51 protein-coding genes (1 of these 51 cut by a window edge) are annotated in these 45,668 nt (G+C 70.0%); 32 read left to right on the top strand and 19 right to left on the bottom strand.

The window, feature by feature from the left end:
• The first annotated feature begins 126 nt into the window (after positions 1-126).
• From ABIC28_RS08490 to ABIC28_RS08480, 3 genes are all read left to right on the top strand, one after another.
• On the top strand, positions 127-1,524 hold the full coding sequence (locus ABIC28_RS08490; RefSeq protein WP_354578398.1) for an NAD(P)/FAD-dependent oxidoreductase: 1,398 nt from the start codon (positions 127-129) through the stop codon (positions 1,522-1,524).
• 42 nt (positions 1,525-1,566) lie between these two features.
• Entirely contained in the window at positions 1,567-1,926 is a 360-nt protein-coding gene (locus ABIC28_RS08485) for a cupin domain-containing protein (protein ID WP_269590465.1), read from the top strand.
• A gap of 77 nt (positions 1,927-2,003) precedes the next feature.
• On the top strand, positions 2,004-3,479 hold the full coding sequence (locus tag ABIC28_RS08480) for a gamma-aminobutyraldehyde dehydrogenase (RefSeq protein ID WP_269590464.1): 1,476 nt from the start codon (positions 2,004-2,006) through the stop codon (positions 3,477-3,479).
• 77 nt (positions 3,480-3,556) lie between these two features.
• Here the strand turns inward: ABIC28_RS08480 and serS are convergent, their stop codons facing one another.
• Positions 3,557-4,813: a serine--tRNA ligase gene (gene serS, locus ABIC28_RS08475; protein WP_269590463.1), complete on the bottom strand. Its 1,257-nt coding sequence runs from the start codon at positions 4,811-4,813 to the stop codon at positions 3,557-3,559.
• A gap of 221 nt (positions 4,814-5,034) precedes the next feature.
• Here serS and ABIC28_RS08470 point away from each other — a divergent pair, with 221 nt between their 5' ends.
• From ABIC28_RS08470 to ABIC28_RS08445, 6 genes are all read left to right on the top strand, one after another.
• A complete protein-coding gene (locus ABIC28_RS08470) occupies positions 5,035-6,027 on the top strand; it encodes a septum formation family protein (protein WP_245221969.1) in 993 nt (330 codons plus the stop codon).
• Between the two features lies 1 nt (position 6,028).
• Positions 6,029-6,379: a metallopeptidase family protein gene (locus ABIC28_RS08465; RefSeq protein WP_077043246.1), complete on the top strand. Its 351-nt coding sequence runs from the start codon at positions 6,029-6,031 to the stop codon at positions 6,377-6,379.
• Between the two features lie 131 nt (positions 6,380-6,510).
• Complete coding sequence (locus ABIC28_RS08460) at positions 6,511-6,819, top strand: PE family protein (RefSeq protein ID WP_097214415.1); 309 nt, start codon at positions 6,511-6,513, stop codon at positions 6,817-6,819.
• Positions 6,820-6,851: 32 nt separating this feature from the next.
• A complete protein-coding gene (locus ABIC28_RS08455; protein WP_209927931.1) occupies positions 6,852-8,087 on the top strand; it encodes a PPE domain-containing protein in 1,236 nt (411 codons plus the stop codon).
• Complete coding sequence (locus ABIC28_RS08450) at positions 8,084-8,911, top strand: ESX secretion-associated protein EspG (protein WP_209927932.1); 828 nt, start codon at positions 8,084-8,086, stop codon at positions 8,909-8,911. Before ABIC28_RS08455 ends, ABIC28_RS08450 begins: the two co-directional genes overlap by 4 nt.
• A gap of 239 nt (positions 8,912-9,150) precedes the next feature.
• Positions 9,151-10,542 carry an HNH endonuclease signature motif containing protein gene (locus ABIC28_RS08445; RefSeq protein ID WP_354578393.1) on the top strand — a complete coding sequence of 464 codons (1,392 nt, stop codon included), beginning with the start codon at positions 9,151-9,153 and terminating at the stop codon, positions 10,540-10,542.
• Positions 10,543-10,691: 149 nt separating this feature from the next.
• On the opposite strand, the gene ABIC28_RS08440 is transcribed toward ABIC28_RS08445, so the two are convergent.
• The 5 genes from ABIC28_RS08440 to ABIC28_RS08420 form a co-directional block, all read right to left on the bottom strand.
• Positions 10,692-11,864, bottom strand: a complete 1,173-nt coding sequence (locus ABIC28_RS08440) for a lipase family protein (RefSeq protein WP_209927935.1) — start codon at positions 11,862-11,864, stop codon at positions 10,692-10,694.
• 78 nt (positions 11,865-11,942) lie between these two features.
• Positions 11,943-12,551, bottom strand: a complete 609-nt coding sequence (locus ABIC28_RS08435) for a TetR/AcrR family transcriptional regulator (RefSeq protein ID WP_097214398.1) — start codon at positions 12,549-12,551, stop codon at positions 11,943-11,945.
• A gap of 4 nt (positions 12,552-12,555) precedes the next feature.
• Positions 12,556-13,236, bottom strand: a complete 681-nt coding sequence (locus ABIC28_RS08430) for a histidine phosphatase family protein (RefSeq protein ID WP_209927936.1) — start codon at positions 13,234-13,236, stop codon at positions 12,556-12,558.
• 4 nt (positions 13,237-13,240) lie between these two features.
• Positions 13,241-14,158: a prephenate dehydratase gene (gene pheA / locus ABIC28_RS08425; protein ID WP_097214362.1), complete on the bottom strand. Its 918-nt coding sequence runs from the start codon at positions 14,156-14,158 to the stop codon at positions 13,241-13,243.
• A 39-nt stretch (positions 14,159-14,197) separates the two neighbouring features.
• On the bottom strand, positions 14,198-14,938 hold the full coding sequence (locus ABIC28_RS08420; protein ID WP_269590459.1) for a hypothetical protein: 741 nt from the start codon (positions 14,936-14,938) through the stop codon (positions 14,198-14,200).
• 124 nt (positions 14,939-15,062) lie between these two features.
• Between ABIC28_RS08420 and ABIC28_RS08415 the strand changes: the two genes are divergently transcribed.
• The 5 genes from ABIC28_RS08415 (at position 15,063) to ABIC28_RS08395 (ending at position 19,450) form a co-directional block, all read left to right on the top strand.
• Entirely contained in the window at positions 15,063-15,833 is a 771-nt protein-coding gene (locus tag ABIC28_RS08415; RefSeq protein ID WP_209927938.1) for a DUF2470 domain-containing protein, read from the top strand.
• Between the two features lie 22 nt (positions 15,834-15,855).
• The gene (locus ABIC28_RS08410) at positions 15,856-16,665 is read left to right on the top strand and encodes a CPBP family intramembrane glutamic endopeptidase (protein ID WP_209927939.1); all 810 of its coding nucleotides are present in this window, start codon (positions 15,856-15,858) and stop codon (positions 16,663-16,665) included.
• A 286-nt stretch (positions 16,666-16,951) separates the two neighbouring features.
• Positions 16,952-18,181 (top strand): LCP family protein, encoded by a 1,230-nt coding sequence (locus ABIC28_RS08405; protein ID WP_307861351.1) that lies wholly within the window; start codon positions 16,952-16,954, stop codon positions 18,179-18,181.
• Between the two features lie 64 nt (positions 18,182-18,245).
• Positions 18,246-18,803 carry a ferritin gene (locus tag ABIC28_RS08400; protein WP_306455759.1) on the top strand — a complete coding sequence of 186 codons (558 nt, stop codon included), beginning with the start codon at positions 18,246-18,248 and terminating at the stop codon, positions 18,801-18,803.
• A gap of 98 nt (positions 18,804-18,901) precedes the next feature.
• Positions 18,902-19,450 carry a ferritin gene (locus ABIC28_RS08395; RefSeq protein WP_097214366.1) on the top strand — a complete coding sequence of 183 codons (549 nt, stop codon included), beginning with the start codon at positions 18,902-18,904 and terminating at the stop codon, positions 19,448-19,450.
• 70 nt (positions 19,451-19,520) lie between these two features.
• Here the strand turns inward: ABIC28_RS08395 and pdxR are convergent, their stop codons facing one another.
• The gene (gene pdxR, locus ABIC28_RS08390; protein ID WP_354578388.1) at positions 19,521-20,921 is read right to left on the bottom strand and encodes a MocR-like pyridoxine biosynthesis transcription factor PdxR; all 1,401 of its coding nucleotides are present in this window, start codon (positions 20,919-20,921) and stop codon (positions 19,521-19,523) included.
• A 50-nt stretch (positions 20,922-20,971) separates the two neighbouring features.
• Between pdxR and ABIC28_RS08385 the strand changes: the two genes are divergently transcribed.
• Entirely contained in the window at positions 20,972-21,430 is a 459-nt protein-coding gene (locus tag ABIC28_RS08385; protein WP_269590454.1) for a carboxymuconolactone decarboxylase family protein, read from the top strand.
• A gap of 27 nt (positions 21,431-21,457) precedes the next feature.
• Positions 21,458-22,396, top strand: a complete 939-nt coding sequence (locus ABIC28_RS08380; RefSeq protein WP_179800725.1) for an NADP-dependent oxidoreductase — start codon at positions 21,458-21,460, stop codon at positions 22,394-22,396.
• Between the two features lie 81 nt (positions 22,397-22,477).
• Here the strand turns inward: ABIC28_RS08380 and ABIC28_RS08375 are convergent, their stop codons facing one another.
• Genes ABIC28_RS08375 through ABIC28_RS08360 form a run of 4 tightly spaced genes read right to left on the bottom strand, consistent with a single transcriptional unit; the run spans position 22,478 to position 25,553 of the window.
• The gene (locus ABIC28_RS08375) at positions 22,478-23,416 is read right to left on the bottom strand and encodes a DUF5926 family protein (RefSeq protein WP_097214369.1); all 939 of its coding nucleotides are present in this window, start codon (positions 23,414-23,416) and stop codon (positions 22,478-22,480) included.
• A 23-nt stretch (positions 23,417-23,439) separates the two neighbouring features.
• Positions 23,440-24,189 carry a glycerophosphodiester phosphodiesterase gene (locus ABIC28_RS08370; RefSeq protein WP_354578385.1) on the bottom strand — a complete coding sequence of 250 codons (750 nt, stop codon included), beginning with the start codon at positions 24,187-24,189 and terminating at the stop codon, positions 23,440-23,442.
• Positions 24,186-25,208 carry a DUF4328 domain-containing protein gene (locus ABIC28_RS08365; RefSeq protein WP_354578383.1) on the bottom strand — a complete coding sequence of 341 codons (1,023 nt, stop codon included), beginning with the start codon at positions 25,206-25,208 and terminating at the stop codon, positions 24,186-24,188. The genes ABIC28_RS08370 and ABIC28_RS08365 overlap by 4 nt, the downstream gene beginning before the upstream one ends.
• Positions 25,209-25,553, bottom strand: coding sequence for a rhodanese-like domain-containing protein (locus ABIC28_RS08360; RefSeq protein WP_179800726.1), 345 nt, complete (start codon positions 25,551-25,553; stop codon positions 25,209-25,211).
• Between the two features lie 123 nt (positions 25,554-25,676).
• Here ABIC28_RS08360 and ABIC28_RS08355 point away from each other — a divergent pair, with 123 nt between their 5' ends.
• Positions 25,677-26,606 carry an LLM class F420-dependent oxidoreductase gene (locus ABIC28_RS08355; RefSeq protein WP_097214404.1) on the top strand — a complete coding sequence of 310 codons (930 nt, stop codon included), beginning with the start codon at positions 25,677-25,679 and terminating at the stop codon, positions 26,604-26,606.
• Positions 26,607-26,616: 10 nt separating this feature from the next.
• Here the strand turns inward: ABIC28_RS08355 and msrA are convergent, their stop codons facing one another.
• A complete protein-coding gene (gene msrA / locus ABIC28_RS08350) occupies positions 26,617-27,327 on the bottom strand; it encodes a peptide-methionine (S)-S-oxide reductase MsrA (protein ID WP_354578381.1) in 711 nt (236 codons plus the stop codon).
• Between the two features lie 125 nt (positions 27,328-27,452).
• Here msrA and ABIC28_RS08345 point away from each other — a divergent pair, with 125 nt between their 5' ends.
• The gene (locus tag ABIC28_RS08345) at positions 27,453-27,923 is read left to right on the top strand and encodes a hypothetical protein (RefSeq protein ID WP_354578379.1); all 471 of its coding nucleotides are present in this window, start codon (positions 27,453-27,455) and stop codon (positions 27,921-27,923) included.
• Here the strand turns inward: ABIC28_RS08345 and ABIC28_RS08340 are convergent.
• Positions 27,845-28,981, bottom strand: a complete 1,137-nt coding sequence (locus ABIC28_RS08340; protein WP_097214405.1) for an acyltransferase family protein — start codon at positions 28,979-28,981, stop codon at positions 27,845-27,847. The genes ABIC28_RS08345 and ABIC28_RS08340 overlap by 79 nt on opposite strands.
• Before the next feature lie 266 nt (positions 28,982-29,247).
• Here ABIC28_RS08340 and ABIC28_RS08335 point away from each other — a divergent pair, with 266 nt between their 5' ends.
• The 4 genes from ABIC28_RS08335 (at position 29,248) to ABIC28_RS08320 (ending at position 32,428) form a co-directional block, all read left to right on the top strand.
• Positions 29,248-29,871, top strand: a complete 624-nt coding sequence (locus ABIC28_RS08335; RefSeq protein WP_209927884.1) for a superoxide dismutase — start codon at positions 29,248-29,250, stop codon at positions 29,869-29,871.
• Positions 29,872-29,957: 86 nt separating this feature from the next.
• Positions 29,958-30,800 (top strand): SMP-30/gluconolactonase/LRE family protein, encoded by an 843-nt coding sequence (locus ABIC28_RS08330; protein WP_097210678.1) that lies wholly within the window; start codon positions 29,958-29,960, stop codon positions 30,798-30,800.
• Positions 30,801-30,916: 116 nt separating this feature from the next.
• Positions 30,917-31,444: a peptidase gene (locus ABIC28_RS08325; protein WP_354578376.1), complete on the top strand. Its 528-nt coding sequence runs from the start codon at positions 30,917-30,919 to the stop codon at positions 31,442-31,444.
• 285 nt (positions 31,445-31,729) lie between these two features.
• On the top strand, positions 31,730-32,428 hold the full coding sequence (locus ABIC28_RS08320) for a TMEM165/GDT1 family protein (RefSeq protein ID WP_097210679.1): 699 nt from the start codon (positions 31,730-31,732) through the stop codon (positions 32,426-32,428).
• Positions 32,429-32,441: 13 nt separating this feature from the next.
• Here the strand turns inward: ABIC28_RS08320 and ABIC28_RS08315 are convergent, their stop codons facing one another.
• The 3 genes from ABIC28_RS08315 to ABIC28_RS08305 form a co-directional block, all read right to left on the bottom strand.
• Entirely contained in the window at positions 32,442-33,167 is a 726-nt protein-coding gene (locus tag ABIC28_RS08315; RefSeq protein ID WP_354578374.1) for a hypothetical protein, read from the bottom strand.
• A gap of 163 nt (positions 33,168-33,330) precedes the next feature.
• Complete coding sequence (locus ABIC28_RS08310) at positions 33,331-33,996, bottom strand: hypothetical protein (protein ID WP_354578372.1); 666 nt, start codon at positions 33,994-33,996, stop codon at positions 33,331-33,333.
• A gap of 161 nt (positions 33,997-34,157) precedes the next feature.
• Positions 34,158-34,796 (bottom strand): hypothetical protein, encoded by a 639-nt coding sequence (locus ABIC28_RS08305; RefSeq protein ID WP_354578370.1) that lies wholly within the window; start codon positions 34,794-34,796, stop codon positions 34,158-34,160.
• A gap of 239 nt (positions 34,797-35,035) precedes the next feature.
• On the opposite strand from ABIC28_RS08305, the gene ABIC28_RS08300 reads away from it, so the two are divergent.
• The 3 genes from ABIC28_RS08300 (at position 35,036) to ABIC28_RS08290 (ending at position 36,542) form a co-directional block, all read left to right on the top strand.
• Positions 35,036-35,428 carry a PPOX class F420-dependent oxidoreductase gene (locus ABIC28_RS08300; protein ID WP_354578368.1) on the top strand — a complete coding sequence of 131 codons (393 nt, stop codon included), beginning with the start codon at positions 35,036-35,038 and terminating at the stop codon, positions 35,426-35,428.
• A 58-nt stretch (positions 35,429-35,486) separates the two neighbouring features.
• Positions 35,487-35,834: a TraR/DksA family transcriptional regulator gene (locus ABIC28_RS08295; RefSeq protein WP_354578366.1), complete on the top strand. Its 348-nt coding sequence runs from the start codon at positions 35,487-35,489 to the stop codon at positions 35,832-35,834.
• A 339-nt stretch (positions 35,835-36,173) separates the two neighbouring features.
• Positions 36,174-36,542: a hypothetical protein gene (locus ABIC28_RS08290; protein WP_354578364.1), complete on the top strand. Its 369-nt coding sequence runs from the start codon at positions 36,174-36,176 to the stop codon at positions 36,540-36,542.
• A gap of 68 nt (positions 36,543-36,610) precedes the next feature.
• On the opposite strand, the gene ABIC28_RS08285 is transcribed toward ABIC28_RS08290, so the two are convergent.
• Complete coding sequence (locus ABIC28_RS08285; protein ID WP_354578362.1) at positions 36,611-37,519, bottom strand: hypothetical protein; 909 nt, start codon at positions 37,517-37,519, stop codon at positions 36,611-36,613.
• Between the two features lie 148 nt (positions 37,520-37,667).
• Between ABIC28_RS08285 and ABIC28_RS08280 the strand changes: the two genes are divergently transcribed.
• Positions 37,668-38,435: an SDR family NAD(P)-dependent oxidoreductase gene (locus ABIC28_RS08280; RefSeq protein ID WP_077043292.1), complete on the top strand. Its 768-nt coding sequence runs from the start codon at positions 37,668-37,670 to the stop codon at positions 38,433-38,435.
• 70 nt (positions 38,436-38,505) lie between these two features.
• On the opposite strand, the gene ABIC28_RS08275 is transcribed toward ABIC28_RS08280, so the two are convergent.
• The gene (locus ABIC28_RS08275; RefSeq protein ID WP_269588905.1) at positions 38,506-40,068 is read right to left on the bottom strand and encodes a TM0106 family RecB-like putative nuclease; all 1,563 of its coding nucleotides are present in this window, start codon (positions 40,066-40,068) and stop codon (positions 38,506-38,508) included.
• Between the two features lie 236 nt (positions 40,069-40,304).
• Here ABIC28_RS08275 and ABIC28_RS08270 point away from each other — a divergent pair, with 236 nt between their 5' ends.
• Genes ABIC28_RS08270 through ABIC28_RS08245 form a run of 6 tightly spaced genes read left to right on the top strand, consistent with a single transcriptional unit; the run spans position 40,305 to position 44,078 of the window.
• Positions 40,305-40,922, top strand: coding sequence for a DUF6474 family protein (locus ABIC28_RS08270; RefSeq protein ID WP_097210685.1), 618 nt, complete (start codon positions 40,305-40,307; stop codon positions 40,920-40,922).
• Positions 40,923-40,944: 22 nt separating this feature from the next.
• Entirely contained in the window at positions 40,945-41,478 is a 534-nt protein-coding gene (locus ABIC28_RS08265; RefSeq protein ID WP_143548390.1) for a hypothetical protein, read from the top strand.
• A 47-nt stretch (positions 41,479-41,525) separates the two neighbouring features.
• Positions 41,526-42,185 carry a YcnI family copper-binding membrane protein gene (locus ABIC28_RS08260; RefSeq protein WP_097210687.1) on the top strand — a complete coding sequence of 220 codons (660 nt, stop codon included), beginning with the start codon at positions 41,526-41,528 and terminating at the stop codon, positions 42,183-42,185.
• Positions 42,182-42,712 (top strand): copper resistance CopC family protein, encoded by a 531-nt coding sequence (locus ABIC28_RS08255; protein WP_354578359.1) that lies wholly within the window; start codon positions 42,182-42,184, stop codon positions 42,710-42,712. The genes ABIC28_RS08260 and ABIC28_RS08255 overlap by 4 nt, the downstream gene beginning before the upstream one ends.
• 5 nt (positions 42,713-42,717) lie before the next feature.
• Complete coding sequence (locus ABIC28_RS08250) at positions 42,718-43,680, top strand: CopD family protein (protein ID WP_373560234.1); 963 nt, start codon at positions 42,718-42,720, stop codon at positions 43,678-43,680.
• 38 nt (positions 43,681-43,718) lie between these two features.
• A complete protein-coding gene (locus ABIC28_RS08245) occupies positions 43,719-44,078 on the top strand; it encodes an MmcQ/YjbR family DNA-binding protein (protein WP_097210689.1) in 360 nt (119 codons plus the stop codon).
• Here the strand turns inward: ABIC28_RS08245 and ABIC28_RS08240 are convergent.
• Positions 44,075-45,668, bottom strand: partial view of a DHA2 family efflux MFS transporter permease subunit gene (locus ABIC28_RS08240; protein ID WP_097210690.1) — the 3' portion only. Its footprint extends 44 nt past the window's final position; only the last 1,594 of its 1,638 coding nucleotides appear in the window; its start codon lies beyond the right edge, outside the window — the gene reads right to left on this strand; it ends in the stop codon at positions 44,075-44,077. The two genes, ABIC28_RS08245 and ABIC28_RS08240, sit on opposite strands and share 4 nt — an antisense overlap.

Raw genomic sequence — 45,668 nt, 5'->3', positions numbered from 1 at the left:
CACCGGCTGGGGCCGCATCGGCGGCAAACACACCCTCCTCGACATGTCCGACCTCCGCACCGGCGTCATCCACCTGGGCCGCTGACCCACAACACGGAACACACACGTAAGAAGAAAGGCCTCCGCATGCCCACCACCAGCCCGTCGACGTTGAGTGGGGTGAGCCAGTCGCCGTACTGGTTCGACGTGACGTCCGCTCCGGCACCCCTCCCGGCGCTCGATGCAACCATCTCGACCGATCTGCTGGTGGTGGGCGGCGGATATACCGGCCTGTGGACAGCAGTCCTGGCCAAGGAGGCAAACCCCGATCAGCGTGTGGTGCTGGTCGAGAGCAGCACGGTCGGCCACGCAGCCAGCGGGCGAAACGGCGGGTTCTGCTCTCCGAGCATCACCCATGGGCTCGGAAACGGCGTGCAGCGCTGGCCTTCCGAGGCGGCGACCCTGCACCAGATGGGCCTGGAGAACCTGGCCGGGATCGAGGACACCCTCGAGCGGTACGGGATCGACGCGGACTACAGCCGCCCCGGCAAGGTCAGCTTCGCCCGCACCCCGTGGGAACTCGAAGGTCTCCGCAAGTACTCCGAGATGAGCGGGAAGTACGGCGAACAGTCGCGGTTCATCCCGACGTCGGAGGTCGGCGAGTGGACGACCTCGCCCGCCTATCTCGGCGGCCTCTACCTGCCCGACTACTCACTCGTCGACCCCTACAAGCTGGTACTCGGCCTGCGCCGAGCGTGCCTCGAGCTCGGCGTGGAGATCTACGAGAACACGCCGGTCTCCTCGCTCGGCCGTGGATCCGGCGGTGGCGTCGCGGCCACCACCCCCATGGGTCGGATCGACGCGGCAAAGGTCGCATTGGGAACCAACGCGTTCAAGCCATTGCTGCGACGCCTGTCCACCACCGCGATCCCGGTCTACGACTACGCCCTCGTCACCGAGCCGTTGTCGGACAACGACTTCGAGGCGATCGGCTGGACGCAGGATGTCGGGCTCACCGACGCCAGCAACCAGTTCCACTACTACCGCAAGACCGCGGACAACCGCATCCTGTGGGGTGGCTACGACGCGATCTACCACTACGGATCGCGCCGGGACGCGGAGCTGCTCGATCGGCCGCAGACCTACGCACGGCTCGCCGAGAACTTCAGCGCCACCTACCCCCAGCTGTCGCATGTCCGGTTCAGCCATGCCTGGGGCGGGGTCATCGACTCGTCGACGCGCTTCTGCCTCACCTCAGGGAGCGCCTACGGCGGGCGCGTCGCCTACGCGATCGGGTACACCGGCCTCGGCGTCACCGCCACCCGATTCGGCGCCCAGGTCATGCTCGACCGACTGTCCGGCGAGAAGACACCGCGAACCGAACTGGCGATGACTCGGCGACAGGCGATCCCCTTCCCCCCGGAACCGGTGCGCTACCTCGGCGTGCAGGCGACACGATGGTCCATGGCCCGCGAGGACGAGTGCGGCAAACGCAATCTGTGGCTGCGACTCCTCGACACGATCGGGCTGGGATTCGACTCCTGAAGCAACTCGCCCATCCCACGCTCGACCCACAAGGGGCCCACCATGACACCCACAGATCTCGGCGCCTGGGCGCTGGAGCAGAGCTTCAACCCCTGTTCGCTGACACTCGATCACACGGCGCTGGCGAGTGAACTCGTCATCGACGGGACGCCGACCACCGCGCACCGGAAGCTGACCACCCTCTCGGACCTCACGATCGGGGTGTGGGAGCACACCCCGGGGACCTCACGCGACGTGGAGGCCGACGAGGTCTTCGTCGTTCTCGCCGGTGATGCCACCGTCACCTTCGACGACGGCTCTCCCTCGATCGATCTCTACCCAGGGGCGCTGGTCCGGCTGCTGGCCGGACAACGCACCGTGTGGACCGTCCGCGACACCCTCCGCAAGGTCTATATCACCTGAACCTCGATGTGACGCCGCAGATTCCGAGGATCGAGGTCACCGTCCGCCAGGACCCACCACGACGAAAGTTGATCAGGATGCATCAGTACATCGACGGCACCCGCCGCGACGGCACCTCCGGTCGCACCCAGCGCGTGATCGACCCCTCGACCGGCGAGGAGATCGCCACTGTCATGCTCGCCAGTGCAGAGGACGTCGACCTGGCCGTCGCAGCGGCACGTCGCGCGTTCGGGGCATGGTCCCGCACGACGCCCGCGGAACGGTCCGCTCTCCTGCTCCGGACGGCCGAGGTCCTTCGCGAGCGGCAGGACGAACTCGCAGAACTGGAGAGCCGGCAGTGCGGCAAACCGATTCGTCTCGCCCGTGAGTTCGACGTCCCCGGATCGATCGACAACGTCGAGTTCTTCGCCGGGGCGGCACGCATACTCGAGGGGAAGGCCACCGGCGAGTACTCCCCCACCCACACCTCGAGCATCCGACGCGAGCCGCTCGGTGTCGTCGGATCGATCGCGCCGTGGAACTACCCGCTGCAGATGGCGGTCTGGAAGATCTTCCCGGCGATCGCCGCGGGCAATACCGTTGTCCTCAAGCCTGCCGAGATCACGCCCCTGACCGCGCTGGTCCTCGCCGAGGCCCTCACCACTGCTGGCGTTCCCGACGGCGTGGTCAATATCGTCGTCGGCGATGGTCGGGAGGCGGGCGCGGCGCTGGCACGGCACACCGATGTCGACATGATCTCGTTCACCGGCTCGACGGCGGTGGGTCGGTCAGTCATGGAGGCCGCCACCTCGAACGCCAAGCGTGTCCATCTCGAACTGGGCGGCAAGGCTCCCTTCGTGGTCTTCGACGACGCCGATCTCGAGGCTGCCGTCCACGGCGCGGTGGCGGGCAGCCTGATCAACGGTGGACAGGACTGCACGGCGGCGACCCGAGCGATCGTGCACGAGTCGATCATCGACCGATTCGTCGCGGGTGTCGCCGAGTTGTACGAGTCGGTGACCCTCGGACCGACCTCGGATGAGGCGACGGACATGGGGCCGCTGAGCTCGTTCGCACATCGCGACAAGGTCGCCGCGATGGTCGAGCGTGCGCGCGGCTACGCGACGGTCGTCACCGGCGGCCGCGCAGGCGAGGGCGGCCTTGCCGCGGGCGCCTACTACCACCCGACACTCGTCGTCGGCGCGGGCGCCGACAGCGAGATCTATCGCGACGAGGTGTTCGGCCCCGTGCTGACGGTGACGCCGTTCCGCGATGACGACGAGGCCATCGCGCTGGCCAACGACACCCCGTACGGGCTGGCCGCGTCGGCCTGGACCAACGACCTGCACCGCGGCCTCCGCGCCACCCGGGAGATCGTGGCCGGCTGTGTCTGGGTCAACGACCACATCCCCATCATCAGCGAGATGCCGCACGGCGGGGTCAAGCAGTCCGGATTCGGGAAGGACATGTCCTCCTACTCGTTCGAGGAGTACACCTCGATCAAGCACGTCATGTTCGACCTCTCCCGCGAACCGCGGAAGGATTGGCATCGGACGATCTTCCGGATCGACTAGTCACCTGCACAACGACATCGGCGGGCCGGTACCTCTGTGAGGTGCCGGCCCGCCGATGTCGTTGCGACCTGGTGGGGTCAGGGACGCAGGACGTCCGTGCCCACGAACGGCTGCAGCGCGACGGGCACGGTGACACTGCCGTCGGCCTGCTGGTGGTTCTCCAGGATCGCCACGATCCAGCGGGTGGTCGCGAGCGTGCCGTTGAGGGTCGCCGCGGTCTGCGGCTTGCCGTTCTCGTCCCGGTAGCGGGTGCCGAGCCTGCGGGCCTGGAAGGTCGTGCAGTTCGAGGTCGACGACAGCTCGCGGTAGGCCTTCTGGGTCGGAACCCATGCCTCGCAGTCGAACTTGCGCGCCGCGGACGAACCGAGGTCGCCACCCGCGACGTCGATCACCCGGTACGGCACCTCGATGGCAGCGAGCATCTCGCGCTCCCAGGCGAGCAGCCGCTGATGCTCGGCGTCGGCATCCTCCGGCTTGCAGTAGGTGAACATCTCCACCTTGTCGAACTGGTGCACGCGGATGATGCCGCGGGTGTCCTTGCCGTGGCTGCCCGCCTCACGACGGAAGCAGGACGACCAGCCCGCGTACCGCTTCGGCCCCTCGCTCAGGTCGATGATCTCGCTGGAGTGGTACCCGGCGAGCGGGACCTCGGAGGTTCCGACGAGGTACAGGTCGTCCTGCTCCAGGTGGTACACCTCCTCGGAGTGCTGGCCGAGGAACCCGGTGCCCTGCATGATCTCCGGCCGCACCAGCACCGGCGGGATCATCAGGGTGAAGCCGTTCGCGGTCGCCTTCTGCGCTGCCAGCTGGAGCAGACCGAGCTGCAGCATCGCGCCGTAGCCGGTCATGAAGTAAAAGCGCGCACCGGACACCTTGGCGCCGCGCTCCATGTCGATCAGGCCGAGCGACTCGCTGAGCTCGAGGTGATCCTTCGGCTCGAAGTCGAAGGACGGGATCTCGCCGACGGTGTCGAGGGTGATGAAGTCGTCCTCGCCGCCCGCCGGTGCACCCTCCTGCACGATGTTCGAGATGGCCCGGGCCGCGGCATCGAGCGCGGCGTCCGCCTCGTGCTGCGCGGCCTCGGCGTCCTTGACCTTCTGAGCCAGTTCCTTCGACCCGGCGAGCAGCGCGGGCCGCTCCTCCGCGGAGGCCTGGCCGACCTTCTTGCCGAGCGCCTTCTGCTCCGCCCGGAGGTTGTCGCCGGCCAGCACCGCGGCGCGGCGGGCCTCGTCGGCCGCCAGCAGCGCGTCGACCAGGGCCGGGTCCTCGCCCCTTGTGCGCTGTGACTCGCGGACGACGTCGGGATTCTCGCGCAGGAACTTGAGGTCAATCACGACCACAAACCTTACTTGGTACGTGAGCACGGCCCTCAACGCGTGCAGGGGAAGGTTCGGCATCGACGGGACCAACGGGCATGATGGACGAGATGTCGGACGAACACGCCAACGAACGCGACGCCTCCGGGCGGGGCGACGACGCGCGCCTCGACGCCGAGGCGACGCGCGATCCGGGCACCCCGTCGACCGACAAGCCCGGACACCATCTGTCGGCGACCATGACCCGGCGGGCCCTCGTCGCGATCGCGCTCGGCGCGGTCATCGCCGCCATCGCGACCGCGGTCTTCTCCGGTGGCTTCAAGAGCGAGAACGACCTCAGCACGCACGCCAACACCGGCGGCCCGATGTCGACCGGCGCGGTGTCGGGCAGCGCGTTCGGCACCGCCCACGCGGGCGACTGCCTGACCTGGACCGAGGACGACGCCAGCGACCTGGAGAAGGTGGACTGCTCGTCGGAGCACCTGTTCGAGGTCGCTTCCGAGGTGGACCTGAGCAACTTCCCAGGTACCGAGTTCGGCCCCGGCTCGAAGTTCCCGGGTGTGCTCCGGTTCTCCCAGCTCCGCGACGAGCACTGCGCCCCCGCCGTGAACGAGTACCTCGGCGCCAAGTTCGATCCGAACGGCAAGTTCAGCGTCGGCCTGATCAACCCGGGGGTCGCCGGCTGGGCGGCCGGGGAACGCACGCTGCGCTGCGGTCTGCAGTACTCGGGCACGACGGGCAACCCGCAACCGATCTACGGGACGGTGGCCGGGCAGGACCAGTCGAAGACCTGGGACGCGGGCACCTGCATCGGCATCAACCAGAACGTCCCCACGGACCCGGTTCCCTGCACGGACCCGCACGCCTTCGAGGTGATCTCGCTGGTCGACCTCGGCGCCAAGTTCACCGGCGGCTTCCCGGACATCCCTGACCAGGACAAGTACCTGGAGGAGACGTGCACGCAGGCGTCGAACGAGTTCCTCGGCTCGCCGGACGCGCTGCGGAACAAGACCCTCACCCTGTTCTGGGACAACATCGACCTGACCAGCTGGCTGGCGGGCAGCCGTAAGGTCACCTGCTCGGTCGGCAAGGAGCTCGACACCGGTGGGTTCGCCTCGATCGTCAACTCGACCAAGGGCGACATCCTGATCAACGGTGCCCCGCCGATTCCGCCGCCGCCGGTTCCCGAGGGTCGTTCGCTGCCCGTTCCGCTGCCGGGCGCGGGCAATTGACGTGACCGTACAGATGACCGAGGCCCGCTTCGAGGAGCTGGTCTCCGAGGCGCTGGACCTCATCCCGGCCGAACTCGCCCGCGCGATCGACAACGTCGTGGTGCTGGTGGAGGACCGCGATCCGGAGGAGCCCGGACTGCTCGGGCTCTATCACGGCATCGCGCTGACCGAACGCGACAGCCACTACGGCGGTTCGCTGCCGGACACCATCACCATCTACCGCGAGGCCCTCCTCGACGTCTGCGATTCCGAGGAACAGGTGATCGAGGAGGTCGCGATCACGGTGATCCACGAGGTCGCACACTATTTCGGCATCGAGGAAGAGCGCCTGCACCAGCTCGGCTGGGGGTAGCGGGCGCGGTCGGCGAAATTGGTGGGAACCGGTCGGGCGCGCGCCGCGTCCAACCTCTTGACAGCCAATCTCGGTGTCTGCGGATCGCCCCGCAGGCCCCGCTCCGCCGAGCCCTCAAGGAGGCCGCGACCATGTCAGGCCATGTGTATGTCGCTCCCGAAGCCCTGATCTCCGCCGCGACGCAGCTCGATGCCCTCGCGGCGCGCCTGGAGGCCACGGTCCGGGTCAACGCGCCTGCGCTGCACCTGGCGCCCGCCGGCACCGAAGAGGTCTCGGTCATGGTCGCCAACTCGTTCAACTCGGTCGCCGACAGCTTCCTGCCGTCCGCCACCACCGGCGTCGCCGAACTGCGGGTCGCCGCCGAAACCCTCCGCAAGCACGCCGCCGAGTACGAGAACCAGGACCATTCCCTCGGCGCCTCGCTCGCCGCGGGCATGTGAGCGCCCGACACCGGATCTGAGGAGACACCGATATGACCATGGGATTCACCGGCGTCGTCTGGATGCCTCGTGGGGCCACCTGGAACTCGACCGCCCTCAACGCGGGAGTCGGGCCGGTGCAGCTGTCCGCGGCGGGCGTCGCCTGGACGAACATCGCGGCCGGTCTGATGGACGCGTCCGCGACCATGACCAAGGTGATGGAAGAGCTGCGGGTGGGCTGGGAGGGCCTCGCCTCCGATGCCGCCCTCGCCAAGCTCATCCCGTTCACCGCCTGGACCGAGGAGTCCACGGCGATGGCGACGACGACGGCGGCCAAGGCCGGCGCCGCGGCCAGCACCCACTCGGTGGCCCGGATCACCATGCCGAGCCTGCCCGAGATCGCGGCCGTCAAGACCGCGAAGGTGGTGGCGCACACCGTCGGGGGCTCGCTGGCCGGCGCAGGCGCCGCCGCTGAGGCCGCCGACCGGGCGATGGACCTGCGTGCGGCGCTGGTCATGGAGAGCTACGAGGCCGCGTCGACCGCGGTCTCGGTGCCGCAGAGCTTCACCCCGCCTCCCCCGCTGGCGACCGGGGCGCAGGCCACGGGCGCGGGCACGCAGGAGGCGGTGCCCACGAACAAGGATGACGTCGACTGGCGGACCAACCCCGCGGGCGCAGCGATGGCCGCGGTGATGGCGCAGGCGCAGAACCCGGCCGTGGTCAGCGCCGCCTCGCAGGCCGGCTCGATCGCAGGCGCCGGATTCAGCACCGTCACCTCGACCGCGACCTCGCTCGCTCCCGCCGCGGTGTCCGCGATCACCGGCGGTGGCTCCGGCCAGTCGTTCGGCGGCTTCGCCGCGAGCCCGACGGCGGGTGCCGGTGCGGGCGGCCGTTCGGGCTCGGGTTCGGGCGCCACCCGGACCATGGCCTCGGCCGGTGGCATTGGCCGCGGCGGCGCGGGCGGCTTCGGCGGCGGTGGCGCCGGGCGCGCCACGCTGCCCGAGGGTTGGGGCCGCGGCGCCGGTGGCGGACTCGGCGCCGGGGTCACGGGTGTACCGGGCGGCTCGGAGGGAGTCGCCTCCGGAACCGCACGTGCGGAGGCGGCCATGGCCGCCGGTCCGCGCGGGGGCCAGCTCGGCGCCCCGATGATGGGCGGCGCGGCAGGCGGTGGCCAGGACGACGAGGAACACCACACCCCCGCCTACCTGAAGAACTTCGAGCACTTCAGCGACGGCCGCGTCGTCATCCCCGCGGTGCTCGGCGCGGATCCCCAGGAGTACGAGCGGTGATCGACTCGGGCACCCTGTCCGCGCCGTCCCGGTTGGAGTCGGTCACGCTCGGCCTCGACGAACTGGACCTGCTGGTGAACGTCCTCGGCATCGACGAGCTGCCGGTGGTGTTGAACGCGACAGCGCGGTTCGACTCGGTGGCCGCGAGGGACGCCGCGTTCGACACCGCCCGGGTGACCCTCGCCGAGCGCGGGCTCCTCGAGGCGGGCGCGGTGCACCCGGACGTCGCCGAATGGCTGCAGGTGCTGGCCCGTCCGTACTGGGAGGTGGCGCTGCGGTGGTATTTGCCTTCGGATGGTCGCTCCGCAGGCTCCGCTCCTGCCGAGGAGATCTCCCGGCTCTGCCTCGCGCACGGACCGACCGGATCGGTGCTCGCCCTCCGCGGGCCCGACTCGTACGTACTGCAGCGCGCGGAGCATCCCGCCGGGGAGCTGATGCTCGACGCGATCGGACGGCAGGCGCCGGTCGACCTCGGAGTGGTCAACGCGCCGACCGAGCAGCTGGTCGCCGCATTGGCGGACTGCGCCGACGCCAGGTCCACCGCGCGACGGCTCGCCGCGCTCAGGGTCGCCGATCAGGATGTCGTGGCGGTCTCCGCCGCGCTGGCCTGCTGCTGGGAGCGCGCCGAGATCGTCGCGATCCGGCACGGCGACGGCAAGGTCGAGCCGATCGGCGGTCCCGTGACGGTGTTCGACACCGACAGGGGACGGATCGTCGGCACCTCGAGCGTCTCGGCAGACGGGGTGGCCTGGTCCACCCTGAGCGCGGGCAGCGATGCGCGCTTCCGTCAGGCCATCGACGTTCTGGTCGGCGCCGTCAGCTGACAGGCCCGGCGAATACCGGCCAACACGCCCCAGGACCCCGCATGTGCCCCGCCGATCCGGCGGGGCACATGCGTCAGGCCGCCTCGGCGTAGGGCCGAGCCTCGCGTGCCGAACGCAGGGCTGACCCCCACCATTCGAGCCAATCCCTCTCTGATAACTGCTGGAGCATCAGCCGGCAGCTTGATGAGGAACCCACACGAACTCTTGTGGTCGAACATATGTTCTAGTAAGCTTCGAACATGGATCTCGACGAGATGCTCACCGCGCCACAGGATGTGGCCGCGTGGCAGCTCGCGGACGCCGAACTCCTGAGGCTGATCCCCGAGCTCTCGCTGCGGATGCGACAGCTCGAGGCGCTGCGGGTGCGCCTGATGCATCAGGTCGATCAGCGGTGTGCGGCCGAACAGGTCGGGGCCTCCTCCCCCGGCAACTGGCTCGCCGGCGCGGCCACCATGACCCCCGGCCAGGCGAACAAGATCGTCAAACTCGGCCGCGAGCTGGCGAAGCACCCGGAGGTCGCCGCCGCGTTCGACGCCGGCGAAACCGATTACGACCAGATCCGGGTGATCATCGAACTCCTGAACAAGGTCCCCGACCCCGACGCCCCAGCCCGCAGCGACGACAACGTCGCAACCGAGACCGATGCGGACGGCGGCGGTGTCGATGACGGTGAGAATGTGTTCGACATCGTCGGAACCGACGCCACCCGAACCGAGGCCTGCGGCCGCTACCTCCTCTACGCAGCCCGCACCGAAGACTCCACCACCCTCGCCCGCCGAGCCAAGGCACTCGATCAGATCCTCAACGGCGACAAGAAGAACCCCGACTCCGAGAACGCCGAACTCAACGAATTCCACGCCTCACCCGGACTCGGCGGCCGCGTCCACCTCAAAGGACACCTCGACGCCGCCTCCGGCGAAGCCCTCCTCACCGCACTCTCCGCCCTGTCCAAGCCCCGCCCCGGGGCCGACAACCGCGACGGACAAACCAGCAAAGACCAACGCACCCCCGCCCAACGCCGCGCCGATGCCCTCACCCACATCGTCCGCAGCTATCTGGACTCCGGGCAGGCACCCAGCGAAGGCGGCGAACGACCCCACATCAACGTCTTCGTCGACGCCGACGACCTCGCCGCCACCACCGACCAACACCATCACCATGAACGCGGCCACCGGGGGCGTAGACGTGGACCGGCTTGGATGCCCTGGTTGGGGCCCATCTCACTCGACCTCGCCGCCCAGATCTCCTGCGACGCCGACATCACCCCCATCACCATGAACGCCGACGGCAACCCCATCGACGTCGGACGCACCACCCGCCTCATCCCCCGCAAACTCCGCCGCGCCCTCAATGCTCGGGACTGCGGCTGCGCCTTCCCCGGCTGCGGACGACCCGCCGCCTGGACCGAAGGCCACCACATTCAGCACTGGTCCAACGGCGGACCCACCAACCTGTCAAACCTGGTACTGCTCTGCCGCTTCCACCACACCACCATCCACCGCGGCGACTGGACCGTGCACATCAGCAAAACCGACGGCCATCCTTGGTTCACCCCACCACGATGGATCGACCCCAGGCGACAACCCATGCCGGCACACAACCGGCGCAACCAACTCCCCTTCGCCGCCTAAAAGACGAAACCGGCAGGGCACCGCCCGACACCACCCAGAAACGGGTTGACATGGCGCCGCGTCCTACCCCAACGACACGGGGCGCCACCGTGATTCGGTGGCGCCCCGCTCGGTTACGTTCTGAGCAATGTGTTGCGGCGATCGATTGCCTAGCAGGAGCTCCCCATGCACGGCTTCTCGCCGGCGAACAGCTTCGCGATGAACGGTGTGCTGTCCGGCACCGAGGCGGCCACCGTGCCGCCGTGATCGGTCGGGTAGGTGCGGAACGCGAACTCCACCCCGTTCGCGGTCAGATCGGCGACCAGCTTCAGCGTCAGCGGGATCGGGACGTCCATATCCTGCTGACCCTGTGCGATGAGCAGCGGGCGGTCATAGCCGCTGGTGGGGACTGTGAGGATCGAGCGGACCGCGTCGATGAACTCGGGCGTGTCCACCGACCGTGAGAGCAGCTGCCCGATCCCGACGTCGGCGTACTTGGTCCGCGCGTCGCCGTAGCAGATCGAGGTCTCCACATCGGCGAGAATGCTGCGACCGAGGGGGCTGAGGTACGAGTCGATGTCGACGTCCGGCCGCGCGGCCCGCAGCCCGTCGAGGACGTTGGCGATGTACACGGTGGTGCCCTTGAGCGGCAGCTTCGGGAACGCCGGGCCGCCCAGCGGCAGCAGCATCTCGATGTTCGAGGGCGCGCTCGTGGACACCGCGCCACGGTAGTCCAGCTCCGGGGCGTAGCGGGTGGCGATGTTCGCGGTGAACAGCGTCGCGTGACCACCCTGCGACTGCCCCGTGGCGACCCACTTCTTCGACAACTCGGGCGTGACCGCCCGGGCGGCGCGCACCATGTCGATCACGCTGTGCGCGGCCGAGCGCCCGTCCAGGTAGGGATGCACGCCGGGGGTGCCGAGCCCGAGATAATCGGTCGCCACCACCGCGTAGCCCTGCGCCAGCCAATGGCCGAGATGGGTCACCGCACGCTCAGACGGCGGATTGACGCTGGGCGCGCACTGGTCCGCGACCCCGGTGGTGCCGTGCGCGTAGGAGATCACCGGCCAACCGCCCTCGGGCGGCGTCCCCTCGGGCAGGTAGACGGCGCCGGTGCTGAGCATCGGCTTGTCCTGCGGCCCCTGGGACCAGTACGTCAGCAGCGATGCAGTCGCGGTGCCCGGCAGCCAGCGATCGTGCGGCAGCTCCTCGCTGCTCACGACGGAGCCCGGGGCCTCGCCTTCGCCGGCGACAGGCGCGGCCACGGCCGGCGCCACGGCCCATGTGGCGGCGACAAGAGTCACGCCCGCGGCCACCAGGGCGGTACGAAGTCGGTGGGTCATCACGCTCTCCTCACGGCAGTGTGCCCGGTCACATTCAGCGCCGGGCACACAGACCATAAAGTTAGACCTACCGATCGGTCAAGCAATCTTCCAGCCGCGGACCCGCGCCGCGAGATCGTCGACGAGGAACGCGAATGCCCGGTCCACCCGCGGACGGTCACCGGTGGCGAGCAGGTCCATCGACAGGCCCCTGATCTGGGCAAGGATCAGGGTGGCCACCTGCGACACCTGCTCGTCCGGGCAGCCGGCCCCGCGTAGGCCGTGCTCGAGGGCGACCAGCCACTGGCCGACGAGTTGCTCGAGGAATCGCTCGTGCCCAGCCGGGTCGAGCAGGGCCTGCACGTAGATCTCTAGCATCACCCGGAATCGCGGCAGCGTCTCGGGCGCCGTCCGCGCTTCCCACCAGGCAGTGAGCAAGGCAATCGGATCGGCACCCGACTCGGCCAGCAACTCCGCGGGGATCGACTCCCCCCGCATCCCCTCGATCACCTCGGCGAGCAGGTTCTCCTTGCTGCCGAAGTGGTGCAGCAGCGACGCATGCGACACCCCGACCGCCTTGGCCAGCGGGCGCATCGACAACTCCCCGACCCCGTTGGCGATCACGTACTCGGTCACCGACGCGAGCAGCTCGTCCCGCCGGCCTGCGTACCGCAGGGTGCGCTTGTCCACGCGATCGGACTCGGGCACCGCGTCAGCCCATCGGGTCGTCGGGCCCGGCACTGGCGAAGGGCTCGAAGGGCGGCACCAGCAACCCCCACCGCACGCATCGCCAGCCACCGTCCGCGGTCGGCACCAGCTCCACGGTCTGGGTGTTGTCCAGGTGCGTGTTCGCGGAGAAGGCGCCGTTGATGCCCGCGAGATGCGCCGCGACCAGCCGGATCGCGGCGCCGTGACTGACAACCAGCACGTCGCCGGAACCCGGCTCGGCGTCGTCCGCCGGCTCCTCGAGGAACTCCTCGCGCAACGAACGCAGCACCGGCACGTAGCGCTCGAGGATGTCGTGCCCGGACTCACCGCCCGGTACCCGCACGCCGAGGTCGCCGGCGTGCCAGGAGTGATAGACCTTCATGAACAGCTCGTGCGACTCGCGGTCCGAGCGGTCCTCCAACTCCCCCGCCTGCGCCTCGTGGATGCCCTCGCGCACCTGAGTCGCGATGCCCGATTCCCGCTCGACGAACTGAGCGGTCTGCCTCGCCCGCAATGCAAGCGAGGCCACCAGGGCGCGCGGCGCCGTGCCTGCCACCGAGAGCCCGAAAGCCTGGGCCTGGCTCTCCCCGAAATCGGTGAGCCGGGCCCCCGGCAGCCGGGTGTCCAGCCGCCGTTCGACATTCGCCTCGGTCTGGCCGTGGCGCACCAGGATCAGCTTGCCCATGCCGTCACCTCCCGTCCGATTCGCCGGACCGTATCCGGCGCAACCACTCTGTCGCCTCCTCGTCCGACGGCGGCCGCACCCCACCGGGGGTGGCGGCGGGCCACGAACCGAGGAAGCGGACGTCGTGCTTGCGATGCAGGGCCTTGAGCGCCTCGGCCACCGCGGTGTCCTCGAGGTGCCCGATGCAGTCCAGGAAGAACCTGTAGGTACCGAACTCGATGCGGGTCGGACGGGATTCGATCCTGGTGAGATCGATTCCCCGAGTGGAGAACTCCGCCATCGCACTCACGAGGGAGCCGGGTTCGTTGTTGAGCTGCAGGACCACCGCGGTGCGGTCCGCGCCGGTGGCCGCGGGGACCTGAGCCGGGCGCGTCACCAGGACGAAACGCGTTCGCGCGCCGTCGAAGTCGGCCACCGAATCGGCGAGAACGCTGAGCCCGAGTCGTTCGCCTGCCAGCGCCGTGGACACCGCGGCATCGGCGATCCCCGCCGCGACATCCTCCGCTGCGCCCGCGTTGGAGGACGCGGACTCGATGACGGCATCCGGGAGCTTGCGCTCGATCCACATGCGCACCTGCGCGCCCGCGACCGGATATGCGCGGATGGTGCGCACCTGGTCGAGGGTGGTCCCGGCGCGCCCGAGGATCGTAAAACTCACGTCCAGTTCGGTTTCCGCGACGATCTGCAGCCGCTCGTCGGACGCCAGCGCGTCGAGGGTCGGCGGCACCGGCCCCTCGACCGAGCTCTCGATCGGGACGACAGCACCGTCGACGCGGCCCTCCCGGACCAGCGCGAGCGCGGCAGGCGGGCTGAGTGCGGACACTCGCTCCACCGGACCGTCGAAGGCCCCACCCGATTCCATCTGGGCGAGGGCCATCTCGGTAAACGTTCCGGACGGTCCGAAGTAGGCGATACGAGGCACACGACAAGGTTACTCACCTGCCGCGATACGAGCCGGAGTTCAGGGCGCAGCGGTGGCGGTGATCCCGTGTGCCGCGAGGTGACGCTCCGCCTCCTCGGCGTCGTCGACCTCGATGCTCAGCAGCACCGTGCGAAGCGCCTCGGCGGCGTCCTGGTTCAGCCCGGCAACCCGGGTCGGGTCGGGGGCGACGAACGCGGCCCGGACGTCGTCGCCGCGCAGGGCCGCGACCGTGGCCGCGAGGATCGCCAGCGCCTCCGCCCCGGAGGTCGCCCTGGCCACGAAGCCCGCGTGGGAGTGCGCGAGGACCGCCAGGAAGTCGGCCACCTCGTCGGGGCTCGCACCCGCGCGCAGCCCGGGGTGCGCCCCCGCATCGGCGATCCGGGTGGCGACCTCGGCCGCCCAGCCGGCCTCCGCGTCGTCGGCGGGGGCGACGAACACCGCCAGCGGCGCCGACAGCGGGTGCGGGTTCGACTCCCCGGGTTGCGTCAACTCGATGGCGTCGTCGAGCTGTTCCAGGCTGCAGTCGATGTCGAAGCGCGCGACCGCGGGCCCGTCCGACGCGAGGGTGTCGGGCGCGACGTCGAGCGACACGACGACCGAATCGTCCGAGCCCGAGCCCGAACCGAGCGCGCTCGCCGCCAGCACCGGGGGACCGAAGATCGCTCCGAGGCGCCTGCGCGACACCGCGGGCGCGTCCGGGCATCGCTGCGAGAGCAGGCCCGTGAAGGGCGGCTGCCGATCGTTCGGCGTCGGCGGATGAAGGGTGAGCAGGGTGGACACGGCCCCAACCGTAGTCGCCGCGGACGGAGATCTTGCGGGCCATCGGGTCCTGCCGTAACTTAGGCATGGCTAACCTACTGTGATCGGCATCTCCGTGACCCGGACCGAACGAAGCGAGCGCCACATGACTGCTGCCACCACCACCCAGGGTCCGTCGACCGCGGAGCGGGTCCGCAGCGCCTGCGCCCGAGCCCAGCAGGCGGTGCTGGCCATCGACGGCAGCGATCCCGTCGAGGTCTCCGTGCACCACCTGCGGACCTGCGGCGACGTCGTTCTCACCGTCCGCACCGACTCGGTGGCCACCGCACTGACCTGGCAGGCGGGGCGAGCCGGGCTGCCTGCGGTGCTCGAGCTCACCGACCTGACCCCGCTCTCCCTGCGGGAACCGGTGCGGTCGCTGGTCTGGCTGCGCGGCGCCCTGCACCCGGTGCCAGCCGAGGCCTCCCGCGCGCTGGCGGCCGCCGTCGCCGACGAGCGCCCGGACCCCGCATTGCTCGACGTCGGGCACACCACCACCCTGTTGCGCCTGATCCTGGACTCGGCGGTCGTGGCGGATTCGCACGGCGCGGAGCCGGTCCCGGTGGACGCGCTGCTCGCCGCCCGTCCCGACCCGTTCTGGGAGGTCGAGGGCCCCTGGCTCGAACATCTGGAGTCCGACCACGGCGAACTCGTCGACCAGCTCGCCGGCCGATTGCCGCGAGCGCTGCGGACCGGCCGCGTCCGCCCGCTCGGCATCGACCGCTACGGCATCCGGCTGCGGGTCGAGGGCGAGAAGGGCGACAGCGACGTGCGGATGGCCTTCGCCCAGCCGGTGGACGACGTGTCCGAGCTGAGCCGCGCCCTGCGCCTGCTCGTGGGCTGCCCGTTCGTGAACGGCCTGCGCGCCCAACGCTGACGCGCGGCATACCCTCACCGGTGTGACCCGGTTCGACGCCTGGCTCCGGCCTACCCCGCCCCCGCAGACCGAACCGCCGCTCGACGCCGCGGGCCGTCGCGCACTGTGGCTCGAGATCACCATCGTGCTGCTGGTCACCTTCGGGCTCAGCGGACTGTCCGGCATCCTCTCGCTCATCGAGGACGCGCTCGCGCCCGGCGGACTCGCCGACCAGACGGTCGCACTGAACGCCTCCCGATCCGAGCACGGCTGGATCGACCTCGGCCGCCAGCTGCTCGGCATCGTCAGGCTCTGCGCCTGGGCCGCGCTGGGCCTGTACCTGCTCTGGCGCAGCGGCCTCGGCCCCGCGAAGATCGGGCTCGGCCGGCCGCGAGCCCGCGCCGACCTGCTGCCGGGCGTCGGGCTGGCCGCGCTGATCGGACTGCCCGGACTCGCTCTCTACCTGATCGCCAATTCCATCGGCGCGAACCTGACCGTGCTGCCCAGCACCATCGAGGAGCACTGGTGGCGGCTGCCCGCACTGCTGCTGTGGGCGCTCGCGAACTCCGGCGCCGAGGAGGTGCTGGTCGTCGCGTACCTGATCTCGCGACTGCGCAGGCTCGGCTGGAGCGAGAACTCGTCGCTGCTGGCCTCCTCACTGCTGCGCGGCAGCTACCACCTCTATCAGGGCCTCGGCGGCGGCATCGGCAACATCGCGATGGGCCTCGTCCTCGGCCGATACTGGCAGCGGACCAACCGGCTATGGCCGCTGATCGTCGCGCACTGGCTGATCGACGCGGTCGCCTTCGTCGGGTACACCGCCCTGCGTGGCCACGTCTCCTGGCTGCCGTGACCAGTAGAGTCGAGCCGTGAACGGCGAGGATCCCCAGTACCGCGACCCCCGCGATCCGCGGGTGGGCCGCGGCGCGCCGCCGCGCGGACCGCAGCCCCAGCAGGGCCGTCCGGTCCCCCCACAGCAGGGCCGTCCGGTCCCGCCGCAACAGGGCCGTCCGATGCCCCCGCAGCAGGGTCGCCCGCTACCGCCGCAGCCGCGGCAGGGTCAGCCGATGCCCCCGCGGCGGGTGCCGCCGCCCCAGGGCCAGGGCAGGCCGATACCCCCCGGCCCCGAGGGCACCCAGGTGATCCGCCGCGACGGTCGCCGCGCCGAGCCGACGCAGGGCGCGCGTGCCTGGTCGCAGGCTCCCGAGCCGTCGCCGCAACACGGTGTCCGCCCGGGCGCGACCGAGCCGACCAGGGCCCACCGCCCCCAGGGTGGGTCGCCATACGCACCGCCCCAGAAACCGGAGCCGTACGCCGACCCGTACCGCAGGCAGGCCGACCGCGTCGGCCCTCCGGTCCAGCCGCCCCGCCGAACCGGTCCGGCGGCGCCTCCCCCGCAGCCACCCCGGCCTGCGAAGACCCGCCGGAAGGCGAACTGGGGCCGCCGAATCGGGCTCGTCCTTGCGGCACTGCTGGTCCTCGTCGGCGGCTCGGTCGTCTACCTGGATCGCGGGCTGAACCGGGTCGATGCGCTCGCCGACTACCCCGGCCGGATCGGGGACACCCCTGGAACCAACTGGCTGCTGGTCGGATCGGACAGCCGTGCCGGGATGACACCCGAGGAGGAGGCCGCGCTGGCGACCGGTGGCGACACCGGAAACGGCCGAACCGACACCATCATGGTGGTGCACATCCCCAAGAGCGGCGCCGCGACGATGGTGTCCATCCCCCGCGACTCCTACGTGAGCATCCCGGGCGAGGGCAAGAACAAGGTCAACGCGGCCTTCGCGATCGGCGGTCCCCAGATGCTGGTGCAGACCGTCGAGGAGGCAACGGGCCTGCGGATGGACCACTACGCGGAGATCGGGTTCGGCGGGTTCGCCGGCATCGTCGACGCGATCGGCGGCGTCAACCTGTGTGTGCCGTACCCGATCGACGATCCGCTCGCGGGCATCAACCTGCAGCCGGGCTGCCAGGACCTGAACGGGGCGCAGGCGCTCGGCTTCGTGCGCACCAGAGCCACCCCGATGGCGGACCTGGACCGGATGAACAACCAGCGGGCCTTCATGTCCGCGCTGCTCGCGCAGTCGACGAGCATCGGCACCCTGATCAACCCGTTCCGGCTGTGGCCGCTCGTCACCAAGACGGCCGACACCATCCAGGTCGACGAGGGCGACCACCTGTGGAACCTGGCGGGCCTGGGATGGGCGATGCGCAGCGACCTGGTCACCACCACCGTGCCGGTGGGCGGCTTCGAGGTCCTCGACGTCGGCGACGTTCTGTTGTGGGACCGCGAGCGCGCCTCGTCGTTCTTCGAGGCCCTCGCCGAGGATCGACCCATTCCCCCCGAGCTGTTGACGACGGGCTGACGGCCCGCGCCCGACGGCCACCCGGCACTGAGCGAGCTCACCAACTCCGGCGCCAGCGCCGGTAATCTTCACGACCATGACCAACTCCCGGCAGCGCAGCGAGTTCCACGACCTCCTCAGCGAACAGGTGCGCAACGAGTTCACCGCCTCGCAGCAGTACATCGCGGTCGCGGTGTTCTTCGACGGGTACGACCTCCCGCAGCTGGCGGCGCGCTTCTACGGGCAGGCCGACGAAGAACGCAACCACGCGATGATGATGATCCAGTACCTCATCGACAACGACCTGGAGGTCACGATCCCCGGGATCGACGCCGTGGTCACCGAATTCGACTCGGTGCGCGCGCCCGTCGAATTGGCGCTCGAGCAGGAGCGGCAGGTCACCGACCAGATCACCAAGCTCGCCCGCACCGCCCGCGACACCGGCGACTACCTCGGCGAGCAGTTCATGCAGTGGTTCCTCAAGGAGCAGGTCGAGGAGGTCGCCTCCATGACCACCCTCCTCACCATCGTCGATCGGGCTGGCGAGAACCTGTTCGCCATCGAGGATTTCGTCGCGCGGGAGATGAAGTCGCCGGTGGCGGCCGATTCAGGCGCTCCGAAACCGGCCGGCGGCGCCATTTAGGCTCGGCTCAATTAGGTTTCACTCAATTAGGGAATACTCCCCTCAATAAGGTTCGACTTGGATGACATGCAGCCTGACCAGCGATATTGTTTCGCCGCATGAGCGATTCCGCAGACACTCAACGGACCAAATTCCATGCGCTCCTGCACGATCAGATTCGCAACGAGTTCAACGCCTCGCATCAGTACATCGCGACGGCGGTCTTTTTCGACAACGCGGATCTCCCCCAGCTGGCCAAGCATTTCTATTCGCAGGCCGTCGAGGAACGCAACCACGCGATGATGATCGTCCAGTACTTCCTGGATCGGGACATGACCGTGGAACTGAGTGGCGTCGACGCGTCGAAGTCCTATTTCGAGAACACCCGCGAACCGATCGCGCTGGCCCTCAAGCAGGAGCAGGTGGTCACCGAGCAGATCATCCAGCTCGCGAGCACCGCCCGCGAGGAGGGCGATTACCTCGGCGAGCAGTTCATGCAGTGGTTCCTCAAGGAGCAGGTCGAGGAGGTCGCCTCCATGACCACCCTGCTCGCCATCGCCGATCGGGCAGGCGACAACCTCTTCCACCTCGAGGACTTCGTCGCCCGCGAGATGAACAGCGTGGGCGACACCTCGGGTGCGCCGCCGGCCGCGGGTGGGTCGATCTAGACCCGGTCGAGCCGGACGCGGCATCGCGGCCGAGGGTGTGTGCAGCACACACCCTCGGCCGCTTCGCGTTTCAGTGGATCCGGGCGGAGACGACCAGCGCCCGGCACAGCGCCTCCAGCGCCCCGGCGAAGGCGTGCTCGGCGGGGGCCCCGTACCCGACCACCAGTCCGTCCCGCGGGGCGTCGCGCGCATCCGGGTGCCGGAAGGTCGACAGTGCGCCCACCGCAAGGCCTTCCGCGGCAGCGGCCGACAGGGCCCGCGTCTCGGTGCCCGGCGGCAACTCCAGCACCGCGTGCAGACCCGCCGCGATGCCCGTGACCCGAACTGCAGGAGCCCGATCCGCGAGGGTGGCCACCAACTGGTCGCGGCGCCGGTGATAGCGGCCGCGCATCAGCCGGATCTGGCGGTCGTATCGACCGGAGTCGACGAAGTCCGCGAGCGTCAGCTGATCGGGCACGCTGACCCACCGCTCCCAGATTCCCTTGACCTCCAGCACGGGGTCGACGAGGCGGTCGGGCAGCGCCATCCAGCCGAGGCGCAGCGCGGGCGAGAGACTCTTGCTCACCGAGCCCAGGTACACCACCCGCTCGGGATCCAAGTCCTGCATCGCCCCGACCGGCTGTCGGTCGTATCGGAACTCGCCGTCGTAGTCGTCCTCGAGGATCAGCCCTCCCGACCGGCTCGCCCAATCAACCGCCGCCGCACGGCGTTCCGGATGTAGCGGACCACCGATCGGAAACTGGTGGGCGGGCGTGAGCAGCGCGGCGACCGCCCCCGACCGCACGAGCTCGTCGACCCGCGCGCCGTCCGAGTCGACGGACAGCGGCACCGTGCGCACCCCCGCCGAGCCGAGCAGCTCCCGGTGCACGTGCAGGCCATGGCCCTCGACCGCGACGGCCCCACCCAGCAGTGGGGCGAGCAGGGTCAGAGCGTGCGCGGTGCCCGCGCAGACGACAATGCGGTCCGGGTCCGCGCGCACGCCGCGGGCGCGGGCCAGGTAGTCCGCCAGGGCGTTTCGCAGCTCCGGCCGTCCCCTCGGATCGCCAGGGCCGAACGCGTCGCTCGGCGCCGCCGTCAGGGCGCGCCGCGTCGAGGCCAGCCACGTGGTCCTCGGAAACGAGGCCGCGTCCGGGGAACCCGGCATCAGGTTGTGCTCGGGCCGGACAGACGGGGCCGGCCGCGGCGTCCGAAGGTCGGCCGCGGGCGCGGCCCTCGGGGCCACCCGGGTACCCGAGCCCCGGCGGGCGGTCAGCCAGCCCTCCGCGACCAGCTCGGCGTACGCGTCCGCGACGGTGTTCCGCGCGATGCCGAGATCCGCGGCCAGCGTGCGCGAGGGCGGTAGCAGTGCACCCGGCGCCAACCGCCCGGAGCGGATGTCCTCCCGGAGGGTGGCCATCAGCGACGAGCGCAGACCTCCGCGACCGCGGAGGTCGAGGTGTAGATCCAATCCAGAATTGGCCCATGATTCCACCTCCGAATTGAACCACTCATTCGGTCCATTACCCGCCTAGAGTCATTCCCATGACGACAACCGAGACAGCACAGCGGGTCAACATCTTCAAGCAGTCCCCCGAGGTCTACCAGGCGATGATCGCCCTCGACGCCGCCGCCAAGAAGGGCCTCGACCCGGTCCTCGTCGAGCTCGTGCTCACCCGTGCCTCACAGATCAACCACTGCGCCTGGTGCCTGGACATGCACACCCAGGACGCCCGCAAGGTCGGCATCAGCGAGCAGAAGCTCTACCTGCTCAATGCCTGGGAGGAGGTGCCGGGCCTGTACACCGAGCGCGAGCGCGCCGCCCTTGCCCTCACCGAGGCGGTCACCGTGCTGACCGACGGCTTCGTTCCGGACGAGGTGTACGCGCGGGCCGCCGAGCAGTTCGAGGAGCGGGAGCTGTCCCAGCTGATCGCCGTCATCTTCACCATCAACGCGTGGAACCGGATCGCGGTCAGCACCCGCCGCGTCCCACCGATCCGCTGAGCGCGCGCCCCTGAGAGGAATCGAGAAGTGAAAGCTGTTCGGATCCAGGAGAACCGCGGAGCGGACAACCCGAATGCCCTGGTGCTCGAGGAGGCGCCGTACCCGCAGGCCGCCACCGGCGACGTGATCGTCCGGGTGCGCGCCGCCTCCTTCGTCCCGGACGAACTCGACTGGCCGGGGACCTGGACGGACCGGGCAGGCGGTGACCGGACCCCGAGCATCCCGGCCCACGAGGTCGCCGGTGTCGTCAGCGAGATCCCCTACGGCACCACCGGTTTCGAGGTCGGCGACCGGGTGTTCGGTCTGACCGACTGGCATCGCGACGGCGCCGCCGCCGAGTTCGTGGCCGTGGAGGCCCGCAACCTGGCCGCGATTCCGGAGTCGATCGGGTTCCGGGAGGCCGCCGCCCTCCCCCTGGCGGGCCTCACCGCCTGGCAGGGACTCTTCAGGCACGGCGGACTGACCTACGGCGACGCGTCCGGGCGGACGGTCGTGGTACACGGGGGCGCGGGCGGCACCGGCTCGCTGGTGGTCCAGCTCGCTCATGCCTCGGGGGCTCGGGTCATCGCGACCGGCCGGGCGGCGGGCGAGGAGGCGGCCCGCGGTCACGGTGCGGACGACTACGTGACGCTCGACTCCGGTGGCCTCGACGAGACCCGGTTCGGTCCGGTGGATCTGGTGTTCGACACGATCGGCGGGGAGGTCCTGGCTCGCTCGGCCGCGCTCGTGCGGCCCGGCGGCACCCTGGTGTCGATCACGGCGCCGCCCCCGGTCACGCCGGTCGACGGTCGTGCGGTCTTCTTCATCGTCGAGCCCGACAGGCAGGAGCTCCGGGAACTCGCGCGGCTGGCGGAGCGGGGCGTACTACGCCCCCACGTCGGCGCCGCCTATCCGCTCGCCGAGGCACGGACCGCATTTCTCGCCAAGCGACGGGGCATCCCCGGCAAGGTCGTCCTCGACGTCTGACCAATGCGGCTGCGCCGCCCGTGCGTGCTCATGGAGTCCAGGGACTCGGTAAGCGCGCACGGGCGGCGCAGCCGCGTCTGATCAGCGGAGGGTGACCTGGCGGGCGCGCAGACCGTCGCGCGAGCGCAGCTCGTCGGAGGTGAGGGGCGCGTCGACGGCCAGCGCGTCGGCCAGCCGCACTCCGAGCTCGGCCGTCGCGGGCGCCCACTCCTGGGCGTGCCGCTCGGGGTCGAGATCGAACACCGGCACCAGCAGCCCGTGGGTCCGGAACGAACCGGCGTACCGCGATCCCTCGCCGAGGTGCAGTCCACCGGCCGCATGCACGCGGGCCAGGGCCAGCATCAGCTGGTCCTCGTCCTCGGGCCGCACCCAGCGCAGGTGCGCCTTCTCCCCCGCGTCGACCCACCACGCGGCGACGATGCCCTCGCCGTCGAGGCGAGCGGACGGCATGATCACCGAGTTGGCCTGCTCGACGGTGGCGGCGACCTCCGGGGCGGGCGTGACGCCCTCCGGGATCCACCAGTTGAAGTCCTGGTACACGCTGATCTCGAGCAGCGTGCCCGCCTCGATCACGTCACCGAGGCGCGGTCCGCCCGGCTGGGCGTCGGTCGCGGCGAGGGACTGCCCCGGCTCCGCGCCTGCGGCCCAGTTGACGGCGGCGGCCAGATCGGCCGAGAGATCGGCGGACTGGCCGGGCACCTGCAGGCCGACGAAGCCTGTTGCGGCGGCGGCGGTGCCGCCAGATGTCGCGGTGGTTTCGTCGCGGACGAGGCCCGCCACCGCGCCGGGCAGCACCGTCGCTGCCACGACCGTGCGCTCGCCGCCGGTCAGCGGCAGCGTCGCCGTCGCGGACGGGACGAACTCGCGCATCGCGACGAGATCGCACTCGGCTGCCAGCCCCTCGAACGGGCGCGGCACCGCGGCGGCCGCGGCGCTCTCCTGGGCGGCGCGGCGCTCGGCGAGCTTCGCCGCGCGGTTGCTGCCGGGCTTCGGACCACTGTTTCTTTTGCTCTTACCCACGTCGGGAAACCTACACGTCGCGGCTACTGAGCGAGCCACTCCTTGGTCCGGCCCGGATGGTTGGTGGCGATCCAGCCGACACCGAGCTCCCGGCACAGCTGCACGTCCTCGAAGTCGTCGACCGTCCAGCAGTACGTGGCCCTGCCCGCCGCGGCCGCCCGGTTCACGATCTCGGGGTGCTCGCGCAGCGACTTGATGGACGGGCCGACCGCGGTGGCGCCAACGGTGGTCGCCGCGCCGCCGCCCAGGTATCGCGACGACTCCCCGAGCAGCACCGTGGGCAGCAGCGGCGCCGACCGACGGATCCGCCAGACCGCGGCCGCCGAGAACGACATGATGACGGCGCGGGAGTGGTCCGCGGACGCGGGTGCGGACAGCCCGAACCGGGACAGCTCCGCGAGCACCTTGCTCTCCACCAGCCCGCCGAAGCGGACCGGGTGCTTGGTCTCGATGAAGAGCTTGGTCGGGCGGCTGGTGTGATCGAGCACCAGCGTGATCAGCTGGGCGAGGGTGAGCACCGGCTCCCCGTTTGCACCGAACTCGAGCTCGTTGAGGTGCTTGAGCGTCATCTCGCTGACCAGCCCGGTGCCCGTGGACGTGCGGTCGACGCGCCGGTCGTGAACGCACACCAGGTGCCCGTCGCGGGTCAGCCGAACGTCGCATTCCAGCCCGTCGGCGCCCTGGTCGAGGGCCAGCTCGTACGCGGCGAGGGTGTGTTCGGGCAGGGCGGCGGATGCGCCGCGGTGCGCGACGACGCGGGGCTCGGGGGTCACGGCGCCCCCGCTTCCACGCGCTCCGGGGTCCGGGCGGGCCCGGCAGTCCCGGCCGGCTCGGCAGTCCCGGCGGGCTCGGCAGTCCCGGCGGACGTGGCCGACTCGGGTACCGCGACCAGCCAGCGGGTCAGCTCGCGCTGCTTCCCCGTCGGGCTCAGACCCTCGACGCGGTGGATGACCAACAGCGTCAGCACCGCGACCGCGACCGCCACCAGATCGGTGACCGCCGCGAGCAGCACCCCGTCGGCCTGCGCCTGCAGCGAGTCGAGCGTGCGCCACCACAGATTCACCACGAACAGCACGCCGCCACACGCCCAGGTGACCCACCACACCCGGAACAGCGTGCGTGTCTGCGGGTCCGGCTCGTCCAGCTCGGTCAGGAAAACCCCCGGCATCGCCAGGTTCACCACCGGGACCAGGCAGCCGAGGGCGAGCGTCGACGGGCGGCGCGGGTCGACGTGTCCGCTGCGGGCGAAGGCGCGGCGCCGGGCCCCAACCAGCCAGGCGACAGTGGCCACGGCGGCGCACACGGCGACGATCGGGGCGAGCAGACCCGCCGCGGAGACCAGCCCGTCGGACACCGCGAGCAGCCCCGGCCCGATCAGGGTGCTCCGGTTGCGCAGCAGCAGCCCGTAGCGGAACAGTTCGGCGAGTGCGGCCAGCGCGAACAGCGCCGCCGCCGCGCTGAGCAGCGCGGGAGCCAGCTCGGCGAGCTGCTCACGACGCCCGGCCACCGGTTCCCGGTCGGGAGCGGGGGGCACGTCGCGCAGGCCCCATCGGGGGATCTCGCGGTAGGACGGCGGGCCCGGTTGGGCCGAGGTCCGGGCCGGGCGGACCCGGCTCGTGGCCGCCCCTGGCCGTCGGGCGACCCATCGGAAGTTGCGCAGGTTCGGCGGTTCCGGGCGCGCCGGATCCGTCGGCGAGAGCAGCACGCCGTGGCACCGCGGGCACCACTGCGCCGGGCCCCCGACAACCGGCCATCGGGCGGCGCAGCGCGCACAGACCTGAACGGTGCTCATCTAGTAGATCTTTGCCGACCGCCCGCCGTCGGCGGTCAACGGCCGGCCACATTTCTGCCAGGCCACCATCCCGTCGACGACGTTCACCGCATCGAACCCGACCTGGTTGAGGTATTCGACCACCCGCATCGACCGGCCGCCGGACCGGCACACCACGTACACCTCGGCGTCCATGTCGATCTCGGCCATCCGCGCGGGCACGTCGACCATCGGGATGTGCAGGGCACCGGGCGCATGCCCGTCCGCCCACTCCTCGTCCTCGCGCACGTCCAGCAGGATCACCGAGTCGGACAGCTCGGCCGGTACCTCCGCCGCGGGCACCGAGGGCACATCACCAAAGCTCACGCCATCGATACTGTCACGTTCGGCGGCGACTCGTCGGTGGAGGCGGGAACGATTCCCCCGGCGCGCGGGGCGGCCGCGTTGTGGGGCATGCGCGCCCGCGCCGGATACGGCAGGCTGGCACGCATGGAGCTGAGAATCTTCACCGAACCGCAGCAGGGCGCCACCTACGGGCAGTTGCTGCGCGTCGCGCAGGCCGCCGAGGACCTCGGCTACGGCGCCTTCTTCCGATCCGACCACTACCTGGCGATGAACTCCGACGGGTTGCCCGGCCCCACCGACGCCTGGATCACCCTTGCAGGCCTCGCCCGCGAGACGTCCACGATCCGGCTCGGCACGCTGGTCACCTCCGCGACGTTCCGCTACCCGGGGCCGCTGGCGATCAGCGTGGCCCAGGTGGACGCGATGAGCGAGGGCCGGGTGGAGTTCGGCATCGGCGCAGGCTGGTACGAGGAGGAACACCTCGCCTACGGCATCCCCTTCCCGTCGCTGAAGGAGCGTTTCGACCGGCTCGAGGAATCGCTGGCGGTGATCACCGGCATGTGGGAGACCCCGGTCGGTGAGTCCTTCTCGTTCGACGGCGCGCACCACCGCATCGAGGATTCGCCCGCGCTGCCGAAGCCGTTCCACCACGCTGGGCCCCCGATCATCATGGGCGGCATGGGCAAGCGCCGTACCCCCGAACTGACGGCCCGCTACGCCGACGAGTTCAACCTGCCGTTCGTCTCCCTCGAGGGCACCGCCACCCAGTTCGAACGGGTGCGCCAGGCCTGCCGCACGATCGACCGCGACCCCGCCGAGCTCGCCTACTCCAATGCGCTGGTGCTCTGCTGCGGCCGCACCGAGAGCGAGCTCGCCGCCCGCGCCGCGCGCATCGGTCGGGAGGTCGCCGAACTGCGGGAGAACGGAGCGGCCGGTTCACCCGCCGAACTCGTCGACAAGATCGGCCGGTACGGCGAGCTCGGGGCGAGCCGCATCTATCTGCAGACCCTCGACCTCGATGACCTCGACCACCTGGAGTTGGTCGCGAAGGAGGTCATGCCGCAGCTCGGCTGAGGGCGACGCGTCAGCTCGGCGGCAGGATGTCCTTCTGCGCGGGCACCTCGTCCTGCTTCAGCAGGCCGACCGGGCAGCTGACGCCGGTGGCATGCACCGGGCAGTAACCGCCGGGGTTCTTGGCGAGGTACTGCTGGTGATAGTCCTCGGCGTAGTAGAACTCGCGGAGCGGGGCGATCTCGGTGGTGATCGCCCCGTACCCGGCGTCGGCCAACCGGACCGCGAACGTCTCCGCGGTGGCGTGCGCGATCGACTGCTGCGCGTCGTCGGTGGTGTAGATCGCCGAGCGGTACTGGGAGCCGTGGTCGTTGCCCTGCCGCAGGCCCTGCGTGGGGTCGTGGTTCTCCCAGAACTGCTGCAGCACGCTCGCGTAGCCGATGACCGCCGGATCGAAGACCACGAGCACCACCTCGGTGTGCCCGGTCCGGCCCGAGCAGACCTCCTCGTACGTGGGGTTGAGGGTGAACCCGCCCGCGTATCCGGCCGCGGTGCTGTACACACCGTCGAGCTGCCAGAACTCCTTCTCGGCGCCCCAGAAGCAGCCCATGCCGACGACCGCGGTCTGCATTCCCTCCGGGAACGGCGGGGTCAGCGGGTGTCCGTTGACGTAGTGGGCGTCGGGAACCCGCAGCGGCTGGGTCCGGCCGGGCAGCGCCTCGTCGGCGCTCACGATCGCTGTTTTCGCCGCCGTGCGGCCGAGGATGTCGTCGTACCAGGACATGATCCGATGCTACGCGCGGCCGCAGCCGCGGCGGGTCCATCGTCGTTGCGCGGGCTCGGAGGCCGCGCGCCTCGGTAAGCTCGCCGGTGCAGTTGGGGGGCCGACCGTCGTCGCAGGAGGCGTAGATGTCACCTCAGGAACCCGAGGGCGATGCGCAGGGATCGCCGTTCCCGCCGCCGTTCAAGTGGGGCGCCGCGCGGCCTGCTCCGAAACCCGCGCGGCAGCGACCCGAGGGTCCTCGCCCCGAGCCGCCGGTTGTCGTCGCGGAGCCGACCGTGGCCCCGATTCCTGCCGAGCCCGCGACGCCACCGACCGTGGCTGCCCCGAGGCTCGCCGCACCCGAGGCCGCTCCCCAGACGCCTGCCGAGCCCGTGATCCCGGCACCGACCGCGCCCGCGATCTCAAGCCAGTCCGCGACCCCGTCGGCCGACACCGAGTTCGGCGCGCCACCGGTCAGCCCGCCGTGGCTCGCGCCGGAACCCGCCGCCGGGCACGACCAACAGTCCGCGCCCGGCTCTCAGTCGGTCGCGCTCGCGGTGCTGATCGGTGTGCTGGTCCTCGTGGTCGCCGGCGCCGTCGCGTTCGTCGTGCTCTGATCGGACCGCCCGAAGCGGTGTGACTGCGCGCCGATCCATCGGCTCGAGGGCACCTCCACGAACCGGTACAGCAGCTCCGCCGCCCCGGCCGTCACCAGCAGGAAGGCGAGCACCGCTCCCGTCCGGCCCAGGTGGCCGACGGTGTTCTCGTACACCCGGTACAGGATCAGCGTGTGCAGCAGGTAGATCGCGTAGCTGCGGGTCGCGGTCCAGCGCACGACACTGAGCCGACCGAGGTAGCCGTCGTACCGCACCAGGGCCAGCACCGCGCAGGTGACCACGACCATCGTCCACAGGTAGCGGTCCCCCGCCCAGTAGACGTGACTGTCGGTGGCCAGGCGCACCACCTCGGCCTGCGCCATGGTCGCCACGATGATCCAGCGCCAGTTCGCCAGCCGCGCCCAGCCCAGGTAGATGATCTGGCCCATGAACACCGCTGGCAGGGTCGCGGCGACCTTGGACAGCATCGGCACTGCGTACGGCTGCGGCACGTACAGGTTGTAGAGCAGGACCGCGCTGCACAGGGCCGCCCCCGCGAGGGGTACCGCGATCGGGATCGTCCTCAGCAGCGGCCGGGCGGCGACGCAGTACAGGTAGAAGAGCACCTGCACGACCAGGGTCCAGGTCACCCCGAGCACCGCGACCTCCGGCGTGAGGAAGAACCCGCCGAGCACGAAGCTGAGCGCCGCCTCGGAGTTCGAGATCCCGTCCTGGCCGCTGAACATCCCATTGATGCCAAGGCGCACCAGGACGATCGCGATCAGGAGCGCCACCCACAGCGCGGGAAGCAGCCGGCCGACCCGGTTGAAGAGGAACCGCCCAGGGGTGTGCCGGGTGGCCGACGCGGTGAGCATCAGCCCCGTGAGCATCATGAAGATCGCAACGCCGAGGAAGGAAAGGTGCTGGTTGAGTCCGCCACCGGCCACTAGCACCGTGTAGACGCCGTCGATCAGCCACCAGCCGGAGCCGAGGTCGTCGATCAGGTAGTACGAGATGTGCGAATAGATGACGGCGAGCACCGCGATCGCGCGAAGGAGATTGGCTCCGCCGAACTCGATCCGAGGCGGCGATGACGCGCGCACGGAAACGTGTTGCAGTCGGAGCACCACCCAATATTAAGGTTTTGTTCACCGACCGGACGAACCGGTGCCGGAAATCGGGGCGTCCGGCGACCACCCCTGGACGCGTCACTCGCATCCGCGCCCGCTTGGTCGCAAATCTTGCGGACGGTGTACGAATGAGATTGGGTTATGCCCGAGAAGGATCGACCCAAAATCGAACTTGGTACACGCCGGGCGTGCGCGCCCGTAAGGAAGGGACCCTCGTGTCTGTCTACTCGCTGCCTGAACTGCCCTACGACTACGCCGCCCTCGAGCCGCACATCTCCGGCAAGATCATGGAGCTGCACCACGACAAGCACCACGCCGCCTACGTCGCAGGCGCCAACACCGCCCTCGACAAGCTCGCCGAACTCCGCGCCGCCGACGCCGTCGCCCCCGTCGTCAACCTGCACGAGAAGAACCTCGCCTTCCACCTCGGCGGCCACACTAACCACACCGTCTTCTGGAACAACCTCAGCCCCGACGGCGGCGACAAGCCCGAAGGCGAACTCGCCGCAGCCATCGACGACCAGTTCGGCGGCTTCGACGCCTTCCGCACCCACTTCAACGCCAACGCCAACGCCATCCAGGGCTCCGGCTGGTCCATCCTCGCCTGGGACTCCATCGGCCAGCGACTGATCATCGTCCAGCTCTACGACCAGCAGGGCAACATCTCCATCGGCCTCACCCCCCTCCTCATGCTCGACATGTGGGAGCACGCCTTCTACCTCGACTACCAGAACGTCAAGGGCGACTACGTCAACGCCTTCTGGAACATCGTCAACTGGAACGACGTCTCCGCCCGCTTCGACCGCGCCCGCACCCAGACCGCAGGCCTCATCGTCTAAGCAGCTCCGCCGCACGACCCACTCCGCCGCGCCCGACCTCCAGGCGCGGCGGAGTCGTTTCCGGCAAACGGTCGTATCGTTGAGGGATGGACACCCTCGTCGAGGGTCTGACCTTTCCCGATGGGGCACGCTGGCACGACCGGCACCTGTGGTTCTCGGACACGCACGCCGGTGAGGTGTTGGCGTACGACCCGCTGACGGGCGCGCTCAACACCGTGGCCGAGGTGCCCGGCCGACCCGCGGGCCTGGGCTTTCTCCCCGACGGTCGGCTCCTCATCGCCTCCACCCGCGACCTGCTCGTGCTGCGCCGGGAACCGGACGGCACCCTGGTCGTGCATGCCGACCTCTCCGGCATCGCCACCTGGTACCTGAACGAGATGTGCGTCGACCGGTTCGGACGCGCCTATGTCGGCAACGTCGGCGACGGCAGCGATCCCCCGCGGCCGCCGCGGCCCGCCGACCTTGCGATGGTCGAACCCGACGGCACCGTCCACGACGTCGCGACCGCGATGGTGCTGGCAGGCGGCATGGTCGTGACCTCCGACGGCAGCACCCTCATCGTCGCCGAGAGCCGATCCACCCCCGGCCGGCTGACCGGCTTCACCATCGAGCCCGACGGCGGGCTCGAGCAACGACGGGTGATCGCCGAGTTCGACGCCTCGGTGCACCCCGACGGCCTCGCGATCGACGCCGAGGACGGCGTCTGGGTCGCCTCCCCGTTCGGGGACGAGATCTTCCGCGTCGACGCCGAGGGCGCCATCACCGACCGCCTGTCCGCGCCCCACCCGTACTCGCTCGCGCTGGGCGGGCCCGACGGTCGCGACCTGTTCGTCTGCACCGCCGAGACGTGGGTTCCAGAGGAAGCAGAACGGGACCGCGCCGGCGCCGTGCGGCGGGTCCGGGTGCGGGTTCCCGCCGCGCGGGAGTAGCGCGTCCCGCGGTCCGGCTGGCACTCCATCCCGCTTGTCTGCCAGCCGAGTTCGGCGCATCCTGGAGGTGTCCCGGGTGCGCTCCCGGGTCGCCGTCGTGCGGAAGGGGGACGGATGTGAACCAGCACGGACACATCGGCGTCTCGCCCTTCCATGCCGCCGGGGCGCTGCGCGGGTTCATCATCTCCGGCCAGTGGCCCGACACCACCAAGGAGTGGGCCCAGCTACTGGTGTTCGCCGTCCGGGTCGCCGGCGTACCCGGGTTACTTCCCACCTCAACGGTTTTCGGCGCTCACGAGGACCTCCCCGACGACCCGGAACCCGGCACCGTCGGGCTCGTGGTCGCGGAGGGCCCAGTGCTCGGCGAATCCGCCGTCACACCAGGATGTTTCGCGGAGCATCAGCCTCCTGCCCTACTGGTGCTGCACCCGCCGTCGGAGACCATGCCGTCGTTGCCGGAGTGTGTGGGCGCCGCCTCGGGCTGCCTGTTGCTGCCGGGCGTGCCGCACCTCGGCCTTGACCACCGGGCAGCCTGGGTGGAGGCGGACGCCGACGGCACCGTCACGTCCCTGGTCAGCCGGATGAGCCTCGATCCCAACTCCGACCCCGACACCGCCGTTTTGGCCATGCTGCTGGCCTCCTGACGCATACCGAAAGAACAAAGTTCGGTCTCCCAAACTTGTTGTGCGCTTTGCGATCTCGTGAACCTCAGGTAGTCTTACGCCTAGCGAAGGGGAGTAGCCCCCAATCGAGCAGTCGACATACTGGTCAGCATCGCGAAATGCGATGCGCCCGGCTGCCCGAACCGGCGTCGCCGTTCAGGCGACAGGCACCGGTGGGCGAGACCTTCGGCTGTCGACGTCCACACGTCGGCGGCCGGAGGACCGGTTCCCAACATCCTCCGAAACCAGATAACGGAGGAGGTTCGCATGCTTGCCGCGCTGCTGCTCAGCTTCGGCGTCATCTTCGTCGCCGAACTCGGCGACAAATCCCAGCTCATGGCGATGACGTTTGCCCTGCGCTACAAGTGGTGGGTTGTGATCGGCGGCATCACCGTCGCCACCACCGTGGTGCACCTGGTCTCCGTCGGCGTCGGCCACTACCTGGGCGTGGCCATCCCCACGAACCTGATCAGCACCGTCGGTGGCATCGCCTTCCTGATCTTCGCCTTGTGGACCCTGCGCGGCGACAGCCTCAGCGACGACGAGCAGAACAAGGCCGCTCGGGTCGGCACCTCGGCGTTCCTCGCGGTCGCCTCGGCGTTCTTCCTGGCCGAGCTCGGCGACAAGACGATGCTCGCCACCATCACCCTGGCCGCGGACAACGACTGGGTCGGCGTGTGGATCGGCTCGACGGTCGGCATGGTCGCGGCCGATGCCCTCGCGATCATCGTCGGCGCCGTGCTGGGCAAGCACCTGCCGGAGCGGTTCATCCAGCTCGCGGCCGCGACCCTGTTCTTCGTGTTCGGCGTGATGCTGCTGCTCCAGGGCCTGTTCCCCGGGTCCGCGGCGGGGCCGATCGCAGGCGGCGTGATCCTCGCGGTCGCGGCCGTGGTGGGCGGCGTCCGGTACGCGCGGGCGCGGGCGGCCGTACCGGTCGAGGAGACGAGCGAACCCCTCGACCGGTAGGCGCGACCAGCGGTCAGGACCCGGTGCTCCCTGTACCACCCATCGGGGTGACCCGGGTATTCCCTGTCGCCAACCAGCCCTCCGACGCCGGGACTCCGGTGCCGGTGACCGTGACCCCGCTTGGGTTGTCGAGGCCGTACCCGCTCGCGCGATAACGCATTTGGACCGTGACATCACCGGAGAGGAACAACGTCGTGTCGGGATTGGGGTGGTACTCGCGGGACTTAGGGACAGCCCAGCCCCCGGCAGGCGGGGTGACGGTGACATTCCCGGTGACGGGATCTACCGCAACGGTCGAGTCCAGTGCCCAATGCGTGGATCCCTCCGGATACCAGCCGGGTTTCCGGGCGAAAACCGTGGCGTCCATGAATTCGAAGCCTCTCGGAGGGTGGTGGGTGACGCTCGAAACTTCGACGTCCGGCACGGCCGGTTGGTATCCGCCCTCCCCTGCGCTGCTGCTCGCATAGAAGGACACAACGTCACCCGATTTGACGTCCTTGGGACCGGCATAACTCATATGAAGGTCGCCAGCCATCCCCTCGTCCGTGAAGGCTCTTTCGTAGCACGGCCCCCCCGACGGCATCGACTCGATGGTGCATGGAGGCAACAGATTTTGCAGTACCTCATCCTCCCACCACGACTGCCCGGCCGCAGTTCCCACACCCATCGTGATGCCGCTCGCGACAACGGTCAGCGCCGCGAGCACCGACCCACCCTTACGCACCAGACTTCCGACCATTGAACAGTTCCTTTCGGATTACAGAACCGCTGCCGCCGATGGCCCGCCGCTGTACGCGGTTGGATTCAGGCACGACACTCGGCGTCGGAGATGATTCGCGGCGACCGTGTCAGGCCGCAGGTTTGATGAGTACCCGAAAAAGCAACAAGCGGAATCAGTTTTGCTAACTGCCGAAGGTATCTGGATTCACTAGGGTGACCTTCGTGGTCCCCGTCGCCATCCACCCCTCCGACGCCGGGACGCCCGTGCCGGTGAACCTGAGCCCGCTCGCGCCATCGGGACTCAACGCGGTTACCTTGTAGTCCAGCGAGACAAAGACAGAGCCGGTGAAGCGGCCATCCGCGGCGATCCAGCCACCGGCAGGCGCGGTGATCGTGACATCCCCGGTCACCGGATCCACCACCGCTGTCGAATCCAGAGTCGTCTCGATCGCGTCGCCGAGCGGATAAACCCAGGACCAAACGTGGGCCCCCGTGAACTCGAAACCCCTCGGTACGTGGTGGGTGACGCTCGTAATGGCAACATCCCGACCGCTTAACCTTGCGCGGAACCCGGTCTCCTGACCCAGCGCCACCGCCCTGCTTGTGCCGGTGTACACCAGACTAATGTTCCCGACCGTCGCTTCATCGTTGAACAGGCCGTCGTCACAACCTGGCATGGGGTCTTCGAAGTAACAGGGAGGCGCGGAGCTGCCGAGCGCCACGCTTCCCTGTTCCAGGCTTCCCGAGCCCGCCGCTCCGGCAGTCCCCACACCGGTCACCGCGCCGCCCGCGACGACGGCCAGCGCCGCGAGCACCGAACCACCCTTACGCACCAGACTTCCGACCATTGAACAGTTCCTTTCGGATTACAGAACCGCTGCCGCCGATGGCCCGCCGCTGTACGCGGTTGGAATCAGGCACGAGATCGGCGTCGGAGTTGCTCGCGGCGACCGTGTCAGGAGGCTGGTTTGATGGGTACTCGAAAAATGAACGGGTGCAATCAGTTTCGCTAACTGCCGAACGTGCCTAGATCCACAGGGGTGACCGTCGTGAACCCCGTCGCCACCCACCCCTCCGACGCCGGGGCGCCGGTACCGGTGAAGGTGACCCCGGTGTTGCCATCGAGATACGACTTGACCACCTTGTAGCGCAAATTGACTCTTAGGAACCCGGTGCGGGAGCCGGTGTCGGTTACCGCCGTCGGGATGACCCAGCCACCTGCGGGCGCCGTGACCGTCACATCCCCCGTAACGGGATCCACCATCGCGGTCGAGTCCAGCTCCGCGCCCGGCAAGATTGGCGAGTACGAAATTACCTCGGCCCCGACGAATTCAAGTCCTCGTGGAACATGGTGAGTGAAACTCGTCACCGTCAAGCCGGGTGTGCCATCTCGGGCCTCGAGGCCCGGAAAATACAAAACCTCACTGCCCACCTTGGCCTTGGCGGGACCCTGATATGCCAGCAGGATGTTGCCCCTCGCGCCTTGATCAATGAAGGCCTCACCGTTGCACAGCTTTTCGTAGATCCCTGTGCATGAGCTTCCGACAGACGCGCCACCCGCGACGCCCGCACCCATCGTCGCCCCACCCACGACAACGGCCAGCGCCGCCAGCACCGACCCACCCCTACGCACCAGCTGTCCAACCATCGACGATGTCTCCTCACTGTTGGGAAAACCGGCCCACGCCCGCCCCCGAGAACTCGCCAAGAGTAAGGGGCGAAACGACGGACCGCAGCGAAAATCGCACACTCGCTTTTGCCCAGTTCAAAGCGTTAAACACTGTCTCGAACGGTCCGCCGCGGCGCCGGGCACAGATCCGAGCGGCCGCAAACCGGAGATCCGACGGATACTGGAAGGGACTCGCAGGCACCCACAGGAGGGGTGACATGACCGACCAGATTCCCCCGAAACCGATCGCCGCCGCCAAGGTGGTGTTGCTGAAGACCCGCAAACGGGACGGCAGCTGGGTCGATACTCCCGTGAACATCGCGGTGGACGGAACGCGAACCTATTTCCGGACACCCGGCAGGGCCTCGAAGAACAAGCGGCTGAGGAACTTCCCCGATGTGCGGATCCGGCCCTGCACCTGGTCGGGCAAGCCGACCGGCGACGAGTCGGCTGCGACCACGCACCTGCTCACCGGCGCCGAGGCCGACGCCGCCGCCCGGGCGATCGACCACCGTTTCCCGATCCTGCAGCGTGTGATGGTGCGGGCAGCGCACAAGGTCATGCGCACGCCCACGCTCCACTACGAGCTGACGAACTTCCGCGCGCCGTGACCGGGATCCGGTCCGGGGCGCACGGAAGCATCGGCTGCCCTGCGGCGTTGTACTCGACATGACCAAGTCCGCCGCCGCCACCGCCCGCGTCCGGATCGCGGCGGAGCAGGCCGCGACCGTGCATCGGATCGAGTCGCTGACCGCGCGCCTGGCCGACATCCTGGACGGCTCCGAGCTGACGACGAACGATGACGAGCACGATCCGGAGGGCTCGACGATCGCGTTCGAGCGCGCCCAGGTCACCTCGCTGCTCGGGGACGCACGGCAGGAACTCGACGACCTCGACGCGGCACTGCGCCGAGTCGACGACGGTAGCTACGGGGTGTGCGTGAAGTGCGGCAAGCCGATCGGCGCCGAGCGGCTCGACGTGCTGCCCGCAGTGTTGCGCTGTATCGACTGCTCCTGACCGCACGGCGGCCGACCGCAACCCCGGCGCGACGGGACCACCGAGTGGCGGCGACGCAGTGCCCCCACGGTGGTGGTCACAGCCGTCAAGGCGGCGACCACCCCGGCTTCTCAGCTGAGGGGGGCCCCGCATATTGCCGCCCGTCACCGTGCCCACCAGCGGCGATGCAAAAGTGAAGCCGGGCCCCTCGAGGGTGAAACTGCTGTTGCCGGCGCCTTCAATCAACTTCTGTGAATAGGACGCCATATAGATGAGATCGAACTGGAGTCCGTCACCGACACTCACCGGACCTCCGGAAGGATCGGTGAAGGCGACGGTGCGGGCCTCGGGATCATGCACGTGATCGAGCACGATCGGGTCGAAGAGGTCCCTATTGCCGGCAGCCACATGGCGAATCCGGTTGGTGGTGACACCGATCAACCCGAAATGAAGGGGTTTGTTGTGGACCAGCTTGGTGATTCCCCGATCGGGGTCGCCCACATTCTTGATTGTGATTCGAAAGGTCGTCGGATCGCCCCCGACAGCGAATTCGGGATACCGGTAGGTGATCTCGAAGCCCTCGTGGGTCACCACTTGTTCCAGTTGGTCGTAAGTCGGACATACGGAACCACATCCGGCACCCGCCTCCGCGCCCGCAGTGCCCATTCCGATCGTCAGCCCGCCGGCGGCGATCACCGCGACGGCAAGGATCGTTGCGCTACGTCGTAACATGTTGCTGGACAACATATTTCTCCATTTCTATGTGCGATGAGTGGGCGCCTCAGCTATTGGATGCCCTAGAGGCCGCGCGGCGGTGCATCCGCTGCGGGTGAACGGATGCCGTCGGATCCGGCCCTGCCGCTCACTGACCCCTCACATTCCTCCCCCCACGGGGGCGTAGCGCCACAGGTGATCGGCCGCCGGAAGACCTCGAATCCGGTTCCTTCCATCACCGGCCAATCCTGGGGGTCGAGGCCGGTGGCGGTGAACCCGACACCACTCTCCTGCGTCGATCCGACCTGGGCCGTCCATGGAACGGTGTACCAAAAAACAAAATCCGTACTGATCGGGTATGCGCCGGTGATCGTCACGGCTCCGGTCTGGTCGTCTATGTCCATCATTGGGTGGTCGTCCTGCCTGCGATACCAGGTCCCGTCAACCTCCTCGAGCCACTGGATCCTGAAAGATTGAAGCTTGTACGCGGCCGACGGCGGGTAGTCGGTGAAGCGGTGGACGAACTTGCCCGCCTTGTCCGCAACCTGGAAACCGATCTGGCTGCTGAAGCTGTTTCCCGGATATCCCTGTGTGCTGATCCTCTTCCGCACGGTGACATCCCCGACCTGCTTCTCGACCGCGCGGGAGTCCGAACCCCGGCAATTGATCAGGTCGGAATCCCTGTCGACCGAGCCGGATCCCACGAGTATCTCTTCTTCCCATGCCCCGATATCGAACGACCCCGCTCCCGACGATCCGACCGCGGCGGCCGTGCCGGCGCCCGTGGCGAGCCCGCCCACGAGGGCGGCGGCGAGGGCGAGAGTGGGCAGCCCCCGTCGGATCAACCCGTTCGACCGCATCAACCTTGTTCGCAAAGAAGCACTCCATTCGATGAGTGATGGGCAGACGTTCGACCGCCCCGACCGGGCCAGACTAGGGCCGCAGTCCAGCCCCGACTGCCGAATCCGAAGAACGGCATCTTCGCAGGTCAACCGTTATGCACAACGGCTCCCGCCGGTTGGATCGGCAAGGCTGACAATCAGTTCGGTGAACTGTCGTTAACCAGACTCACGACCGGGGCGCTATCGTTCAGGTCACTACCGGTCGGCCAACGGTGGCCGCCAGAAAAGAGGATCGACTGTGGAAATCCAGGGAACCGCGGCACTGGTCACCGGAGCTGCCTCCGGCCTCGGCGCTGCGACCGCCAAGCGCTTCGCCGACGCGGGCGCCACCGTCTTCGGACTGGACCTGGCCCAGTCCATCGAGCGCGCGGGCGACAGCGTCCCCGCCGGCGTCACCCTCATCCCCACCGACGTCACCAGCGGCGACGAGGTCCAGGCCGCCGTCGAGCAGATCGTCGCCTCCGGCGTGCCGCTGCGCACCGTCGTGAACTGCGCGGGCGTCGGCTGGGCCGGCCGCATCCTGTCCAAGAACGGCCCGCACGACCTGGAGCTGTTCCGCACGGTCATCACCGTCAACCTGCTCGGCACGTTCAACGTGATGCGCCTGGCCGCCGACGCGATCGCCAAGACCGACACCGTCGACGAGTCCGGCCAGCGCGGCGTCGTCATCAACACCGCCTCGGTCGCCGCGTTCGAGGGCCAGATCGGCCAGATCGCGTACTCCGCGTCCAAGGGTGGCGTGCAGGGCATGACCGTCCCGGCCGCCCGCGACCTCGCGCAGTTCGGCATCCGCGTCAACACCATCGCCCCCGGCATCATCGACACCCCGATGCTCGCGGGCGTCACCGACGAGTACCGCAAGGGCCTCGAGGCAGGCGTGCCGTTCCCGTCCCGCCTGGGCAACCCCTCCGAGTACGCGCAGCTCGCGCAGATGATCGTCGAGCACGACTACCTCAACGGCGAGACGATCCGGATGGACGGCGCGCTCCGGATGGCGCCGCGCTAGGCAGCTCCGCTGCCCGTGCGTGGTTGACGGGTCCCAGGACTCGTCAACCGCGCACGGGCGCCGCAGGCGCCTACAGCTCCGAGGCCAGCGGGACCTCAAGATCGGCGCGGTCGGTCATCCACTCCCGCAACACCCGCGTCGCCTGCACGTCGTCCTCGTTGTAGACGAACAACCGCTCCCGCTGTTCGAGATCCGGCTCGTGGTCGTAGCCGACCGCCTCCCGATACCAGCTCATCGACGCCTCGCCGCCGGCGTCCGCGTCCCGCCAGTTGAACCCGGCGACGGGCGCAATCTTCTTGAGCCCCTTACCGTTCGGGCAGATGAACTGATCGCTCACCGCCTGATAGACATCCACCCAGTCCGGGCTGTCGATGAAGGCGCGGATCTGCGCGACCGTCGGGATCCCGGGCATCCCGGCAAACCGGGTCGCCGAGTCGAGCAGCCACTTGTCTTCCGCCGCACGGGAATAGCAGTAGGCAGCGAAGGTCTTGCCCGCCGCGAGGGTCTCCTCCCTGACCCCCATCAGCCAGCCCCAGAACTCCGCGAACGACCTGCCCTCGTCCCGGGTCGGCAACGGGTCCCAGGTGACGAACGGCCGGTACGGCTGGGTGACGCCGTCCGCGGTGAGCAGCGTGCCCCACAGGTAGGCGCCGTGCTCCTGGTAGCTCTCCATGTCCACGTCGACCTCGACGTCGGCCCGGCGCACCGTGACCTCGGGCCTGCGCCGCACCAGCGGGACCTGGCCAAGCCAGGCCTTCGCGATCACCACCACGTCCTCGAACCCGTTGCCCTGCCACTCCTCCGGCGCCGGTCCGTCCCAGGCCGCCAGGTCGTCGATGGTGTAGACCCCGGCCGCGCGCAGCGCCTCGGCCCGCGAGCCCGTCGCCACCAGGCTGACGTCCCGCGCGGCCGTCAGGTTCTCCTTGCACCGCGACCACCAGGGGCAGGACCGGCACTCGCCGATCTGCGACGGCGAGGTGAAGCGTTCGCCGCGCGCGACGGCCAGCCGGTCGGCGAACCGCTCGTCGTACACGTCCATCACCGCGGCGAGGTCGTGCACGAGGAAGCGCTCGCCGCCGTACCCGATGACGCCGCCGAGCATCGACGGGCTCGCCATGCCCTGCGCCTGCAGCATTCGCTGCAGGTGCGCCAGCCGGAGCTGATCGCGGAGCTGGGCGCGCACCTTCCGGTCCGGGTCCACGCTCGGGGCCCAGTCGTCCAGCCCTGAGGTGACCGCGCCGCTGCCCGGATCGGTGACCTTGTGGTTCACCACGATGGCCGGGATGTATCCCCCACGGTCGGCGTCCCGGATCAACAGCTCCGCTCGCCCGCGCCTGCCGGTGTCGAACTCGAGCGGCAACACCGCGCCCCAGATCCGGTCCGCGCCCTCGGCGCAGGCCCGCAGGGTCGCCGCCGCCCGCTCGCGCGTCGGGACGGACTGATCGATCAGCACCCAGGTGTGGCCGCCGGGCGCCATCAACCGCCGGAGCATGTCCTCCCGGTGTGCCTGGGCCGATTCCCGGCGCTGCTGGACGCCGATGTCCTCCGGCGCCGAGGCGATCAGCTCGGGATAGGCCGAGTCGAGGTGGACCCGGTGCCGGCACGTGGTCAGCGTCCTGGGATCGATGAGCACCGACCGAGTGCCGTTGCGGCCCGGCTCGGCGTCCTGGTGCGGATCCCGGAGGTCCTGCGAAGAGTTCACGATGACGAGATTATGGTCCGTCGCACCGACAACCCGCACCGCGCCCGCCTGCGCAGCGGCAAGAACCAGCGCTGCCGGACTCGCCGCCGCCACCCTGAGCGGTGCGGATAGGCTGTCGGGGACGAGGTGTGCCGACGCTCGAGCGCCAAGAATGAGGGGCCTTACGCATGGGTTTGTTCAGGAAACGTAAGACACGCGCGACCCGGCGTGCCGAGGCGAAGGCCCTCAAGCACAAGGCGAAGGTCGAGGCGAAGCTCGGCGCCCGCAACGACCGCAAGAAGATGCGCACCGAGGCCAAGTCCGCGAAGAAGGTCGAGAAGGCTCAGCTTGCGACGCTGAAGGCGCAGGAGAAGGCCGCCACCCGCGGCAAGCTCAGCGTCGGCCAGATCCGCAAGTACCTGGGCATCGCCCGGCTGCTGACGCCGGTGCTCGCCCCCCTCGTCTACCGCGGCGCCACCATGCTGCGCGCGCAGCTCGACCAGCAGCGCGCCAACAAGATGGGCATCGCCCCCGAGGAGCTGGGCACCTACACCGGGCACGGCGCCCACCTCAGCGCCCGGATCGCAGGCGCCGAGCGGTCCGCGAACACCATCGCCGCCCAGTACCCCGACCCCGAGACCACCCGGTTCACCAACGCCGTCCTCGGCCGCCTGGCCGAGCTCAGCACTGCCGTCCGGGCCTCCGAGCAGATGCCGGTCCAGCGCCGCAGGGCCGCCCACCACGCGATCTCGGCGGAACTCGACGGCGTCGAGGCCGACCTGCTCGCCCGCCTCGGCGTCCGCTGACCCGGGCGCGACCGCTCCCAAGATGCCGACCCCCCGCCCCGACCACACCGCCCGCATGCGCGGCGCGGCGGTCGGGGCGCTCACCGCGGCGCTCGCCGTGGCAGGCCACGGGGTCGCGGGCGGCGGCTACCCGGACTCCTCGGCCCTGACGCTGCTGGTGCTGTGCTGCGCCGCCGTCGGCGCGCTCACCGGCAGCCTGCGCGGCGGCCGGGTCGCGCTGCTCGGTGCGCTGGCGGCCGGGCAGCTCGTCGGACACCTCGCGCTGTCGACCGCCCTCACCGCGCACCAGTTCCACGGCCCCGAGCTCTCCCCCCGCGGGCTCACGATGCTCGCCGCCCACGCCGTCGCGACGGCGCTGTGCGCCGCGCTGATCCTGGCCGCGGAGGCCGTGTACGGCCCGATCACCCGGGTGTTGCGGTCCGTCCTGCGTCGGTGGAATCCGCTGCCGCGCACGACCTTCGCACTCCGCACCGCGTCGACGGACCCGATCGCGACGGCGACGCTGCTGCACTTCTGCATCTCGAGACGGGGACCGCCCGCGGCGGTGCCCGCATAGCGGACTCGGTGACCCGAGCCCGCCCTCCCCTCTCGAGAAAGAACCCCATGACCACCCTCATTTCCCGCGCCCTCCTCACGGTCGGCGCCACCGGCGGCGTCCTGCTGCTCGGCACCGGACTCGCCTCCGCGCACGTCTCCGTCAGCGCCCCCGACGCCGAGCAGGGCGGCTACACCGTTCTGACCTTCAAGGTGCCCACCGAGTCGGAGACCGCGGGCACCACCAAGCTGACGGTGGCGCTGCCCAACCTGGCATCCGCGCGCACCGAGCCGATGCCGGGCTGGACGTCGCAGGTCACCAAGGACGCCGCCTCCGGCGAGGCCACCTCGGTCACCTGGACCGCTGATCCCGGCGTCAGCGTCGGACCCGGCCAGTTCCAGCAGTTCCTGCTGTCCACGGGACCGCTGCCCGAGCAGGACGAGGTGTCCTTCGCCGCCACGCAGACCTACAGCGACGGCCAGGTCGTGAACTGGGATCAGCAGCCCGGCGCCGACGGCAGCGAGCCCGACAAGCCGGCGCCCGCCCTCTCGCTGGCCCCCGCCTCGGAGTCCGGGGACGGCCACCACGGCGCCTCGACCGCCTCGTCCGCGACCTCCGACGACGGCGTGGACACCACCGCCCGTTGGCTCGGCGGCATCGGCCTGGTGCTCGGCGCCCTCGGCGCCGCGCTCGGCGTCGGCGCGACCGTCCGCGGACGGCGCTCATGAGTACCCGGGTCCGCGTCCTGGCCGTGACGATGTTCGCGGCGGTGGCCGCGCTGCTCGGCGCGGGCGTCGCCGGGGCCCACGCGGTCGTGACCAGTTCGAACCCCGCGGACGGCTCGTCCGTCGCGGTGGGCCCGGAGCAGGCCGTCATCACGTTCAACGAACCGATGCAGCCCAGCTTCGCCACCCTCACCGTGGTCGGCCCGGACGGCAACCTGTGGTCGAAGGGTGAGCCAACCGTGCAGGGCCCCTCGGTCAACGTCCCGGTCGGCGAGCTCGGCCCCACCGGGGACTACACGATCGCCTACCGGGTGACCTCCGCCGACGGCCACCCCGTCAGCGGGACCCGCACCTTCACCCTCACCGAGCAGGGCTCGGGCACCCCCGGCGCGAAGCCGGGCGGCGACAAGGCCGGCGCCGAGGGCGGCGATTCGGACGGGCTGCCGATGTGGCCGTTCATCGTCGCGGGCGTGCTGGTGTTCGGCGGCGGGCTGGCGTTCGCGCTGCGCCGTCCCAGCGGCAAGAGCTGACCTCGGTGGCCTCGGCGGGCGCGCGGCGGCGGTGGCAGATCTCGCCACGATGGCTGCTGTTCGCCGCGCCCGCCGGCCTGGCTGGGGTCGGGGTGGCCTGGCTGCTGGCCCGCCCAGCCGGCCCCGATCCGTCGAGCCTGATCCGGGTGCTCGCCGTCCTCCTCGGGTCGACGGTGCTCGGCCTGACGACACTCGAGTGGCTGCAGCGATCCGAGCCGCGACCGGTGATCGCGCGCGGCCAACTGTGGCGGCCGATCGCGGCGCTGGCAGGGGCCTGGACCCTGGCCGAGGTCGCCCTGGTGGTCGCCGCGGCGGCGGAGACGACCGAGACCGGGGCAGGCGCGCTCTCCTCGACCACGTTCGGCCGGTTTCTCGGTGACGTCAACGCGGGCCAGATCGGCGGCGCCACCGTGGCCTGCACCACCGCGATCGCGGTGATCGCGGCGCTGGCGTTCCGGCGGGGCGCCGACTGGCCGATCACCTCCGTCGCGGTGCTCGCCGCGGTCGCGCTCGCGTCCCGTCCCGTCACCGGGCACATGTCGGCGCAGACCCTCGGTTCGCTGCTCGGCGCCGCGCACGCGCTCGCCGCCGCGCTGTGGCTGGGACCGTTGGTCGCGATGGCACTGCTGCTGCGGGCCAGGGGCGCCTGGGCCGCCCTGCTGCCGCGCTACTCGGAGCTCGCCTGGCGCTGCGTCGCGGTGTTGACGGTGACCGGCGTGATCGACGCCGCGGTCAAGCTCGGCGGCGTTGGCGCGCTCGTCGACACCGGCTACGGGCGGATCGTGCTGGCCAAGACCGCGGCGCTGCTCGCGCTCGGCGCGCTCGGCTGGTGGTGGCGCCGGACCTGGGTGCCCGCGGCGGGTGCGCACCGCATGCAGGCGGAGGACTCGCTGCGGCGCGCGGTGCTGGAGGCTCTGGCGATGGCCGTCGCCTTCGGCCTGGCCGCCGCCCTCGCCACCACCGCATGAACGGTGCGGGTGTCGGCGGGCGGCGCTATAACTGCCTCATGCCCTCCGAGCAGGATGTACGCGCCCTGATGCTGGCCCTTCCCGAGGCGGAGGAGATCGTGGTCGACAGCTGGGGCAACCAGCCGACCTTCCGGGTGCGCAAGAAGATGTTCGCGATGGTCGGATACGGCGCGCCCACCGCATGCCTCAAGGCCACCCGCGACGACCAGGCCGCGCTGCTCGCACAGGACCCCGAGACCTTCCTGGTGGCCCCGTTTTTCGGGCGCTGGGGCTGGATCGACGTCGTCCTCGACCGGGTGGATCCGCAGGAGCTGGCCGAGCTCGTCGAGGAGGCGTGGCGGCTGACCGCCCCGAAGCGGGTGGTCGCCGCCTACGACCGCGACCGAGCGGCCGGCTAGGTCTCCTTGCGGGATCGCGCGTTCAGTGCGGTCGCGCTGACCAGGCCGAGCGCCAGGAACCCGGACGCCACGAACAGCGCGGTGCGGGTCGCGTCGCCGAAGCCCTCCGACAGCGCCGCGGTCACCTCGGGCCCGGACGGGCCGAGCTTGCCCTCCTCGCCCTGCTCGCGGATCCCGGAGATGGTGCCGCCCGCGGAGTCCCTGGTCGCGGTGACCAGCTGTTCCTGCACCGGCGGTGGCACCGACGTGACCGGTTCGAGGCTGTCGGAGAGGTTCTGCGCCAACGAGATCGAGAGCACCGCGCCCAGCACCGCGGACCCGAGCGCGGCGCCGAGCTGACGCACGGTGCTCTGCGTCGCCGAGCCCTGGCCCGACTTCTCCGCCGGGATGTCGGCGAGCACCGTCCCGGTCAGCTGCGCCGACGCCAGCCCGAGGCCCGCGCCGTAGATCGCCAGCAGCACGGCGAGCAGCCACGGCGACACCGTGGAGGACAGCGCGAACGCCACCACAGCCACGCCGACGGCCTCGAGCGCCAATCCCAGGATCACGGTCTTCGGCGCACCGAACGCGGCGGCGACGTGCCGGGCCGCGGCGCCGGAGGCGAAGGCGCCCAGCGCCATCGCGGCCAGCACCAGACCCGCGCCCATCGTGGTCAGGCCGAGCGCGTTCACCAGGAACAGCGGCAGCACCAGCAGCAGGCCGAACTCGCCGATCGCCACGGTCAGCGCGGTCAGGTTGCCCCAGCTGAACGTCGGGACCGAGAACAGGGTCAGGTCGAGGATCGCGGACCGGTGGCTACCGCGGGCCCGGTGCCGCTCCCAGAACACGAACAGCACGAGGCTGGCCAGGCCGATCGCGCCGACGACCGGGACCACCGACACCGGCGCGTCCGCGGGCCATTCGAGCCCGAACACGCTGAACGGAGCGATCGGCTTCCACCAGCCGAGGCTCTGCCCCTCGATCAGGGCGAAGATGACGCCGCCGAAGCCGATCGCGCTGAGCAGCAGCCCGTCCACGTCCAGGCCCGGCTCGGTGATGGTGGCCTTGGTCTCCCGCACCGCGTACAGGGCACCGATGATCACCGCGATGCCGATCGGGACGTTCACGATGAAGATCCACGGCCAGGTGAAGTAGGTGGTGAGCCAGCCGCCGAGCAGCGGGCCGACCGCCGCCATGCCCGAGATCACCGCTCCCCACACGGCGAACGCGACGATCCGGTCCTTGCCGCGGAAGGTCGCGTTCACGCTCGAGAGGGTCGTCGGGAGCACGAAGGCTCCGCCGACGCCCTGGATGACGCGGGCGATGATGAGCGAGGTCGCGCTGGTGGCGAGCGCGGCGAACACGCTGCCCAGCAGGAACACCAGCACGCCGAGGATGAACATGCGGCGGCGGCCGAGCCGGTCGCCGAGCCGCCCGGCGGTGAGCAGCAGCGCGGCGAACACCACCGAGTAGACACTGTTGACCCACTGGGCGTCGGTCAGGTCGAGGTCGAGGTCGGTGATGATCACCGGCAGTGCGACACCGACGATGGTGCCGTCCACCACGATCATGGACAGCCCCGCGGCGAGCACCCCGAGCCCGATCCAGGCG

It is taken from the genome of Rhodococcus sp. PvR044 (genome assembly GCF_040548995.1).
In the GTDB taxonomy this organism is placed as follows: domain Bacteria; phylum Actinomycetota; class Actinomycetes; order Mycobacteriales; family Mycobacteriaceae; genus Rhodococcus_G; species Rhodococcus_G oryzae.
This window is presented reverse-complemented; position numbering and strand designations above follow the sequence as displayed.

What these genes read in the sequence shown, in the direction of transcription:
- ABIC28_RS08490 (WP_354578398.1), top strand. Translation starts at nt 127, where the DNA reads ATGCCCACCACCAGCCCGTCGACGTTGAGTGGGGTGAGCCAGTCGCCG.
- ABIC28_RS08485 (WP_269590465.1), top strand. Translation starts at nt 1,567, where the DNA reads ATGACACCCACAGATCTCGGCGCCTGGGCGCTGGAGCAGAGCTTCAAC.
- ABIC28_RS08480 (WP_269590464.1), top strand. Translation starts at nt 2,004, where the DNA reads ATGCATCAGTACATCGACGGCACCCGCCGCGACGGCACCTCCGGTCGC.
- ABIC28_RS08470 (WP_245221969.1), top strand. Translation starts at nt 5,035, where the DNA reads ATGACCCGGCGGGCCCTCGTCGCGATCGCGCTCGGCGCGGTCATCGCC.
- ABIC28_RS08460 (WP_097214415.1), top strand. Translation starts at nt 6,511, where the DNA reads ATGTCAGGCCATGTGTATGTCGCTCCCGAAGCCCTGATCTCCGCCGCG.
- ABIC28_RS08455 (WP_209927931.1), top strand. Translation starts at nt 6,852, where the DNA reads ATGACCATGGGATTCACCGGCGTCGTCTGGATGCCTCGTGGGGCCACC.
- ABIC28_RS08445 (WP_354578393.1), top strand. Translation starts at nt 9,151, where the DNA reads ATGGATCTCGACGAGATGCTCACCGCGCCACAGGATGTGGCCGCGTGG.
- ABIC28_RS08440 (WP_209927935.1), bottom strand. Translation starts at nt 11,864, where the DNA reads ATGACCCACCGACTTCGTACCGCCCTGGTGGCCGCGGGCGTGACTCTT.
- ABIC28_RS08430 (WP_209927936.1), bottom strand. Translation starts at nt 13,236, where the DNA reads ATGGGCAAGCTGATCCTGGTGCGCCACGGCCAGACCGAGGCGAATGTC.
- ABIC28_RS08415 (WP_209927938.1), top strand. Translation starts at nt 15,063, where the DNA reads ATGACTGCTGCCACCACCACCCAGGGTCCGTCGACCGCGGAGCGGGTC.
- ABIC28_RS08395 (WP_097214366.1), top strand. Translation starts at nt 18,902, where the DNA reads ATGAGCGATTCCGCAGACACTCAACGGACCAAATTCCATGCGCTCCTG.
- ABIC28_RS08385 (WP_269590454.1), top strand. Translation starts at nt 20,972, where the DNA reads ATGACGACAACCGAGACAGCACAGCGGGTCAACATCTTCAAGCAGTCC.
- ABIC28_RS08365 (WP_354578383.1), bottom strand. Translation starts at nt 25,208, where the DNA reads ATGAGCACCGTTCAGGTCTGTGCGCGCTGCGCCGCCCGATGGCCGGTT.
- ABIC28_RS08355 (WP_097214404.1), top strand. Translation starts at nt 25,677, where the DNA reads ATGGAGCTGAGAATCTTCACCGAACCGCAGCAGGGCGCCACCTACGGG.
- msrA (WP_354578381.1), bottom strand. Translation starts at nt 27,327, where the DNA reads ATGTCCTGGTACGACGACATCCTCGGCCGCACGGCGGCGAAAACAGCG.
- ABIC28_RS08345 (WP_354578379.1), top strand. Translation starts at nt 27,453, where the DNA reads ATGTCACCTCAGGAACCCGAGGGCGATGCGCAGGGATCGCCGTTCCCG.
- ABIC28_RS08330 (WP_097210678.1), top strand. Translation starts at nt 29,958, where the DNA reads ATGGACACCCTCGTCGAGGGTCTGACCTTTCCCGATGGGGCACGCTGG.
- ABIC28_RS08320 (WP_097210679.1), top strand. Translation starts at nt 31,730, where the DNA reads ATGCTTGCCGCGCTGCTGCTCAGCTTCGGCGTCATCTTCGTCGCCGAA.
- ABIC28_RS08315 (WP_354578374.1), bottom strand. Translation starts at nt 33,167, where the DNA reads ATGGTCGGAAGTCTGGTGCGTAAGGGTGGGTCGGTGCTCGCGGCGCTG.
- ABIC28_RS08310 (WP_354578372.1), bottom strand. Translation starts at nt 33,996, where the DNA reads ATGGTCGGAAGTCTGGTGCGTAAGGGTGGTTCGGTGCTCGCGGCGCTG.
- ABIC28_RS08305 (WP_354578370.1), bottom strand. Translation starts at nt 34,796, where the DNA reads ATGGTTGGACAGCTGGTGCGTAGGGGTGGGTCGGTGCTGGCGGCGCTG.
- ABIC28_RS08300 (WP_354578368.1), top strand. Translation starts at nt 35,036, where the DNA reads ATGACCGACCAGATTCCCCCGAAACCGATCGCCGCCGCCAAGGTGGTG.
- ABIC28_RS08295 (WP_354578366.1), top strand. Translation starts at nt 35,487, where the DNA reads ATGACCAAGTCCGCCGCCGCCACCGCCCGCGTCCGGATCGCGGCGGAG.
- ABIC28_RS08270 (WP_097210685.1), top strand. Translation starts at nt 40,305, where the DNA reads ATGGGTTTGTTCAGGAAACGTAAGACACGCGCGACCCGGCGTGCCGAG.
- ABIC28_RS08265 (WP_143548390.1), top strand. Translation starts at nt 40,945, where the DNA reads ATGCCGACCCCCCGCCCCGACCACACCGCCCGCATGCGCGGCGCGGCG.
- ABIC28_RS08260 (WP_097210687.1), top strand. Translation starts at nt 41,526, where the DNA reads ATGACCACCCTCATTTCCCGCGCCCTCCTCACGGTCGGCGCCACCGGC.
- ABIC28_RS08255 (WP_354578359.1), top strand. Translation starts at nt 42,182, where the DNA reads ATGAGTACCCGGGTCCGCGTCCTGGCCGTGACGATGTTCGCGGCGGTG.
- ABIC28_RS08245 (WP_097210689.1), top strand. Translation starts at nt 43,719, where the DNA reads ATGCCCTCCGAGCAGGATGTACGCGCCCTGATGCTGGCCCTTCCCGAG.